The 57,671-nt window shown below is 36.6% G+C and carries 49 protein-coding genes (2 of these 49 cut by a window edge); 18 read left to right on the forward strand and 31 right to left on the reverse strand.

All coding sequences use genetic code 11. The features are described from left to right. The 4 genes from sufD to NK356_RS00540 all read right to left on the reverse strand — a co-directional run. Positions 1 to 671: the 5' portion of a Fe-S cluster assembly protein SufD gene (gene sufD, locus NK356_RS00525; RefSeq protein ID WP_034692056.1), read on the reverse strand. It extends 637 nt beyond the left edge of the window; only the first 671 of its 1,308 coding nucleotides appear in the window; the start codon lies at positions 669 to 671; the stop codon falls past the left edge of the window. Between the two features lie 164 nt (positions 672 to 835). Continuing rightward, entirely contained in the window at positions 836 to 1,579 is a 744-nt protein-coding gene (gene sufC / locus NK356_RS00530) for a Fe-S cluster assembly ATPase SufC (RefSeq protein ID WP_034691829.1), read from the reverse strand. A gap of 242 nt (positions 1,580 to 1,821) precedes the next feature. Further along, on the reverse strand, positions 1,822 to 3,270 hold the full coding sequence (gene sufB / locus NK356_RS00535; RefSeq protein WP_034691827.1) for a Fe-S cluster assembly protein SufB: 1,449 nt from the start codon (positions 3,268 to 3,270) through the stop codon (positions 1,822 to 1,824). Between the two features lie 83 nt (positions 3,271 to 3,353). Then, complete coding sequence (locus tag NK356_RS00540; protein WP_027372006.1) at positions 3,354 to 3,683, reverse strand: iron-sulfur cluster assembly accessory protein; 330 nt, start codon at positions 3,681 to 3,683, stop codon at positions 3,354 to 3,356. Between the two features lie 212 nt (positions 3,684 to 3,895). Between NK356_RS00540 and NK356_RS00545 the strand changes: the two genes are divergently transcribed. Together NK356_RS00545 and NK356_RS00550 are read left to right on the forward strand one after the other, a co-directional pair. Then, complete coding sequence (locus NK356_RS00545; RefSeq protein WP_253315930.1) at positions 3,896 to 4,834, forward strand: GLPGLI family protein; 939 nt, start codon at positions 3,896 to 3,898, stop codon at positions 4,832 to 4,834. Positions 4,835 to 4,846: 12 nt separating this feature from the next. Next, positions 4,847 to 5,704, forward strand: coding sequence for a GLPGLI family protein (locus NK356_RS00550; RefSeq protein WP_253315931.1), 858 nt, complete (start codon positions 4,847 to 4,849; stop codon positions 5,702 to 5,704). A 68-nt stretch (positions 5,705 to 5,772) separates the two neighbouring features. On the opposite strand, the gene NK356_RS00555 is transcribed toward NK356_RS00550, so the two are convergent. The 13 genes from NK356_RS00555 to NK356_RS00615 all read right to left on the reverse strand — a co-directional run bounded on the left by NK356_RS00555 (position 5,773) and on the right by NK356_RS00615 (position 21,817). Further along, complete coding sequence (locus tag NK356_RS00555) at positions 5,773 to 6,636, reverse strand: neutral zinc metallopeptidase (RefSeq protein WP_034691821.1); 864 nt, start codon at positions 6,634 to 6,636, stop codon at positions 5,773 to 5,775. Between the two features lie 65 nt (positions 6,637 to 6,701). After that, positions 6,702 to 8,780 (reverse strand): alkaline phosphatase family protein, encoded by a 2,079-nt coding sequence (locus NK356_RS00560; RefSeq protein ID WP_253315961.1) that lies wholly within the window; start codon positions 8,778 to 8,780, stop codon positions 6,702 to 6,704. A 168-nt stretch (positions 8,781 to 8,948) separates the two neighbouring features. Beyond that, positions 8,949 to 9,467, reverse strand: coding sequence for a 6,7-dimethyl-8-ribityllumazine synthase (gene ribH, locus NK356_RS00565; protein WP_034691815.1), 519 nt, complete (start codon positions 9,465 to 9,467; stop codon positions 8,949 to 8,951). Positions 9,468 to 9,470: 3 nt separating this feature from the next. Continuing rightward, the gene (locus NK356_RS00570) at positions 9,471 to 10,178 is read right to left on the reverse strand and encodes a hypothetical protein (RefSeq protein ID WP_034691813.1); all 708 of its coding nucleotides are present in this window, start codon (positions 10,176 to 10,178) and stop codon (positions 9,471 to 9,473) included. 229 nt (positions 10,179 to 10,407) lie between these two features. Next, positions 10,408 to 10,944, reverse strand: coding sequence for an adenine phosphoribosyltransferase (locus NK356_RS00575; protein ID WP_034691810.1), 537 nt, complete (start codon positions 10,942 to 10,944; stop codon positions 10,408 to 10,410). A 3-nt stretch (positions 10,945 to 10,947) separates the two neighbouring features. After that, positions 10,948 to 12,147, reverse strand: coding sequence for an NTF2-like transpeptidase (locus NK356_RS00580; protein WP_034691807.1), 1,200 nt, complete (start codon positions 12,145 to 12,147; stop codon positions 10,948 to 10,950). Between the two features lie 102 nt (positions 12,148 to 12,249). After that, a complete protein-coding gene (locus tag NK356_RS00585) occupies positions 12,250 to 13,266 on the reverse strand; it encodes a hypothetical protein (protein WP_034691802.1) in 1,017 nt (338 codons plus the stop codon). A 147-nt stretch (positions 13,267 to 13,413) separates the two neighbouring features. After that, positions 13,414 to 14,745: a hypothetical protein gene (locus NK356_RS00590; RefSeq protein ID WP_034691800.1), complete on the reverse strand. Its 1,332-nt coding sequence runs from the start codon at positions 14,743 to 14,745 to the stop codon at positions 13,414 to 13,416. A gap of 8 nt (positions 14,746 to 14,753) precedes the next feature. Next, complete coding sequence (locus NK356_RS00595) at positions 14,754 to 15,443, reverse strand: cytochrome c (RefSeq protein WP_034691797.1); 690 nt, start codon at positions 15,441 to 15,443, stop codon at positions 14,754 to 14,756. A 1-nt stretch (position 15,444) separates the two neighbouring features. After that, complete coding sequence (locus NK356_RS00600; RefSeq protein WP_034691794.1) at positions 15,445 to 15,966, reverse strand: DUF3341 domain-containing protein; 522 nt, start codon at positions 15,964 to 15,966, stop codon at positions 15,445 to 15,447. Further along, entirely contained in the window at positions 15,953 to 17,350 is a 1,398-nt protein-coding gene (gene nrfD / locus NK356_RS00605; RefSeq protein WP_034691792.1) for an NrfD/PsrC family molybdoenzyme membrane anchor subunit, read from the reverse strand. Before nrfD ends, NK356_RS00600 begins: the two co-directional genes overlap by 14 nt. 25 nt (positions 17,351 to 17,375) lie before the next feature. Further along, on the reverse strand, positions 17,376 to 20,435 hold the full coding sequence (locus NK356_RS00610; RefSeq protein WP_034691789.1) for a TAT-variant-translocated molybdopterin oxidoreductase: 3,060 nt from the start codon (positions 20,433 to 20,435) through the stop codon (positions 17,376 to 17,378). A gap of 23 nt (positions 20,436 to 20,458) precedes the next feature. After that, positions 20,459 to 21,817: a c-type cytochrome gene (locus tag NK356_RS00615; RefSeq protein WP_034691787.1), complete on the reverse strand. Its 1,359-nt coding sequence runs from the start codon at positions 21,815 to 21,817 to the stop codon at positions 20,459 to 20,461. A gap of 184 nt (positions 21,818 to 22,001) precedes the next feature. On the opposite strand from NK356_RS00615, the gene NK356_RS00620 reads away from it, so the two are divergent. Continuing rightward, a complete protein-coding gene (locus NK356_RS00620) occupies positions 22,002 to 22,559 on the forward strand; it encodes an SPOR domain-containing protein (protein WP_034691785.1) in 558 nt (185 codons plus the stop codon). Positions 22,560 to 22,613: 54 nt separating this feature from the next. Here NK356_RS00620 and NK356_RS00625 read toward each other — a convergent pair whose 3' ends face one another. The 6 genes from NK356_RS00625 to NK356_RS00650 form a co-directional block, all read right to left on the reverse strand. Further along, a complete protein-coding gene (locus NK356_RS00625) occupies positions 22,614 to 23,891 on the reverse strand; it encodes a DUF6080 domain-containing protein (protein WP_253315932.1) in 1,278 nt (425 codons plus the stop codon). Positions 23,892 to 23,965: 74 nt separating this feature from the next. Then, positions 23,966 to 24,781 (reverse strand): T9SS type A sorting domain-containing protein, encoded by an 816-nt coding sequence (locus NK356_RS00630; RefSeq protein ID WP_034691782.1) that lies wholly within the window; start codon positions 24,779 to 24,781, stop codon positions 23,966 to 23,968. Between the two features lie 86 nt (positions 24,782 to 24,867). Beyond that, complete coding sequence (locus NK356_RS00635; protein WP_253315933.1) at positions 24,868 to 26,409, reverse strand: YdiU family protein; 1,542 nt, start codon at positions 26,407 to 26,409, stop codon at positions 24,868 to 24,870. Positions 26,410 to 26,484: 75 nt separating this feature from the next. Beyond that, positions 26,485 to 28,863, reverse strand: a complete 2,379-nt coding sequence (locus tag NK356_RS00640; protein ID WP_034691777.1) for a transglycosylase domain-containing protein — start codon at positions 28,861 to 28,863, stop codon at positions 26,485 to 26,487. Positions 28,864 to 28,869: 6 nt separating this feature from the next. Further along, positions 28,870 to 29,334, reverse strand: a complete 465-nt coding sequence (locus NK356_RS00645) for a gliding motility lipoprotein GldH (RefSeq protein WP_253315934.1) — start codon at positions 29,332 to 29,334, stop codon at positions 28,870 to 28,872. After that, a complete protein-coding gene (locus tag NK356_RS00650) occupies positions 29,327 to 30,736 on the reverse strand; it encodes a regulatory iron-sulfur-containing complex subunit RicT (protein ID WP_253315935.1) in 1,410 nt (469 codons plus the stop codon). Before NK356_RS00650 ends, NK356_RS00645 begins: the two co-directional genes overlap by 8 nt. A 456-nt stretch (positions 30,737 to 31,192) precedes the next feature. Between NK356_RS00650 and NK356_RS00655 the strand changes: the two genes are divergently transcribed. The 5 genes from NK356_RS00655 (at position 31,193) to NK356_RS00675 (ending at position 37,215) form a co-directional block, all read left to right on the forward strand. Further along, the gene (locus NK356_RS00655; RefSeq protein WP_034691769.1) at positions 31,193 to 32,431 is read left to right on the forward strand and encodes an OmpP1/FadL family transporter; all 1,239 of its coding nucleotides are present in this window, start codon (positions 31,193 to 31,195) and stop codon (positions 32,429 to 32,431) included. 12 nt (positions 32,432 to 32,443) lie between these two features. Next, positions 32,444 to 34,003: a G-D-S-L family lipolytic protein gene (locus tag NK356_RS00660; protein WP_253315936.1), complete on the forward strand. Its 1,560-nt coding sequence runs from the start codon at positions 32,444 to 32,446 to the stop codon at positions 34,001 to 34,003. A gap of 85 nt (positions 34,004 to 34,088) precedes the next feature. Continuing rightward, entirely contained in the window at positions 34,089 to 35,027 is a 939-nt protein-coding gene (locus NK356_RS00665) for a ribose-phosphate pyrophosphokinase (protein WP_034691764.1), read from the forward strand. 56 nt (positions 35,028 to 35,083) lie between these two features. Beyond that, positions 35,084 to 35,731 carry a 50S ribosomal protein L25/general stress protein Ctc gene (locus NK356_RS00670; protein WP_034691761.1) on the forward strand — a complete coding sequence of 216 codons (648 nt, stop codon included), beginning with the start codon at positions 35,084 to 35,086 and terminating at the stop codon, positions 35,729 to 35,731. 263 nt (positions 35,732 to 35,994) lie between these two features. Then, positions 35,995 to 37,215 (forward strand): aminotransferase class V-fold PLP-dependent enzyme, encoded by a 1,221-nt coding sequence (locus tag NK356_RS00675; protein ID WP_034691759.1) that lies wholly within the window; start codon positions 35,995 to 35,997, stop codon positions 37,213 to 37,215. A 56-nt stretch (positions 37,216 to 37,271) separates the two neighbouring features. Here the strand turns inward: NK356_RS00675 and NK356_RS00680 are convergent, their stop codons facing one another. After that, a complete protein-coding gene (locus NK356_RS00680; protein ID WP_034691757.1) occupies positions 37,272 to 37,397 on the reverse strand; it encodes a hypothetical protein in 126 nt (41 codons plus the stop codon). Positions 37,398 to 37,546: 149 nt separating this feature from the next. Between NK356_RS00680 and NK356_RS00685 the strand changes: the two genes are divergently transcribed. Beyond that, complete coding sequence (locus NK356_RS00685; RefSeq protein ID WP_253315937.1) at positions 37,547 to 38,368, forward strand: T9SS type A sorting domain-containing protein; 822 nt, start codon at positions 37,547 to 37,549, stop codon at positions 38,366 to 38,368. 79 nt (positions 38,369 to 38,447) lie between these two features. Here NK356_RS00685 and hemE read toward each other — a convergent pair whose 3' ends face one another. The 4 genes from hemE to hemA are packed head-to-tail and all read right to left on the reverse strand — an operon-like array spanning position 38,448 to position 42,421. Then, entirely contained in the window at positions 38,448 to 39,479 is a 1,032-nt protein-coding gene (gene hemE, locus NK356_RS00690; protein WP_034691752.1) for a uroporphyrinogen decarboxylase, read from the reverse strand. 47 nt (positions 39,480 to 39,526) lie between these two features. Next, on the reverse strand, positions 39,527 to 40,210 hold the full coding sequence (locus NK356_RS00695; RefSeq protein ID WP_034691750.1) for a uroporphyrinogen-III synthase: 684 nt from the start codon (positions 40,208 to 40,210) through the stop codon (positions 39,527 to 39,529). A 41-nt stretch (positions 40,211 to 40,251) separates the two neighbouring features. Beyond that, positions 40,252 to 41,160, reverse strand: coding sequence for a hydroxymethylbilane synthase (gene hemC / locus NK356_RS00700; RefSeq protein ID WP_253315938.1), 909 nt, complete (start codon positions 41,158 to 41,160; stop codon positions 40,252 to 40,254). After that, the gene (gene hemA, locus NK356_RS00705) at positions 41,147 to 42,421 is read right to left on the reverse strand and encodes a glutamyl-tRNA reductase (protein ID WP_034691745.1); all 1,275 of its coding nucleotides are present in this window, start codon (positions 42,419 to 42,421) and stop codon (positions 41,147 to 41,149) included. Before hemA ends, hemC begins: the two co-directional genes overlap by 14 nt. A 405-nt stretch (positions 42,422 to 42,826) precedes the next feature. Between hemA and NK356_RS00710 the strand changes: the two genes are divergently transcribed. The 6 genes from NK356_RS00710 (at position 42,827) to NK356_RS00735 (ending at position 49,174) form a co-directional block, all read left to right on the forward strand. Then, positions 42,827 to 43,852 (forward strand): rod shape-determining protein, encoded by a 1,026-nt coding sequence (locus NK356_RS00710; protein WP_002982450.1) that lies wholly within the window; start codon positions 42,827 to 42,829, stop codon positions 43,850 to 43,852. A gap of 28 nt (positions 43,853 to 43,880) precedes the next feature. Then, positions 43,881 to 44,735 (forward strand): rod shape-determining protein MreC, encoded by an 855-nt coding sequence (gene mreC / locus NK356_RS00715; protein WP_034691743.1) that lies wholly within the window; start codon positions 43,881 to 43,883, stop codon positions 44,733 to 44,735. Further along, positions 44,728 to 45,234: a hypothetical protein gene (locus NK356_RS00720; RefSeq protein WP_002982456.1), complete on the forward strand. Its 507-nt coding sequence runs from the start codon at positions 44,728 to 44,730 to the stop codon at positions 45,232 to 45,234. The genes mreC and NK356_RS00720 overlap by 8 nt, the downstream gene beginning before the upstream one ends. Further along, on the forward strand, positions 45,231 to 47,276 hold the full coding sequence (locus NK356_RS00725) for a penicillin-binding protein 2 (RefSeq protein ID WP_253315939.1): 2,046 nt from the start codon (positions 45,231 to 45,233) through the stop codon (positions 47,274 to 47,276). The genes NK356_RS00720 and NK356_RS00725 overlap by 4 nt, the downstream gene beginning before the upstream one ends. Beyond that, a complete protein-coding gene (gene rodA, locus NK356_RS00730) occupies positions 47,273 to 48,502 on the forward strand; it encodes a rod shape-determining protein RodA (protein WP_034691736.1) in 1,230 nt (409 codons plus the stop codon). Before NK356_RS00725 ends, rodA begins: the two co-directional genes overlap by 4 nt. Before the next feature lie 90 nt (positions 48,503 to 48,592). Then, entirely contained in the window at positions 48,593 to 49,174 is a 582-nt protein-coding gene (locus tag NK356_RS00735; RefSeq protein ID WP_253315940.1) for a pentapeptide repeat-containing protein, read from the forward strand. A gap of 197 nt (positions 49,175 to 49,371) precedes the next feature. Here NK356_RS00735 and NK356_RS00740 read toward each other — a convergent pair whose 3' ends face one another. After that, positions 49,372 to 50,082, reverse strand: a complete 711-nt coding sequence (locus NK356_RS00740) for a C40 family peptidase (protein WP_034691730.1) — start codon at positions 50,080 to 50,082, stop codon at positions 49,372 to 49,374. 339 nt (positions 50,083 to 50,421) lie between these two features. Further along, complete coding sequence (locus tag NK356_RS00745; RefSeq protein WP_034691727.1) at positions 50,422 to 52,617, reverse strand: glutamine synthetase III; 2,196 nt, start codon at positions 52,615 to 52,617, stop codon at positions 50,422 to 50,424. A 305-nt stretch (positions 52,618 to 52,922) separates the two neighbouring features. On the opposite strand from NK356_RS00745, the gene NK356_RS00750 reads away from it, so the two are divergent. From NK356_RS00750 to NK356_RS00760, 3 genes are all read left to right on the forward strand, one after another. Continuing rightward, on the forward strand, positions 52,923 to 54,614 hold the full coding sequence (locus NK356_RS00750) for a hypothetical protein (protein WP_253315941.1): 1,692 nt from the start codon (positions 52,923 to 52,925) through the stop codon (positions 54,612 to 54,614). 194 nt (positions 54,615 to 54,808) lie between these two features. Beyond that, positions 54,809 to 55,285, forward strand: a complete 477-nt coding sequence (locus tag NK356_RS00755) for a DinB family protein (RefSeq protein ID WP_253315942.1) — start codon at positions 54,809 to 54,811, stop codon at positions 55,283 to 55,285. A gap of 142 nt (positions 55,286 to 55,427) precedes the next feature. Next, positions 55,428 to 57,266 carry a M1 family metallopeptidase gene (locus tag NK356_RS00760; protein WP_253315943.1) on the forward strand — a complete coding sequence of 613 codons (1,839 nt, stop codon included), beginning with the start codon at positions 55,428 to 55,430 and terminating at the stop codon, positions 57,264 to 57,266. Between the two features lie 208 nt (positions 57,267 to 57,474). On the opposite strand, the gene NK356_RS00765 is transcribed toward NK356_RS00760, so the two are convergent. After that, positions 57,475 to 57,671, reverse strand: the 3' end of a protein-coding gene (locus tag NK356_RS00765) for a hypothetical protein (RefSeq protein ID WP_034691717.1). The gene runs 271 nt beyond the window's last position; 197 of the gene's 468 nt are visible here — the last part of the coding sequence; its start codon lies off the right edge, out of view — the gene reads right to left on this strand; it ends in the stop codon at positions 57,475 to 57,477.

Below are 57,671 nucleotides of genomic sequence, written 5' to 3' on the forward strand. Positions count from 1 at the left end.
GCCTTTGCATTGGGGTATGTAAAGATCTCCGTTACAGAGTTTGTCAATACATAAGTGCTGTCAAAATTGTGATGGCTTTCAATGACCTCTACTTTAGCTCCTTCTTCTACGATCAAAAGGTTTCTTGTATTGTAAAACGTGTTTTCCTCCTGGTTCTGAGAAATATAAAAAACGTGAATTGGCTTTTCAATCACTACATTTTTAGGAACTTTAAGGAAGAATCCATATTTGCAGTAAGCAAGGTTCAGGTTCGTAAAAGCCTGTTCTTTGGAAGCAATCGTATTGAAATACTTTTCAAAAACTTCTTTATGCTTCTCATCATTCAATGCATAATTGAAAGAAAGGAATTCTACATTCTCAATAGAAACTTTAGATAGCTCTTTGTGAAGCTTACCGTTTACAAAAACAATCCAATCAAAATTTTCTTCTCCAAGGTGCAGTTCATCAAACTGCTCTTTAGTGATATTGTGGCTCTCTTTCGGGAAGAAGTTGTAGCTTTTTTCCGTGATTTCCTTTAGATTGGTATATTTATATTCTTCGTCTTTTTTTGTTGGAAAACCAAGGTTTGCAAATCTTTGAAGAGCTGCTTTTCTGCTGTCATCCAGAAATCTGTGACGAAGACTCTCCAAAAATTCATTATGGTTCTCTATAATTTGTTCTTTTAATGCCATTACTGGTATATCTGTGGTTTGCACCATTTTTTCTTTTTTTATTAACTAAAATATTGTTATTCCGAGGAATAGGGAACCCAATTTTTAATACTAGAGATTCTTTTTCGCCACATTTTATGAATGATTACAAAAAAGGTTAATCTCTGAAATAATATATATTCTTCTTAGTTAAGAAGCCAGTCGTAACCTTTTTCTTCAAGTTCTAATGCTAAAGACTTGTCTCCTGTTTTGATGATTTTTCCATCTGCTAAAACGTGAACGAAATCAGGCTGAATATAGTTTAGCAATCTCTGATAGTGCGTAATCAAAAGAACTGCATTTCCTTCATTTTTAAAGTGGTTTACTCCATCTGCCACGATTCTTAAAGCATCGATATCCAATCCTGAATCAGTTTCATCAAGGATCGCTAATTTAGGATTAAGCATCATCATCTGGAAAATTTCATTTCTTTTCTTTTCACCTCCGGAGAATCCCTCGTTCAATGATCTTGAAAGGAAATCTTTTTTGATTCCCAACTTTTCAGACTTCTCGCGGATTAATGCAAGCATTTCTTTTGCCGGCATTTCTTCCAGTCCGTTTGCTTTTCTTGTCTCGTTCAAAGCAGCTTTGATAAAGTTCGTTACAGAAACTCCCGGAATTTCCACTGGATACTGGAAAGAAAGGAAAATCCCTTTGTGAGCTCTATCTTCAGGAGCTTCTTCACTGATGTCTTGTCCTTCGAAAAGAATCTCTCCACCAGTTACCTCGTAATCTTCTTTTCCTGCGATTACAGAAGAAAGGGTAGATTTACCAGCTCCGTTTGGTCCCATGATCGCGTGAACTTCTCCCGGCTTTATTTCAAGATTAATACCTTTTAATATTTCTGCGCCATCTTCAATTTTGGCGTGAAGGTCTTTAATTTGTAACATTCTTGCTAACTTTTGCTTTTTATAATTGTATGAGCTTCTTTCCTTTATATACACATCGTCTTTATATAGGATATTTCCTCAATAGACGGACAGAAGCTTTTTATATTTTATGTTTATAATAATCTTCAATGAAGACTATAACTTATATTTCCGTTTATAACGGTTGATCATCGGATAAAAACTCTGAAAACCTTGCCTTTAAATCAGTTTGTTTTTATCTGAAGGGTTCTTTTTTGATCATATTATCCTACTGAACCTTCTAATGAAATCTCAAGTAATTTCTGAGCTTCAATAGCAAATTCCATTGGAAGCTTGTTCAAAACTTCTTTGCTGAAACCATTCACAATCAGAGCAATGGCTCTTTCTGTATCAATACCTCTCTGGTTACAGTAGAAAATCTGATCTTCCCCGATTTTTGAAGTCGTTGCCTCGTGCTCTAACTGTGCTGTAGGATCTTTGATTTCAATATAAGGGAAAGTATGAGCTCCACATTCATTACCCATCAATAAAGAGTCACATTGTGAGAAGTTTCTTGCTCCTTTTGCAGAAGGCATTACTTTCACCTGTCCTCTGTATGAGTTTTGTGATTTCCCGGCAGAAATACCTTTAGAAATAATCGTTGATTTGGTATTCTTTCCGATGTGGATCATCTTTGTACCTGTATCTGCATACTGGTGGTTGTTAGTAACTGCAATAGAGTAGAATTCTCCGATAGAATTGTCTCCTTTAAGGATACAAGACGGATATTTCCATGTTACTGCAGAACCTGTTTCTACCTGTGTCCAAGAGATTTTTGCATTTCTTTCGCAAAGTCCTCTTTTCGTTACAAAGTTGAATACACCTCCTTTTCCTTCTTCGTTACCAGGATACCAGTTCTGTACCGTTGAATATTTGATCTCGGCATTGTCTAAAGCGATCAATTCTACAACGGCAGCGTGAAGTTGGTTTTCATCTCTTGAAGGAGCTGTACATCCTTCAAGATAAGAAACATAACTTCCTTCATCAGCTACAAGAAGCGTTCTTTCAAACTGTCCTGTTCCTGCCTGGTTGATACGGAAATAAGTAGAAAGTTCCATAGGGCATTTTACCCCTTTAGGAATATAACAGAAACTTCCGTCAGAAAATACTGCGGAATTCAATGCTGCATAAAAGTTATCTCCTCTCGGAACTACTTTTCCAAGATATTTTCTTACTAAATCTGGGTGGTTTTTAATAGCCTCAGAGATTGAACAGAAAATAATTCCTTTCTCTGCCAATGTATCCTGGAAAGTTGTTTTCACAGAAACTGAGTCCATTACGATATCTACGGCAACTCCGGAAAGTCTTTTTTGCTCTTCGATATTAATCCCTAGCTTTGCGAATGTCTTCAACAACTCAGGATCTACTTCGTCAAGACTTGCCAGTTCTGGCTTTACTTTAGGAGCAGCGTAGTAACGGATTGCCTGAAAATCTGGTTTTTCATATTTGATATTGGCCCATTCAGGCTCTACCATTTTCTGCCAGATTTTGAAAGATTCCAATCGCCATTCTGTCATCCATTCCGGTTCTTCTTTTTTAGCAGAAATGGCACGGATGATGTCCTCATTTAAACCAATCGGGAAATCTTCATAATCAATCTTCGTTTCCCAACCGAATTCATATTTTTTATTTTCTAGATCGACTCTTAAATCGTCTTCTGTATATTTACTCATTACTTTTTTTTAGATTTCAGATTTTAGATTTCAGAATCCAGAGTAACTCTGAGGTCTGAAATCTAGGATCTAATGTCTTTTCTCTAAAGACTAAATGATTCCCCACACCCACATGTTCTGGATGCATTCGGGTTGTTAAAAACAAACCCTTTTCCGTTCAATCCTCCTGAATACTCAAGAGTTGTTCCTGCTAAATAAAGGATGGATTTTTTATCTATAATAATTTTAATGTTATTATCTTCAAAAATCTGATCTGTGTCTGTTTTTTGGTTATCAAACTTTAAAACATACTCTAAACCAGAGCATCCACCGCTTTTCACCCCTACTCTTATATAATCTTCAGCAGGGTTAAAACCATCTTCCGTCATTAACTGGATGGCTTTCTCCTTTGCATAGTCTGATACTTTTATCATTGTATTTATTTAGAATGATTTAATGATGCAAAAATACGAACTAATTTCCGCAATCTCAAATCGAAGATATCTATTTTAATGATTCTGTTATTAATAGCAATTTCTGAGAGGATAAATTATGTTAAAAAATAATAAATTTAGCCTTTCAATGTGAAGATTTCATTACGGATTTAACCTTGAATCTTATTTTCGATCTATAAAGAAAATTGGTAATGAAACAAAAAACAGTAGTTTTTTTTGTGCTGCTTTTCACCACTGTATCTTATGGACAGACCACCAGATTTGTTTATGAAACCTTGGTAAATCCGGATTCAATCAATCTGGTAAGTATGAAAAGTGAGAGAACTTTTCTGGATGTTAAAGGAGATCGTTCCTTATTCATCAGTGAAAATAAATTGAAAAGAGACTCTCTTTTTGCCGAAATAAGATCAGACATAAAGGAAAACAAAAAAGAGGAAAAAGATTTTTCAAAAATAGAAGGAAAAAAACATTTTGAACCTACATTTTTTGAATATTTCATTACCAAGACAATTCCGGATCAGAAAGTATATTATTATGAGAAGGCTTCCGGAAAACAAATTTATTATCAGGAAGACAGACCTGTAAAATGGGAAATCACCAATATGATGGAGAAACAGAATGGATATTCTGCCCAAAAAGCAGTTGCCGAGTTTGGAGGAAGAGTCTGGACAGCCTGGTTTACTAAAGAAATTCCTCTGTCTGACGGTCCTTACAAATTTTCAGGATTACCAGGACTGATTGTAAAACTGGAAGATGATAAAGGAGACTATAAATTTGATCTTGTGAAAAAGCTTACAATTAAAAATGCTTTTGAAGAACAGATAAATTCTGATGCTAAGCAAAGTACAAGAATTAATTTCCATGGTGATAAAGCTGCTCTTGAACTGGAATTCGGTAAAAATAAAAAAGCTATGGCCGGGAATAATGGTGGTGGAAATATGAACTTCGGAGGAGGAAAGCATGGCGGCGGAATGAACGGTGGTGGAATGAGAGGAGGCGGCCACGGAGGTGGTGGAATGCACAGAGGCGGAATGGGTGGAGACAATCAGGGAATGCCGATGTCACAAGGCTCATCTGTAGAAACACCTTCTTTTACCAATACAGCACAGAATCCAATTGAATTAAAATAAATAAAAATATAAATGAAAAAATTAGGTATTATCGCATTGGCACTCTTCATACAGAATGTTTCTGCACAGACTAACAGGTTTGTGTATCAGGTGACTATGAAGCCTGATGCAGAAAATAAAACAGATATCAAGACTGAAAATGCTTATCTGGATATTTCTCCGGAGAAATCCGTGTTTTATTCTGAAAACAGAATCAAAAGAGATTCTATTATGCAAAAAGCATTTCAAGGTGGGGGCGGAAGAGGAAGTATAAACAGAGATCAGATGGAAGGATTGAGAACCAATATCAACTATTCTATTGAAAAAGATAAAACAAATCAAAAGACCTATTTCAAAGACAGAATTGGTCGTGATATCTATTCCTATGAAGAAGACAGACCTTTGAACTGGAAAATTGGATCAGAAACCAGAAATATTGGTGAATACAAAGTTCAGAAAGCTGAAACCGATTTTGGAGGAAGAAAATGGACAGCATGGTTTACCACAGATCTTCCTTATCAGGACGGACCTTATAAGTTCGGAGGACTTCCTGGACTGATTGTAAAAGTGGAAGATGATAAAGGAGATTATTCTTTTGATTTAATGAAAAACTATAAAATTGCTGAGTTTCCGACGTTAAATCAGTTTGGAAATACTTTAAAAGTAAAAAGAACAGATTATTTAAAGCAGCAGCAAAAGTTCAAGACTGATCCAATGTCATTCATGAGTCAGAGTGCAGGTGGTATCAGCGCTCCGATGAGAGTAGGCGGAGGTGGAAGAGGCCCCGGAGGTGGTGGTGGAAACCAGAATCCTGCCGATATGAGAAAAAGAATGGAAGAGAGGGTAAAAGAAGAAGCCAAGAAAAATTCCAATCCAATCGAATTGCAATAAATAAAAAATGCGGTCTTAAGCTAAGACCGCATTTTATTTTATATCACATCACCATAATTGTGATAAAACTATTTTAATAGTTGGTTGAAAGTATCACCTTGTCTGATATCACCAGTGTTGTAGCCTTTCATAAACCATTCTTTACGCTGAGCAGAAGACCCGTGGGTAAAGCTTTCCTGATTTACATATCCCTGTGCTCTTTTCTGAATATTATCATCTCCAACGGCTTCTGCAGCATCTATGGCAGATTCTATGTCTCCAGGTTCCAGAATATGTTTGCTGTCATTGGTTCTTTTTGCCCAGACTCCAGCATAGAAATCGGCCTGTAATTCTGTAGCAACAGATACTCTGTTCATCTGTTCTTCAGAATATCTTCCGCTTCTTCTTAAGGCATCTACTTTCTGAGTAGTTCCCAAAAGAGTCTGCACATGATGTCCTACTTCGTGGGCAAGAACATAAGCTACCGTAAACTCAGTTACCTTAGCTCCGAATTTTTGCTGAAGCTCACCAAAAAAGCTCATATCCATATAAACTTTCTGATCGGCAGGGCAGTAGAATGGGCCCATGGCAGACTGCGCTGTACCACATGCTGAAGAAGTTGTATTTTCAAAAAGAACCACTTCAGGAGCACTGTAAGTCATTCCGTTTTCCTTAAAAATCTGATCCCAGGTAAGAATATTCCATTTGGCCATCATATCGACCATTTCTCCTACGTGTTTTTCACTGGCTGTAAGTTCTCTTTGCTCTCCGGAATTTCCTGAAGGCTGCATGCTGCCAGAATTCAAAATACCGGATGGATCGCCTCCCAAAAAGAATACGATGGCTGCTATAATTAATGTTCCGAGTCCGCCTCCTACAATCATACCGCCACTTCCGCCTCCTGAACCACGGCGGTCATCAACGTTTCCGCCTCTGTCGTCTGTCCATTTCATATCAATAAATTTATGGGTTAATTTAAATATTTTATGCCAAATTATAAGCGAAAATATCTAGATATTTATCTGTTGAGTTGTTTTGTTTTGAGCCAGTAAGACGTAGACTGATAAGCTGATACAGCATCATCTACCAGTTTCTGATCCGGATTTTTTAATAATTTTTCGTCGTAATACAGCTTGAATTCTGGTTTCAGATCACTTTTTTCCAGTTCCAAAGAATATTGTTTTACCTTTTTTACTGGCGAAATAATGGTCAAACGCTCACCTTTGATAAATCCAAGATCCTGATAGGTTGCCACATACGCTTTAGGTTGGAATTCCTGTCTGAAGACATCCTGACCCAAAAATTTAGACTGATAGTTGAAATTTAATAATCCCATAAGCGTAGGCATAACATCTATCTGAGACATCAATGCATTGAATTTCTGAGGCTGAATAAATCCTTCAGAGAAGATCATAGCAGGAATTCTGTATTTATCCATTGGAAGCTCTGTTTTTCCGGCACTGGAGGCACAGTGGTCTGCAATGATAACAAAAACTGTGTTCTTATACCAGTCTTGTTTCTTAGCCATATCGAAGAATAATTTAAGCGAGTAGTCTGTATATTTTACACCACCTTCACGGGATTTTGCTGTTCCCGGAATATCAATTCTTCCGTCAGGATAAGTAAACGGTCTGTGATTGGAAACTGTCATCCAGTGATTGAAAAACGGCTTTCCTGACTTGGCTTCAGCGTTCATTACTTGAATAGCTTTTCTGGCCATATCTTCATCAGCAACACCCCAAACATTGGCAAAAGTAATTTCTTCAGGTTTAAAGTTGTTTCTGTCTACAATTCCGTAGCCATTTCCTCCGAAGAAGTCCTGCATATTATCGAAATAGCTGTATCCGCCGTATAAGAATTTAACATCATATCCTTTAGACTTGAAAACACTTCCGGTTGTAAATTTATTCTTATTATCATCTCTTTTGATGATACTTTCTCCTGCAGTAGGAGGAATACACAATGTCAAAGCTTCCAATCCGCGTACCGTTCTGTTTCCGGTTGCATAAAGATTGGTAAACATTAGTGATTTATCAGCAAGGCTATCCAGAAAAGGGGTAATTTTTTGGGTATTACCATAGTGTTCCATGAAATCAGCAGAAAGACTCTCGATAGAGATCAATACTACGTTTTTCTTCATTTCCGGTTGTTCTGCAACAACAGCTCTTGATAAAGTGTGTTGTGGATATTGGCTTAAGAAATTCTTTTCGGCCTGCTGTTGGTTAATCTGTGAGTAAAACTGGAAATAATCCAGTTCATTATGGGTAAATGCCCAGTAGAACTTAGGAAGTCCGTTAGCTTCAATTTCGTCTGCGAAAACATTGTCAGATTTGATTTGCATCAAAGATGGTATTGCCAGGGCACTCAACGCACAAAGTACCATAAAACTGCCCAGAAGAACCATTTTTTGTTTAAAATCCGGAAGTTCAAGCAGCTCATCTTTTGTTTTTTTATAAATAAACCATGTGATGGTAAGCGTAACAATCATGATGGCAGAAAACAATGGAATTACAGGGTAACTTTCCATGATGTTCCCAATCACCTCATTGGTATAAATAAGATAATCTACAGCAATAAAATTATAACGAACTCCAAATTCATTGTAAAAGAAGTATTCGCTTACTCCGTTGAAAATAATCAGAAGAACATATAATAGTAATGTGATGAAATATAATGTATTACGGATCTTAATTCTTTGTGTAGGAAGAAACAGCATCAATCCGAAGAAAAGAGTCTTTATTCCTACGAAAACAAGGGCAATTTCCATGATAGAACCTCCATACTGCTTGAAAATATTGTTCGGAACAAGCCAGATATAAAGGAAGAATAGAACTAATGCTCCCAAAATAAGATAACCGTAAGGCTTTTTGTATTTTGAATTGGAAAGAAAGAGGAAGTAAAGGGCAAGAATAGAGCTGGCCAATATGAAAACAAAAACGTCATTCACCAGACCTATCAGCAAAACTTTTACGACTTCGAAAAATCCAAAACTAGCGGTAGTAATAGGATGAAAAAAGAATACAGTCCTTATTATCAATGAAATAATAAGATAGAAAATTCCTAAATACAGGAAGGGTTTTATTTTTTTTAAAAACATGTATTGTCTGTCTTTATTAATTTTCACAAAGATAGTTTTTGTAGGGAACTTTTGACAGAAAAAAAGAAAAACATCCTTTTTATTAATAAGATTTAAGAATTATTTATATACTAATAAAAAAGGACTATTAAAAAATAGTCCCATTATATTGTCGAAGTCAATTATTGGTTAAGAGTGTCCGAAACCGATATTTCCTTTTTTGTCAGATAATTTCTTTTTGAAATCAATCATTCTAAGAGCTGTAACGGCTGCTTCTACTCCTTTATTTCCAAGATCTCCACCGCTTCTCGCAATAGATTGTTCTTTGTTATCATCCGTTAATACACAGAAAATTGTTGGAGTATCTGTCATGATGTTACAGTCTTTAATTCCTTGCGCTACTGCAGAACATACATAATCAAAATGAGGAGTTTCCCCACGGATCACACATCCGATAGAAATTACTGCGTCATATTTTCTCTCTTTGCAAAGCTGCATGCTTGCATAGCTTAATTCGAAAGCTCCTGGTACAGGGAAAAGTTTGATATTTTCAGGTTTTACCCCTTCTTTTTCAAGGATTTCCAAAGCTGCATCACGAAGATTGTAAGTTACAAAATCATTCCACTCAGAAAAAACAATGCCGATAGAAAAATCTTCGGCATTAGTTATATGAAGTGGCTTGTAATCGGATAGATTAACTGTTGCCATTTTTTAATAATATTTAGTCATTTCAATATAAGAATCAGACATTCCGTTGTCGTAGTCCTGATATTTTTCATCAATTGCAGAGAAGTATTTTTTAGCTTCTGCATTTTTCTTTAATCCTAATGCAACGATACCTGCTTTTCTTGTGAAATAATATGTTGTGTAAGGATCATCAGATGCTGATGCAGCCTGATCTAGCAGACCTAAAGCCTCATCATTTTTGTTAAGACCTGATTTTGCATCTGCCATAGCACCATATTTCATTGCCATTAAAGTCTTGTTTTTGGAAGAAAATTTATCTAAAAGATCATAAGCTTCCTGGAACTTTCCTTCTTTGAATTTTAATAAACCGGCATTGTAAGAAGAAAGCTTACCGATTTCAGTAGAAGCATATTCATTTGCTGTCCCTATAAAACCAGGATTAGCAGCAGATTTTCCACCCAAAGCATCTTTATCTTTACCTTCAGCAAGGTTTTTCTGAGCAGCAAGGAAACTTTTTACAGCTTCAGTGTTCTTTGGAGCAATTACAAATTGCTTATAAGCAAAGAATCCTAAAACTCCTAAAATCAAAGCTCCAAATACAAAACCAAGTGGCTTTGAATATTTTTCAACAAATCTTTCAGTGTTTAAAGCTTCTCTATCAAGGTCTTTAAAGAACTCAACTGTTTCTTTACCTTCTTGCTCGTTCTGAGCACTCTTTCCCAATTTTGCCATAAGTTTTTAAAAATTGAAATGCAAATTTAATTGTTTCTGAGAGATTTACAAAATACTTTGTGAGTATTATTGATGAAATCTTGTGAATTGTTAATCTTGGATGATGAATTTATTAAAAAAAGATGCTTCGACAGGCTCAGCATGACACTTCTAATCTTACAGTAAATTATTAGCCATTGTCATGCTGAGCGGAGTCGAAGCATCTATCTTTATCTTGTTAGGATCAATCTTAATAGCTTAAGATGTGGTAGATCTCTGCACCAAATTTTTTCAGTTTTTCATCACCATTCAAGCCTTGTAAGCCGATAAGAAAACTAAACTGTGAAACAATTGCTCCTTGTTTTTCTACCAACTTGGCAGCGGCTTCAGTAGTTCCTCCTGTTGCTAAAAGGTCATCGTGGATTAAAACTCTTTGTCCAGGTTTTATCTGTCCTTCACGGGTTTCAATAACGGCACTTCCATATTCCAGATCATACTTTTCTGAAATGATTGGCGGTGGAAGTTTTCCTGCTTTCCTGATTAAGATGAATGGAACTTCCAATGCCACAGCAATTGCGATTCCAAAAAGATAACCACGGCTTTCAATTCCGCAGACTGCGTCTATCTTTCCTTTACTGAAGGCTACAAGATCTGCAATAACGTCTTCGTAAAGTTTTGGGTCTAAAAAGATGGGTGAAATATCCTTAAACTGTATTCCCGGAATCGGAAAATCTGGGATATTTTCAATTGTTTCTTCTAATCTTTTGATCAGTTCTGCTGAAGCCATTTATTAATTGATTTTATAGCTGGAAATTTTCCAGTCTCCATTTACATTTTTAAGCCCGAAAGTTACTTTTAAAGAAGTTGTCTTCCCGCTTTTATCCGTTACATCATAAGTGGCATTTACGCTGGCACTGTTAGCTGATGTCCCATTAGTCGTAATATTTTTTACGCTTACATTTTTCACAGATCCAAAACCTGAAGTAGGATTTGAGAAAGATTCATAGCTTCCCCAGCTTGGATTGCTGGCTGTTTCGTATGCTGCTTTTAAATTCTGAGAACTCACGCTGTTCAAAAACTTAGTGACTGTATTTTTTGGGTCTGCAGTGGGTTGCTTTGGAGCAGCAGGTGTTGCAGGAGTAGCTGTCGCAGGATCCGTAGTTGCTCCAGGAGTAGCTGTTGGATTGTTTGGATCTACCACTGCGCTTGGTTGTTCTGTCACTGCTGTTGAATCAGTTTTTGGGATGGCAGGAACTTTTAAAGCTGCTGCATTTACATCAAGACCGATTTTAGACATTTTGAAAGTCTTGGCTGTTGTTTTTACTGAAACCGTGATGTCGATTTTATTATCTACTACTTTTGCAGCAGGGATAGATGAGAACTTTAAATTGAATCCTTTAAAGTTATTATCCTGCATCAGGTTTTTAGCAGTCGCCAATCTTACACCGTTACTGAAGACTTCAAGAGTTGCTTCAAGGCCAGCTCCTGTGAAAGATACAGGGTTTCCGGCTGCATCTACAAGTCTTGGAACAATCTGAATTGCTGTAGGCGCTCCGGTTCCGTCATCTCCTGTAGGTCTTGTCACAAGGCTTAATGATCCTGCTTTTACATCATTAGGATCACTTTCTTTAGCTTTATCATCCCCGAAGATATTCATTTCTCCAAGTGATGGTGGGGCAGTACTTGCCCATTCTATTCCGTTTTTCTGTGCAATTTCGTCAGCCAATGACATGATTTCAGGAACTTTCTTCCCGTTAATCAGTTTTCCAAGGGCTTTTAGCTCATTGATATCACCGTCTGCCTCTACTCCAAATGTCTTAAGGATATAAAGAGCTTCATTAAACTTAATCTGCTTAATGGTAGGTAAACTGGAAGTCATATCATTGATACTTGACTGCAGTGTTTTAGTATTCGTAGCATCTACATGATCTTTCTTACATGCTGTAAAAAGCAACAGACTGAAAACAAGTAGAAAAGAAAACTTTTTCATTTTTATTTGGTTTGTTGCAAATTTAATAAAACCTTTATTAATACTGGATTTTATTTTCACTTTATGTTTCTGCCTATTTCAGATAGCCATAATCCTATATTTTTAATTTTTATTAGGTTGCTCTTTCAGGTCTCCTTTAAAAAAGTTACTGAAAATAGTTTGCATATTCGGGAATGATGGGTTCTGCCAGTAGGGTGTTTTGTAATTGCTTTTGTCTTTGTTAAACTTTACTTTTTCTACGTCCTTTTCATTACTAAAAGAGAATTCAGTAGGGTAGAAGTTGGTATATAATATCAATTGATTATAATCTGGTTCACTTTTGTGTTTTACTTTAAGAAAATGAATTTCATTAAATTCTAAAAAATCCTGCAATATTTTTTTTGTCTCTTTTTCGTAAGAGATATTTAAGATACTTTTCAAATCAAAAAAGCGATATCCAAGAAATGAAAATTCTTTTTTTTGTAATGCTTCTCCCGTAATTTCGATTTGATCTTTTTGCTCTCCCTTTAATTCTTTAATAACAGAGTTTTTCTTTTTATAATCTGAAATATTTCCAACATCTTTAATGTCCGGAATTTCCAAAGAGTTTGTAAAATCAAGTGTGATAGTCCGTTTTTTTTCAGGTTGAACATTTTCTAATTTGAACATTCTATACTGCTCAACATTTTTACTCTTAAGCTTTTTAGTTTCATTATCGAAGATATAGGTTACAATTCCATCGGTATAACTATTCAATTTGTTGTTTACGGTTAGGTATGAGTTAAAATTACCTTTTATAATAATATATTTTGCAGGCTTATTGTTTTTAATAACAATAGTTTCAATAGCATTTACCTTATCATTAATCCTTATCATTTCATTATCAAAATCTGAGTATTTTAATGATGCAACTGTGAAATTATTATAGACTATTTGAAATTTTTCTTTGGATGGATCTAAAGACTTTTTATCTATTTTTCCATCAATATCAGAGTATGCTAAAATATTTCCATCGTTCCCGAGAACTGAAACCTTGGGAAGAGGTTTATTATTATTTTCAGAAATGAAGGTAATAGATTGTGCATTGAAAAATTGGAACACTAATAAAAAAAGGATGGGGAACAGAGAATTTTTTTTCATAATAAAATGTTTTATAGTTATAAATTAAATGCCCATAGATAAGATACATGGGGTTGGGACGATTGTGTTAAAAATATAGGTAAACCCATAAAAAAAGACTGATTGTTTAACAATCAGTCTTTTATAATTTTATTTTGTTACAAGTCCTTAGAAAGGATACTCATAAATTTCAGATTCGTGTAAGAATGGGTTTCCTGTAGGAATCAACTTCAGTTTAGATAAAGCTGAAAGTACAGTAAACATAAATAATCCAGCTACGAATAGGATTGCTCCAAGGATTAACAAGAATACTTCAGGAGTGTTCCAGTATGGTCCTACTGTTCCCGGCATTACCATGTTGAAGTAATCTAAGATGTGTCCTAAGATCACCACTACTGCCATTGTAGTAACTACTTTATAGTTTCTCTTGATGCTGCTACTTACTAATACCAATAGCGGTAATAAGAAGTTGATGATCAACATCGGTAAGAAAGTAGGAGAGTAGTGTTGGAATCTACCGAAGAAGTAGTTAACCTCTTCCGGAACGTTTGCATACCAGTAAAGCATGAACTGAGCGAACCATGTATATGTCCAAAGCATACTTGTAGCGAAAAGGAAAACTCCTAAATCGTGTAAGTGGTTGTCATTGAACTGTGGTAAGAAACCATTTTTCTTAAGATAAACACTTAATAGAATGATTACAGCGATACCACTTGAAAGGCAGCTAACCATTGAATACCAGATATACATTGTAGAATACCAGTGAGGGTCAATAGACATCAACCAGTCCCAAGCCCAAGCTGCAGAAGCAAATCCGAAGAATGCGATATATCCTACTGCCCATCTGTAAAGCATTTGGTACTCTACTTTAGACTTAGTTTCATCTACTTTCTTAGACTGAGCTTTTAATTTCCAAGCGAAGAAAGAAGCACCAATCACATAGATTAAAGTTCTTACTGCGTAGAAAGGAATATTTAAGAATTTTTTCTTTTCGAATAAGATCACATCAAAATGCGGAGAATCCGGGTTTGTCAATTCAGGGTCCATCCAGTGGAATAAGTGACCATTATGAGTGATGTTTAAGATCATCAGGATTACTAAGATTGCACCACCGTAAGGGATATAAGAAGCAATAGCTTCCATTACTCTTGTAATGATGATTGGCCATCCTGCGTGTGCAGCGTGCTGAATAGAATAGAAGAATAATACGCAGCAGCTCACTCCAAAGAAAAATACAGCTACAAAATGTATTGCTGCTAAAGGCTGGTTGTGTACCTGTAATGTAGCGTGCTCAAGGTGAGCAGCGTGATCCTGAGGTCCAACCATTTCACTTGAGTGTGTAGGAGCAGTATGACCTGAAGCATGAACAGCTTCCATCATTTGTTCTATTTTCTCAGTAGAAATTCCTTTGTTCAAAAAGAAACCAATACCGAAAAGAACTAAACCTACAACAAGAAGTATTATAGAAGTTGATTTTAATTTTGGTGAAAAACTATACATTTCTTTTCTTATTTTTTAGTTTCGGTAGTCGTTTCAGTTGTTGCTGGTGCCGCCGCTGTAGCTGCTGCCGGTGCTGCTGCTCCTTTTTTGAAAGCACTCATCACATACATTGCTACTCTCCATCTGTCTCCTGCGTTCAATTGTCCCGCATAAGATCCCATGGCATTTCTACCGTTTGTTAATACATAATGAACAGATCCTACAGTAATTTCTCTGTCAGCATAGTTTGGTACTCCAGAGAATGCTCCACTTTGAACGATAGGTCCTTGTCCATCACCTCCTGTACCGTGACATGCAGCACAAGTGTGATCAAACAATATTTTACCTCTTTCAAGATCCTTAGCTGCATTAGCTGGGTTCAAAGGAGATGCTGTAAGTTTTTTGGAAGCTTCATACCCTGCGTTGTACTCGTCAACATTCTTAGGTAATAAGCTTTCTTCAAAAACTCCGTCTTTATTCTGAGGAACTGATCCTTCTACTGGAGAAAGACCTGTTGCACCATTATTTTTAACAAAAGCAGGAATTTCATTTTCATGATCTGAATAAGCGTCCTGAGCTTTCATCAATGGATCATAAGCTACCGGAAAATACATGTCCGGGAAATATACCAACGGAGTGTTCTCCTTTGGTCCGCAAGAGTTAAGTAAAACTGTTGTTAAACCTAAAACCGCTGTAATTTTTAATACATTCTTTTTCATTTTAAGCGTCTTTAACAGTTATTTCTTCAACTCCAGTTTCAATAAGCAACTGTTTTACAGATTCTACATCTTCAGTTACAAATTCCATCATGAATTTATCATCAGTAGTTCTTGGATCCGGGTTCTGAGCTGGAGCTCCTGGATACATTTTGTTTCTAACTAAGAAAGTTAAAGACATCATGTGAGCAGCACAGAATACCATTAATTCGAACATTGGAACTACGAATGCCGGCATGTTGTGTCCCCAGTCAAAAGCTGGTTTACCACCGATATTCTGCGGCCAGTCGTGGTTCATTACATACCAGGTTAAAGTAGCACCGATAGTAACCCCATAAAGAGCATATAAGAATGCGGCATCAGAAATTCTAGTTTTCTTTAAACCTAAAGCTTTGTCTAGTCCGTGAACCGGAAACGGAGTATAAACTTCGTTAATTGCGATTCCTTTATCGTTGAATGCTTTAACGCCGTTCATTAAATCGTCGTCGTCAGCATAAAGTCCGTATACAATTTTAGTGGTGCTCATCTCCTTCTTTTGCTTTATAAGTTTCACCTGAGATTTTCAAAATCGATTTTAATTCAGCCTGTGCAATTACAGGGAACGTTCTTGCATATAATAAGAATAATACAGAGAAGAATCCGATAGTTCCTAAGTATACACCCACATCAATGATCGTTGGCTTAAACATTGTCCATGATCCTGGTAAGTAGTCTCTTGAAAGGTTGATAACGATGATATCAAAACGCTCGAACCACATACCGATGTTGATGATTAATGCAACAATGAATGTCCAGATAATGTTCGTTCTTAGTCTCTTGAACCAGAAAGAAGCAGGAATAACAAGGTTACAGATGATCAATGACCAGAATGCCCACCAGTAAGGTCCTACAGCAGCACCTGGAGAAAGATATGTGAAATCTTCAAATCTAGATCCTGAGTACCATCCGATGAAATATTCAGTTGCGTAAGCTACAGTTACCATACCACCAGTTAAGATGATTACGATGTTCATAATTTCGATATGATACATTGTAATATACTCTTCTAAGTGACACACTTTTCTTGCAACCAACAATAGGGTCTGTACCATTGCAAATCCTGAGAAGATTGCACCAGCAACGAAGTAAGGAGGATAGATTGTTGAGTGCCATCCTTTAATTACTGAAGTCGCGAAGTCAAATGATACGGTAGTGTGTACTGAGAATACAAGTGGAGTTGCCAAACCTGCAAGAACCAAAGAAAGTTCTTCGAATCTTTGCCAGTGTTTTGCTTTACCACCCCAACCGAATGCAAGGAATGTATAAATTTTCTTAGTCCAAGGAGTTTTAGCTCTATCTCTGATCATTGCAAAGTCAGGGATTAGTCCCATGAACCAGAATACAGTTGATACTGAGAAATACGTAGAGATCGCAAATACGTCCCAAAGTAGAGGAGAGTTGAAGTTCCCCCAAAGAGAACCGAATTGGTTTGGTAAAGGGAATACCCAGTATCCAACCCAAACTCTACCCATGTGGATTACAGGGAAGATTGCTGCCTGTACAACCGCAAAGATCGTCATCGCCTCTGCAGATCTGTTTACAGACATTCTCCATCTCTGTCTAAATAATAATAATACTGCTGAGATTAGGGTCCCGGCGTGACCGATACCTACCCACCATACGAAGTTGGTAATATCCCAACCCCAGTTAATAGTTCTGTTAAGCCCCCATGCTCCAATACCTGTCCCGATAGTGTAAGCGATACAGCCGAATCCATAGAGGAATAGAACTAGTGCAGCATATAATGAGATCCACCATAATTTACCTGCTCTTTCTTCGATAGGTCGTGCGATATCTTCTGTAATATCGTGATAAGTTTTGTGACCAATAATTAGAGGTTCCCTTATCGGAGCTTCGTAATGTCCTGACATTTTTTACCTATTTATTATTTAAACTTTATTTTTCTACTCTGTTTCTTACTTTAGTGTGATAGAACACGTTTGGTTTTGTTCCGATCTCCTCTAGTAAATAATATCTTCTGTTAGATGCATATTGCTCTCTAATTGAAGAATCTTTATCATTCATGTCTCCAAATGTCATTGCTCCAGTAGAACAAGCTTTAGAACAAGCAGTCTGGAATTCTCCATCCTTCACTCTTCTTCCTTCTTTCTTAGCCTCAAGAATAGTATTCTGAGTCATTTGGATACACATTGAACATTTCTCCATTACCCCTCTAGTTCTTACAACTACATCCGGGTTAAGTACCATTCTTCCTAAATCGTTGTTCATGTTGAAATCGAACTTGTCATTTAGGTTATAAGTAAACCAGTTGAAACGTCTTACTTTGTACGGACAGTTGTTTGCACAATATCTGGTACCGATACATCTGTTGTAAGCCATATGGTTTTGACCTTGCTTACCGTGTGAAGTAGCCGCTACCGGACATACAGTTTCACATGGAGCGTGGTTACAGTGCTGACACATTACTGGTTGGAAAATTACATCCGGGTTGTCTGCAGGGTGGTTTAATGCACCTCCGTCTCCGAAAGCAGTACCGTACAATTCTGGTACAGCCATTCCTTCTTTCAATCCTTCGTAAACTTCTACTTTTTGTCTTGAAGAGTAGTAACGGTCAATTCTTAACCAGTACATATCTCTAGACATTCTTACTTCTTCTTTACCTACTACAGGAACGTTGTTTTCTGCCTGACAAGCAATGATACATGCTCCACAACCAGTACAAGAGTTCAAGTCAATAGATAAGTTAAAGTGAGGACCATCAGTATCATCAAAAGCATCCCAAAGGTCGATTTTTCTCGCTGGAAGTGCTCCGCTGATCGTGTGGTATTCCAAAGGCTTGTTCCATCCTTTGTGCTCATCATCAAAAGCAACGTTAATGAATTCAGCTAAAGGAACTTCCTTCGCGATTTCATAACGACCCATTAATGTATTTTGAAGCTGGATACCTGCGAATTCGTGATCTTCTCCTGTTTTTTCAATTTTAACACCTGAAAGAACAAGGTTAGAACCGTCAAATAAAGGATAAGCATTTACACCAGTATCAGCAGTTGCTCCTGAGTTTTTCTTACCATAACCAAGTGCAAGACCTACAGATCCTTCAGCTTGTCCTGGTTGTACGAATACAGGAACGTTTTCTATTTTAACTCCGTTTACAGTAAGGTTTACAATAGAACCATCTAGCTGCATTCTCGCGTTAAGATCGTTGTCAATTGCAAATTTCTCTGCATCTTTAGGAGAAATTGTAAGGTAGTTATCCCAAGACATTCTTGTGATTGGGTCTGGTAACTCTTGTAACCAAGGGTTGTTTGCCTGAGTACCATCTCCCATTGAAGTCTTAGTGTATAATACTAATTCTAATTCAGAAGCTTTAAAGTTTCCTAGTTCAGCAACAGCCTGAGCAGCATTTCCACCTGCATAAGCAAGAGAAGTTGCATTCGTAGAAGCGTTGATACCGTTATACAATGCTTTGTTGAAAGAAGTACCACCTAAAAGAGAAGCAGAGCTTGCTTTTAAATAATCGTAGTAGTTGTTTGCTGCATTGTTTTTACCATTCTTCCAAACCAATAGAGACTCTTCAATCTGTCTTGATTTGTAGATTTTCTGGATTGTAGGCTGCATTAATGAATATACTCCAGTCTGTGGTTCGATATCTCCCCAAGACTCTAACCAGTTAGCTACCGGAATTACAGCTTTCGCTGCTTTGTACATTTCATTTTTCTTATCTGCTACAGCAACTACGTAAGGAACTTTTGATAAAGATTTTTTGAAATCTTCTCCTTTTGGATGAGAGTAGATAGGGTCTACGTTGTTTGTAATTAATACACCAACTTGTCCACCGTTTACCCATCCTAAGAATTCCTGGTATTTAGCACCGTTGAATTCTTTAAGGAAGTTTGCCTTACCTGTGAAAGCTACTGAACCTAATTTTTGGTTGATTAAGTGTGCTAAAACCTGTGCTCCTTTAGAACCGTCAGCGAAAACAACAGCTTTGCTTCCTTTTGCTTTCAATTCGTTAGCAATTTCAGTTGCAGTCTTATCAGTAGTACCGCCACCTACGATTGCATTGTAAACTTCCACTAACGTTTTGTTTACAGCACTTGGTTTTAATCTGTATCTTGAGTCAGCGTTAGCTCCAGTTAAAGACATGTTAGACTCCACCTGAATGTGTCTCAACATGCTTGCTCCTGGTTTTCTAGCTGCTGCATAAGAAGTCTCTAAGCTTGAAGCATTATAATCTCCTAAGAAATCAGCCTGGAAAGAAACTACCAATTCAGAACCGTTAAGGTCATAAACAGGTAATGCTCTTTGTCCGAATACTTCCTGTGCTGCATCTAATCCTGCAGAGTAAGGGAAAGCATCATAAGTTACTAATTCAGCTGTAGGATATTTAGCTTTGAATTCAGCGAATAACTTTTTGAAAGTTGGTGAAGCAAAAGAGTGTGATAAAACCACAATCTTTTTGCCTGACGCTTTAGCTTCTTCCAAACCTTTGATAACGAAACTGTCTACTTTATCGAAAGTTTCATCTTTGCCGTCTAGTTTAGGCTGCTTTACTTTATCGTTATCATAAAGAGAAAGTACACTTGCCTGAGCTCTTGCGTTAGTTTTACCTAAATCACCACCAGCCGGGTTTGGTTCAATTTTGATAGGTCTACCTTCACGGGTTTTTACTAAAACACTAGCAAAGTCGAAACCGTCAAAATAGGTTGAAGCGTAATAATTAGGGATTCCTGGAATAATGTCATGCGGCTTTACCACATAAGGAATCGTTTTGATTACTGGAGCTTCGCAGGCAGCTAAAGTAACTGCTGCTGTAGAGAATCCTAGTAATTTAAGGAAATCTCTTCTTGAAGTACTTGATCCGTTTTTCTCAGCATCTCCAAGGAAATCTTCTACCGGAATTTCTTCCTGAAACTCTTTCTGAGCCAGCTTATTATTCAAAGCTGGATCTTTAAGTTCATGAATACTTCTGAATTGTATTTTGTTTGAAGCCATTTATACTTCTAATTTTTTAGTTATTAATAATGACATTTACCACACTCAAGACCTCCAATTGCATCTACAGTGATCTTACCTCCATCTTGTGGATATTGTTTTTTCAACTTGTCATGTAGATTTTTGAAGTACTCTTTATTATAACCGTTGTTCATATCAACTTCAGTCGTTCTGTGGCACTCGATACACCATCCCATAGTAAAGTCGTTTGCCATCTGAACAACATTCATTGTATCAATTTTACCGTGACAAGCTTTACATACTACATCAATTTTGTTGTTAGGATTCTTTTTGTTGAAAGAATTGATGATCGCTTGTTCTCCAGCAATTACGTGCTGAGAGTGGTTGAAGTAAACGAAGTCTGGCATGTTGTGGATTCTTGTCCATTCAACCGGCTGTGTTTTTCCTGTGTACTGTTGTTTTGCAGGATCCCAACCTGTTGCAGCATAGATCTTCTGGATTTCTCCGTCATAGAATGCCTTGTCTTTTCCTGGCTCCATGTAGTGATCTGCGTTGTATTCAGAAATTGTTCTGTGACAGTTCATACAAACGTTCATAGAAGGAATCTCAGATACTTTTCCGTATTTAGCACTAGAGTGACATAACTGACAGTCAATTTTTTGTTCTCCAGCGTGGATTTTGTGAGAGAAGTAGATAGGTTGCTCAGGTTTGTACCCTTTGTAAACCCCAATCCACATTAACCAGTTCCATACTCCGTAAGCGGCTAAAATAGCAAGGATTGCTAATAAACCTTTACCAATGAAGTGGAACTTCTCATACATTTCACTGAAAGAACGAACTCTTGTTTCATTAAGTCCCGCTAAATCTTCAGACTGACCCAGTTTTACCAATTGTCTTAGTTTTACCAAGATCCAAACCAGTAAACCTGCGATCGCTAAAAGTGAAATGATTACAACGTTTGTAGTAGTTTTGTCTGCAGGAGCTGTCGCAGTAGCGTCAGTTGCAGGAGTTGCTTCCGGTTTTTTCTCCTCCGGAGCAGGAGGGTTAGTTGTGAAAGCTAAAATGTCGTCAATATCCTTATCTGTAAGATTTGGAAAGACCTGCATTTCAGTCTTGTTAAACTTTTCAAAAATCTCATTGGCGTATTTATCCCCAGAAGCTCTTAGAGCTTTGTTGTCTTTGATCCACTTGTGAAGCCAATCTTTGTCTACACCACCTTCTGTCTTTACACGTTCTACAACCCCTTTTAATGGTGGTCCTACAACTTGTTTGTCCAGCGCGTGACATGCAGTACAATTCGCTTTGAAAAGTTTCTCTCCGTTTTTAGGATCGCCGTCTTGCCCGTAAAATGAAGCACTGGTTGATAGCAATAAGCCTATTGCGATCAACGTTTTTTTATAATGCTTTCTCCAACTAATCATTTAAATTATCTTATGTTAGTAAATTATTGAACATTCAATCAATTCCGCAAAAATAATATTTTTAACAGGAATTTAACGGTATATCGAAAAGGGAAAATATCATTTACGTTTAATTTGTATTGATTCTAAATAACCAGTTTGGTATAGTTTTTTAATTTGTATAAATTTGCGGAAACAAGTTTAAATGAGAAATCTAATCAAAATATTTTCGATATTATCATTATTTGGATTTTATAATATTGAAGCACAGCAAGTTGTTAAAAAGGATACCCTGTCGGGAACAGAACTGGTCATGACAATGGATTCCAAAATAAATGCTGCTTTGGAAGGAATTGAAGGAAAGTGTGCGAAAGTTGCTCCAACAAATTCTCCTAAAGATTTCAGTAATAATGATAGTGGAATTTCTACAGGAATCAATACAAAACCCCCTAAGATCTTTGTGCCGAGCAGAGAACTTACCAATGCAGAAATCTGTAAGAAAAATCCTAGAATTTTAGGGTTCAAAATCCAGATTACAACGGTAAAAAGTAATGAGGAGGCTAATGAGGTGAAATCTTATTTCAGAAAAAGATTCCCGAATCTGAAAGTGGAGACAGATGCTTCTTTAAGACCTAATTATAAAATTTTAGCTGGAAGTTATTTCACAAAACAAAGTGCTGCCAGTGATCTTTCCAAAATCAGAGAATACTTTAAATCTGCAGTAGCAGTACAGTATAGAATTTTCTGTGCAGAAGCAAAATAAGAAGTATTTATTTCAACATAAAAACAAAAAGCTGAGAAATTTTCTCAGCTTTTTTTATTGATAATAATTTTCCATAAACCAGAAAAATTCTGTCATTCTGAAGATGTTATTGATGATCAGATAGATAAACAATATAACCATTGTGAATGTTAAAAACGACATCATTTTTGGTGAAGATCTGTAGGCAAAAAAGAGCCATCCTAAAAGAAGAGGATATACAAAGACAAAATGTCCTCCATAGATATAGGAGGTGTGAAGGCCAAACCTCATCACACAATGGATAATGATGTCAACTAAAAATGAAATGACAATTATCTGAACCCACTTGTTTTTAAAGTTTTTAAAATAACTCCAACTTATCAGGATTAATAATATTGCAATAAAAAAGTAGGGAAGAGGCGATGAGTAAAGATCCATGTAAAGCCCTTTGAAATTAAATCCTTTCATATTATGCTTGTCAGACATAATAAATCCGGGGAAAAGAATATTGCCTCCGAAAAAGAAGGAGAGAATCATATCCCATGTTGGCATTGATTCTACATTCGAGAATTTTTCATACTGTTGATTTGTTTTTGAAAAGATATTCTGATATTTAAAATCAATTCTGTTTAGATAAAGCAGTACAAAACAGATAATAGCTATTGCCACTCTTAGAACTGCATTTCCGAATTTTTTCAAGTTTGTAAAAATGCCCTTCTCAAAAATAAGAGGAATGAAAACCTTTACAATATTTGTAATGGTAAGTCCTCCGATAGTAATCCCAGCCAGTGATAAAGCAGTAGCAGGTATTTTTTCTTCTTTCCTTAGTTTTATTGCCGCATAGTAATTGTATAACGAGAGTAAAAATAAGGTGTAGGTAAAGTTCTCCGGAGTAAAAGACAAGATAATATTAGTGGAAAAAGCTCCAAAGAACAGAATGATTAAAAGGCTTAGCCATAAAGGAAGGTGAATGATGTTTTTTAAATATTTAAATACCTGAATAATATTTAATGTAATGATAATATTACTGAGCCATGCCAACGTAAGTCTGAAGTTGGCATCCATTTTTCCTCCTGAAATAAATAACGAGAATTCTCTTATCCAGTTAAAAAAATAGTAGGATAGAGGATGTCTTTCAAAACTACCTCCTGTCATAAGGATTGATTTGTTGTCGAAACTGAAGTAAGCATCCCACGGAATCCTGCTGTCAAAAATAATCCTGTAATGAAGGGCAATATAAGATCCTAAAATTCCATAACAGACTATGAAAAACAGAAATACTGCCAACTCGGTATAAGTGGAAGGGAAAACCAGTTTAAGAAAATTGATAATTTTTGTTTTGATAAAAGACACGGGTCAAATTTTTTGCAAAAGTAAAATAAAAAAACCACCAAAATTGGTGGTTATAAAAGTTTGTATAAACGTTGTTATTGTTTGATTACTTTCTCGGTTTTGGAGGTTCCGTCAGAGAAATCTACTTTTAATAGATAAACTCCTTTTGGAAGTGAAGAAATATCCAATCTTTCTGAAGTATTGTTGAGCAGAGATTTTCCGCTTGCATCAATTACTGTAGCAGATTTGATTTTTTTATCTGTTTTAATATTGATTTCTCCTTTTGTAGGGTTTGGATAAATGTTTGTAAAGTCTTTTACTTTAGCATTGGCTTCCTGAGTAGCTAATGTAGCACTTGCTAAAACCTGTACATCATCTATCGAAAGGCTATCTGCATCATTGGCTACATAATGGAATCTGAATTTAACATTGGCCTGCCCTGCATATGAGGCTAAGCTCACGGTAATCGCTAGTGTTTCATAATCAGTATATACTCCATAGTTTTCTTCAACCCATACCTGATTCCAGGTAGTTCCTCCATCTGTGGATACCTCTACTTTTAAATCTCCGTTAGGATTTGGATCAACCATGTATTCGTATCCAATTTTAGCATTGAACTTTAGGACTGGACTCGTTGTCCCTACTAAACTGAAAGAAGGACTTGTTAAATGAGCATCCTGCGCTTCTGCAATCCATCCTATAGCGGCAGATTTTCCACCATTGATATTAAATGTTGCTTGTCCGGATGCATTAAATATGATAGTGGTAAATCCCCAAGGTCTTGAAGCCACATTTGTTCCGGTTGTCCATCCTGTTGGAGGAAATATCGTACCCTGAAAAGTCTCTGTGAGAATCTGTGCATTTCCAAATACAAAAGAAATAAGGAAAATGAATAGTAATTTTGTTTTCATTTGGTTTACGTTTAAAGTTGTTAGTAAATGTAATAAAAAAATGAAAATAATTACCTGTTTTTTGATTTTTTATGAATATTTGTTAATCACGAACTGCATGAAAGTGTGGAACATCCGGCTGTGTCATCGTATCCAGACGGTCTTTTGGCGGAGAACTCAGGATATATTTCCTGATATGGATTTTCGAGGGCTTTAATGAGTTTTTCCAGCATCTCTTTTTTGCCATTGCTGATCTCTTCAATACATTCATAGAGAAGATAATTTCGGAGTATAAATGTTGGATTTGCTTTTTCCATCATGGCTAAAGAGTCTTCTTTCGAAATAGAGTTTAAAGCTTTTCTTGCTTCATAACTTTTGATAAAACTATTTAGCTTTTCCAGCTTTACTTCATCCAGAATAATATAAGAGACATCTTTAAAATGTTCTGATATGTTTGTGCTTTGGGTTATTTTTTTCAGTTGATTGAAAAACAAGGTGTAATCCAACTGAAGTTCCTGCATTAATCCCTGCCAGTTGGTGAAAAATTCTTCATCATCTTTTTGAAGCTGATCAAAACCGAACTTTTTACAGAGCATCTGGTCATGAGCTTTCCAAAAATAAGTTCCGAAATTATTTAAAGTATCTTCTAAAAACTTTTCATCCTTGATTAATGGATGAAGAGCATTAGCAAGCTGCCAAAGATTCCATTGGGCAATTTGTCCCTGTTTTCCGAACGCATATCTTCTTCCCGGAAGGTCTGTTGTATTGGGTGTGAAATTCAAATCATATTCGTCCATCATGGAATAGGGGCCGTAGTCAATAGTTAACCCCAAAATGGACATATTATCTGTGTTCATCACTCCATGTACAAAGCCTACTCTGAACCATTCAACCATTAAGTTAGCCGTTCGGGTGCAGATGTTTTCAAAAAAGTCTCTGTATTTCTTATTGTCAGTTGATGTAATTTCCGGGTAATAGTTTTCAATGGTAAAGTCGGCAAGCTCCTGAAGATTGTTATATTCTCTTTGGGCAGACATAAGTTCAAAATGTCCGAAACGTAAAAAACTTTCAGCAGTTCTGATGACCACTGCACCTTTTTCAAGCTGTGGATTTCCGCTGTACATGATATCACGCATCACATCTTCGCCTGTAAAAGCCAGACTAAGCGCTCTTGTTGTAGGAATGCCTAAGTGATACATAGCTTCACTCATAAGATATTCACGTACAGAAGACCTCAATACGGCTCTTCCATCAGCATGTCTAGAATATGGAGTTGCTCCGGCTCCTTTCCATTGGATTTCGGTCTTTTTTCCTGCCTCATTGGTAATTTCACCTGCAAGGATGGCTCTTCCATCTCCAAGCTGTCCTGCCCAGTTTCCGAACTGATGTCCTGCATAAGCTGTGGCATAGGTTCGAACGTTGTCCGGAAGGTTATTTCCTACCAGAAAGTTCAGATCTTTATCTTCGTATTTTCCTAAGCCAATTTCCTCTGATAAAGCTTCGTTAAAAGCAATCAGTTCAGGTTTATCAAAACCTGCGGGTTTAATGGTAGCAAATAAAACCTTTGGAGTGTTTCTCTGCATAGTGTTGTTTGAAAAATCACCGGGAAAATTTTCAATAAATGGCTGTCTGATACGTTCGATATTCATCCTTCAAAGGTATTAATTATAAAAGAAAAGACCTTTCAAATTATTGAAAGGTCTTGTGTATTTCTAAAAGAGAATTTATTTATTGAAATCTACTTCATCATTAGAATGAAGGTTTTCATTGATGTTGTCCTCTTTCTTTTCTGTTGGTTTTTTAGGAGTTGGATCTGCTGGTCTTGGATTTTTGATCTCATCGATCGTCTGAAGACTTCCGTCATCTCCATATCCTCCGCTTAATCCTTTAAGGTTAGAACATCCGTCTTTCCAGTCTGAAGGCTTGACAAACTTGTCATCAGGAGTTACTCCTAAGCTCTTATCAGCCCATACTTTCTTCATGAAAATTGCCCAGATCGGTAGTGCCATTCTCGCACCCTGACCTTCACCTGTTCCAAAGAAGTGGGTTGCTCTGTCTTCCCATCCAACCCATGCTCCGGTTGCCAGTTTTGGTGTGATTCCCATAAACCATCCATCGGAGTTATTCTGAGTTGTTCCTGTTTTAGCAGCAATTTCCACAGCTTTTGAAATTCCTCTTCTTCCTAATTCTCCGGAAGCAGTTCCGTATTGTGCAACACCTTTCATAAGTTCAATCATGGTGTAGGCATACATTGGGTTCATTACTTCTTTTGGCTCTACGTTTACTTCTTTGATTACTCTACCATTGGCATCTTCAATTCTCCAGATCATCTCTGGTTTGTTATAGTTACCATAGTTGGCGAAAGTACTGTATGCACCTAGCATTTCGTAAATAGTGATGTCTGATGAACCTAAAGCGATAGTATTGTTTCTTGGAATATCTTCTGTTACTCCCAGATCTCTTGCTGTCTGGATTACAGCATCTACTCCTGTCATTTCAATAAGTCTTGCAGCAACAGGGTTTTGAGAGTGTGCCAATGCATCTTTTAAAGTAAGCATTCCGCCTCTTCCCGGTACATGCCATCCGTTATGATCGTAAGTTCCGTTAGAAACAGCCGAACAAGGTGTCATTCCCAGTTTCATAATAGCAGTAGCATATACGAAAGGCTTGAATGTAGATCCTACCTGTCTCTTACCTTGTTTGATATGGTCATATTGGAAGTGCTGCCAGTCTATACCACCTACCCAAGCTTTGATTTCTCCGGTTCCTGGAACCATAGACATTAAACCTGCCTGTGCAATTTGTTTGTGGTATCTGATAGAATCCCATGGAGACATTTCCACCTCTTCTTCTCCGGCCCATGTGAATCGTGAAGTTTTGATAGGTTTTTTGAACTCCATCATAATAGAATCCTCAGGCATTCCGTCAGCTTTCAGCAATTTATAACGGCCGGTTCTTTTCATCGCCTGAACCATTACATCTTTGATTTGTTTATCATTAAGATAGTAGAAAGGTCTGTTCTTTCTTCCTCTCTGTTCTGCATCAAATCTCTTCTGAAGATCTGTTAAGTGCTCTTTGATTGATTCTTCAGCATATTTCTGCATTTTAGAATCAAGAGTAACATATATTTTTAAACCGTCCTTGTAAAGGTTAAGTTTTTTACCGGTTTCTTTTTCATGAGCTTCAAGATATTTGTCAATCTCTTTTCTCAGATAGAACTTGTAATAAGCAGAATATCCATCAGTAATACTCTTGATAGGGTGGAAGTCTACTTCAATCGGAGTACTGGCTGCTTTTTCGTACGTTGCAGCATCAATATATCCGGTTTTCTGCATTTGATCTAATACGACATTCCTTCTTTCTTTAGCCTTTTCAGGATATCTGTAAGGATTGTTTTTTCTTGGGTTTTCAAGCATTGCTACAAATGTTGCAGCTTCTGGTAATGTAAGTTCAGATGTTTTCTTGTTAAAGTAAACTCTGGAAGCCATTTCAATACCATTAGCGTTGAAAAGGAAGTCAAATTTGTTGAAATAAAGAGTGATAATCTCTTCTTTGGTGTATCTTTTCTCAAGACTTACTGCTACTACCCATTCTTTCAGTTTCTGGAATGCTCTCTGAACTTTATTCTGAGAAGCATTTCCTGTGAAAAGAAGTTTGGCAAGCTGTTGGGTAATGGTAGAACCTCCACCACGTCCACCACCATATGCAACGGCTCTGGCAACAGAGTATAAATCGATTCCTGAGTGTTCTTTAAAACGCTCATCTTCTTTAGCCTGTAGAGCATAAATAAGATAAGGAGGAAGGTCTTTATAAACGATTGGCTGAGTCTTTTCTTTTTCGAATTTACCCAAAGTTACTCCGTCTGAAGAAATGATTTCAGAAGCAACAAAGATATCCGGGTTTTCAAGTTCTTTTACATCAGGCATTTCCCCAAGGAATCCTTGAGAAACCGAAAAGAAAAGCCCTGAAATTCCCAGAACTACCGCAATGAGTCCGATCCAAATAAACGAAACCCATTTTCTCCAGGAGGTATCTTTCTTTTTCTTGGGAGGCAGAGGAAATGTTTTCCCCTTATTTCCTGCATTTTTTTTGTTTTCTTCCATTTATGGTTACGGTTTAGCCGTTTCTATTTTTACCCCAATATCCTCAATTCCCTGAAGGTTGTCATTTCTCATCGCCTGAGTAAGACTGATTTCATATTTCCCTTGTCCCGGAAACTGGTAATTTACTTTATACTGAAACAAAGTTTCCTTCGTATCACCAAACCCTGTACCAAGCCATTCTCCGTTTGGTTTAGCCAGAACATAATTCAAGGTGTCTGTTTCCTTTTTTTTGTTCTGGAGATTGGTGAAATTCACTATAAACCTTATATTGCTGTAAGGATAAGCGTTGTTATTTCTTACGACAAATATAATATTTTTAGGATTCTGCGGATCTGAAACTTCAAGATTAAATTTTTGTTCACTTTTCTTATTCCATTTGTTATCAACGGAATTCATGATGACATCTCCTCCTGAGGAAGAGTTGCAGCTAAAGAAAAGGATAAGTGAAAGTAATCCTAAAATTTTATGCATTGTTATCTTTTTTTGGAGGATATTTCTTTTTGAATTTTTTCTTGTTCGGATTGTTGCTCTGTGGCTTTTTATCAGCGTCAGAATTATTCACTGCTTTTTCCACAGGGGCTTTTTGCTGTGGGTGCTGCTTTTGAGGTTTTGGCTGATTTGCAGATTGAGCATTCGGGTTTTCGGTTTTTTCAGATCTTTCCGGCCTCTCTTGCCTTTCCGGTCTGTTTCTTTTTTGTCCTTGGCCCTGACCCTGATTTTGCTGGTTGTTATTTTGCTTATTCTGGTTGCTCTGGTTGTTTCTGTTTCGGTTGTTTCCTCTGTTTTTCTTTTCGAAACGATCCACATTGTTTTCCTGAATCAAATCGATCGTGTGAGTAGAGGCTTCCGGTTGTTTCAGGTCTTCAAGAGGAAGTGTTTTTTCTCCTCTTTTATTCTTTGAAATCAATTTTTTAACAAGGTCAATGTCAAAATCATACCATGCAATTGAACTGTCTACATAAGCAAACCACATTTTCTTTTTGAAAACGTCGATTTTAATACAGAATGCTTTTCCTTTCTCAGTTTCCAAAGTAGTTGAAGAAGAAGGGAAGTTGCTTAATGCATCCAGATAACTGTCAAGCTCATAGTTAAGACAACATTTAAGCTTACCGCATTGCCCTGCCAGTTTCTGAGGATTGATACTCAGCTGTTGATATCTTGCAACATTGGTGTTTACAGATCTGAAGTCTGTAAGCCATGTAGAGCAGCAAAGTTCACGTCCGCAAGATCCGATTCCACCTACTTTGGCAGCTTCCTGTCTGAAACCGATTTGTTTCATGTCGATTTTAGTACGGAAAGCTCCAGCGTAATCTTTGATTAGTTGTCTGAAATCCACTCGGTTCTCAGCAGTGTAATAAAAGGTGATTTTTGAGGAGTCACCCTGATATTCCACGTCTGTAACTTTCATTTCAAGGCCTAATCTCTGGGCAATTTTTCTTGCTTCAAGCTTTACGCCATCTTCTTTTTTTCTTGCTTCCTGCCATACCTCAAGATCTTTTTGGTTGGCTTGTCTGTATATTTTGAGTGCCGATTCTTCAGAAAACTTTTTCTTTTTCATCTGAATCTTTACTAATTCTCCCGTAAGGCTTACTACGCCTACATCGTGTCCCGGACTTGATTCTACTGTAATTACGCTACCTATATGTAAAGGGATATTATTTACATTCTTATAAAACGATTTTCTGTCATTTTTAAATCTAACTTCAACAAAATCACACCTGTTTGGTGCCGGATTGTTGATGTTAGAAAGCCAGTCAAAAACACTTAATTTATAACTATTCCCGCAGGTATTTACATTTTCACAGCCATTTGCGGTTTTTTTAGGGCCGCAAGAATGTGCAGAATCGCCGGATGTTTTACATCCACAACTCATATTTTCTATTATTTATAATCTGCAAATTTATGTATTTTTATCTTTATGCGATTCTAAAATACTTAAATAACCTGAATTGGAGATAAAACATTTTCCTGTTTTGAGTCAGAATGATCGTTAAGAGCTGCTATTAAGGATGTAAAGGGCATAGATTTTTTTAATTTAATCTTTTTATTCCAACTCTGTTTAATTTAACATTTATTATCATTTTACTTTCCTGTTTGTGTTCTTTGAGGTTGTTATGACTTAATGTTAAACATTTGTTTAAAATTAAACAATAGATGGTTTTTGGTTTTTTAATCTCTTTAAATATTTCATAATGATTATTTTGTGGTTTATTTCCTTTGAGTTATTATTTTAAACATAGTTTTCTTTTAGGATATTGTTTAAAATATTAGCAAATATTAACAGATGTATTCAAAATAATTTTATATTTGGCTTATATAATAATAGTCTATGAAAAAAATATTAGTATCAACTGCTTTATTGGCGGGAGTTCTATCTTACGCAGGTGGCTTTAGAGTTTCCCTGCAAGGGGTAAAACAATTGGCAATGGCGCATACTAGTGCTCATGCCGAAGACGCGAGTGTGACATTCTTTAACCCGGCGGGTATGTCATTTATCCCTTCCAAACTGAGTGTAGTGGCAGGAGGGTTTGCAGCAAGTAACAAGGTTACTTTTCAAAACTTCAATACTTTACAAAGTACAGAAACAGATAACCCTGTAGGAACTCCTTTCTATGCCGCAATTACTTATAGACCGATAGAAAAGCTTACCGTAGGTCTAAGTGTAACAACGCCTTTTGGAAGTACAATTAAGTGGCCGAATGACTGGGAAGGCAAAGAAATGGTTCAGAAATTAGAACTTAAAAGTTTCTACTTCCAGCCAATGGTTTCTGTAAAACTAGCTCCATGGGTATCTTTTGGTGCCAGCTATATCTATGCAAAAGGAGTTGTAGACTGGGATAAAGCAGTTACGCAATTTGGAGGACAAGTAAATATCAATGATAAAAAAGCAAGCGGACACGGATATGGTTTCGGTTTCTACTTCAGACCTGATCCGAAATTAGATGTGAGTATTGCCTACCGTTCAGCAATAGATATGAAAGCTAAGAATGGTACAGCTACATTCCAGTTCCCTTCTCAATCTATTTATAATCAACTTAAGCTGAATGCTGCCGGACAAGATGGTTTCTCAGCAACATTACCATTGGTTGAAGAATATACCATTGGTTTAACTTATAAGGTGACACCAAAATGGCAGGTTTCTGCTGACTTTAACTATCACGGATGGGAAAGGTACAGTAAGCTTACCCTGGATTTCGAAAATGCTCCTATTGGAAACAACCCATCAGATCCAACAGTTCTTACAAGTCCTAAAAACTTCAGGAATTCCAAAACATTCAGATTGGGAACTCAGTACGCATTCACCAATATGATTTACGGACGTTTGGGAGCTTATTATGATGAAGCACCTTATACAACAGATAATTTTATTCCGGAAACACCTTCATATGATACGTATGTTGTTACAGGAGGGATAGGCTTTAAGCTGAAACAATTCGGAATTGATATTGCTGGAGGATATGCAATGCCTCAATACAGAAATGTAAATAATGCTAATCTAGGTTTCTACGGACAGTCGAAAGCAACAGCATTTTACTTAGGTCTAGGTTTATCTTATAATCCATTTTAATTTTAGAAGACTATGAAAAAAATTATAATATCGACAATTGCAGTTTCTGCACTTCTTTTTACAGTAAGCTGTAATACAGATTTCGATACGGACGTGAAAGATATCCCGGTAACAAAAGGAGAGGCGGACTTTTCAAAATATATCTCATTAGGAAACTCTCTTACTTCAGGATATCGTGATGGTGCGCTTTACAGCAGTGGCCAGAATGAATCTTATCCAAGTATGATCGCTGCACAGATGAAATTGGCAGGTGGAGGAGACTTTAAACAACCTTTAATGCCTAATGACGTAGGTGGGTTCAACAATCTTCCGGGTTTCCCAGGAAAATTAACTCTTCAGGTTGTTAATGGATCTTTAGCTCCTGTGCCAAGTGGGGCAGCAGCTGCGTTGGATGTATTATCTGGCGGAGGTACTTATAATAACATGGGGGTTCCTGGTGCCAAGTCATTCCACCTGGTAGCGCCTGGATATGGTAGCCAGGCCGGGCTTGCAATGGGTACAGCTAATCCTTATTTTGTAAGGTTTGCTTCTTCTGCTACTACAAGTGTATTGGCTGATGCTATGGCTCAGAAAGCAACATTTTTCTCTCTTTGGATTGGTAATAATGATGTGTTATCTTATGCTACGAACGGAGGAACAAACTCACAGACCGTAGCTGGTGTTACCACTTATACAGCAGCAACAGTTCAGACAGGAAATACCAATCCTACAACGTATAAATCTAATGATATCTCTGATCCTGCATTAGTAGCTGGATCTATTAAGGCAGTTTTAGATGGTCTTAAAAGTGTAGGGACAACAAAAGGGGTTATTGCTAATATTCCTTCTGTTACTTCAGTTCCTTTCTTTACTACGGTACCTTATAACCCTTTGACGCCTGCTCTTTTAGGTTCAAACCTGACAACTCTTAATACGAGTTTATATGGTCCTTTGAAGCAAGCTCTTACTGCTTTTGGAGCTGGGGATAGAATTAATTTACTTTCTGCTACAGGTCCAAACCCTGTTTTAATTAAAGATGTTGCTTTGACAGATTTATCTGCTCAGCTTACCGCTGCTTTAACTCCTTCTTTGGGAGCGCCGACAGCTGCTGCTTTTGGTCAGATCTTTGGCCAGGCAAGACAGGCGACTGCAGATGATTATATTTTGCTTACAACAAGCTCTGTAATTGGAAGTACTGCGGCTGGAGTTCCGCCTCCGGTAAATATTTATGGAATTTCTTATCCATTACAAAACCAGCATGTATTAACAAAAACAGAAGCCGGCTATGTGAAAACAGCAACAACTGCATATAATACCTCTATCAAATCGCTTGCTGATTCTTATGGGTTAGCATTTGTAGATGCTGGTACTAAAATGTTGGAACTGAATGGACAATCCGGGATTTCTTATGACGGAGTAAAATATACTGCGAAATTTGTAACAGGAGGAGCTTTCTCTCTGGATGGAGTTCACCTTACAGGACGTGGATACGGTATTGTTGCTAATGAATTTATCAAGTCTATCAATGCTAAATATAAGTCTACACTTCCACAGGTAGATCCGAACAAATATTCAGGAGTTAAATTCCCTTAATAATTGATAAAATAAAAACTTAGAAACCACAAGAGTAAATCTTGTGGTTTTTTTTTAAATTTGCAAAATCTTTTAAAAAGTAAAAATGGCCGATCAGTTAAGTTATCTATTTTGTACAAGAACCAGCAGGGACTTGGCAGAGAAAATTGCCCAGAATTATGGGAAAGAATTAGGAAAAATCAACTTTCAGGAGTTCAGCGACGGGGAATTTGAGCCTGTTTTGGACGAATCTGTAAGAGGAGGAAGAGTTTTCCTGATTGGATCTACATTCCCTCCTGCAGACAATCTTTTAGAGCTTCTTCTAATGATTGATGCAGCAAAAAGAGCTTCTGCAAAGAGCATTACCGTAGTAATTCCTTACTTCGGACTTGCCAGACAGGACAGAAAAGACAAACCAAGAGCGCCGATCGGTGCTAAACTAGTTGCTAACCTTCTTACAGCAGCGGGAGCAACAAGAGTGATGACTATGGATCTTCACGCAGATCAGATTCAAGGATTCTTCGAAATTCCGGTAGATCATCTGTATGCTTCCAGTATTTTTGTAGATTATATCAGATCTTTAGAGCTTGATAATCTTACTATTGCTTCTCCGGATATGGGAGGTGCAAAAAGAGCGAAAAACTATGCCGGTCACTTAGGGGCTGAAGTAGTAATTGCCTACAAGGAAAGAAAAAAAGCAAACGTTGTAGAAGAAATGTTCCTTATCGGGGATGTAACAGGTAAAAACGTAATCCTTATTGATGATATGATTGATACTGCAGGTACACTTTGTAAAGCAGCTGATATCTTAATTGAAAAAGGAGCAAAAACAGTAAGGGCTATGGCAACTCACGGAGTGCTTTCAGGTAAGGCTTACGAGAATATTGAGAACTCAAAACTCTTGGAAGTTATTGTAACTGACTCAATTCCTGTTAAAAATAATTTGTCATCTAAAATAAAAGTGCTATCTTGCGCCCCATTATTTGCAGATGTTATGACAATGGTTCACGAGCACAAATCAATTAGCAGCAAGTTTGTTATTTAATTGATTTAAAGCATATTGCAAATTAAAATTAGAACAATTTTTTAAATTTTTTATAAATGAAATCTATTACAATTCAAGGTACAAAAAGAGAAAGCGTGGGCAAAAAGTCTACAAAAGCTTTACGTGATGCTGAATTAGTTCCTTGTGTTGTTTATGGAGGTGAAGCACCTTTGAACTTCTCTGCTGAAGAGAGCGCTTTCAAAGGATTAGTATACACTCCTGAAGCACACACGGTATCTATTGAAGTTGACGGAAAAACAATTCCAGCAGTTCTTCAAGATATTCAGTTTCACCCAATTACTGACAAAATTCTTCACATCGACTTCTATCAGTTATCTGACGATAAGCCAGTTATCATGGAGGTTCCTGTAAGAATTACTGGACGTTCTAAAGGTGTTGTTGCTGGTGGTGTTTTACGTCAGTCTTTCAGAAAACTAAAAGTAAAAGCTATCCCTGCTAACCTACCTGACGAAATCGTTGTAGATGTTACTCCATTAAGAATTGGTAACAAACTTTACATCGGTAGCATCAAAACAGAAGGTTACTCTTTCGTACACCCAGACAACGCAGTAGTAGTTGCTGTTAAGATGTCTAGAAATGCAATGAAAGGTGGTGCAGCAATGCAAGATGATGAGGATGAAGAAGAAGTTGCAACTGAAGAAGGTGCAGCTCCTGAAGCAGCAGCTGAAACTGCAGCAGAATAAGAATTGCTTATTTAAACAATATAAGAACCCGTCATTTTGGCGGGTTTTTTATTTGATAATGAGTCTCAGTAAAATCGACAAAACAGCTTAATGCATTACTTTTAATTTTGTCTTTTTGCTTTATTGTCTTTCTCCACCTTAAACTATCGAATATTTCTATCAACTGACAATGATCAGTACCCGACCACATGCTTCCTTTCGGAAAAAAAGCCGTAAATTTGAAGAGTTCTAAATAAGACCGTTTTAATTTAAAAAATAAATAAATGTTTGACATTCAGGAAATAAGAAGCCAGTTTTCTATATTGGACAGAGAAGTGAACGGTAAGCCTTTGGTTTATCTGGATAATGCAGCTACATCCCAAAAACCAAATTCAGTTTTGGAGGTCTGTCACGCATATTATACAGAACTTAATGCCAATGTTCATAGAGGAATTCATACATTGAGCCAGCTGGCAACAGAAGAAATGGAGCTTTCAAGAAGAAAGATTCAGAAATTCATCAATGCTGAACATGATTTTGAAGTCATTTTTACAAAAGGTACAACAGAAGGGTTGAACCTCATTGCTTATATATTAACACAAAAGCTACAGAAAGATGATGAAATCATTATTTCATATCTGGAGCACCATTCTAATATTGTTCCCTGGCAGATGCTTTGTGAAAGAACCGGAGCAAAACTTCGTGTGATTCCGATTGATGAGAACGGAATCCTTCAGATGGATCATTTTGATCAGCTTTTAAGTGAAAAAACGAAGGTCGTTTCTGTAAATCAGGTTTCTAATGCGCTAGGTATTGTGAATCCTATTGAAGAGATTATTGCGAAAACAAGAAAAAATACGGATGCTTATGTTGTTATTGACGGTGCTCAGTCTGCTCCGCATTTCAATATTGATGTTCAGAAAATGGATTGTGATTTCTTTGTATTTTCCGGTCATAAGATGTACGCTCCTATGGGAACAGGTATTTTATACGGAAAACGTGAAATACTAGAAGCTTTGCCACCATTCCATGGAGGAGGAGAGATGATTGCAACATGTTCTTTCGAAGGAACTACCTATGCAGGTCTTCCATTCAAATATGAAGCAGGAACGCCCAATGTAGGAGGAAATATTGCTTTAGGTGCAGCTGTTGATTTCATGCATAAAATAGGGCATACCCATATTCAGAATCATGAAAATGCTCTATTGGAATATGCGCAAAGACAGCTTTTAGAAATAGATGGTATTAAGATCTATGGTGAAAAAGCAAATAGAACGGGGGTTGTATCCTTTAATCTGGAAGGAGTGGGAATTGCCTCCGATGTAGGGATGATCCTTGATAAAATGGGAATTGCTGTAAGAACAGGACACCACTGTACACAGCCTATTATGAACTTCTTTAATATTGCAGGAACAGTGAGAGCAAGTTTCGCTGTTTATAATACTTTCGAAGAAATTGATGCCTTGGTAGAAGGTGTTAAAAAAGCACAGAGAATGTTGAGCTAATCAATATAGAATCTCTATCATATAAAATAAAAGCAGCTGTTGAGCTGCTTTTTTTATTAGTCGATGGGAATGCAGTAGCATTTTCCATCAATAATCACCTGATAATACCCGATAGCACACTCAAGGCAGATTTCTCCTCCTGCCATAATGCTTTTCATTTTTTGTTTGTTCAGCTTTTTCATATGAAATGATTTTGGTTAGATATAAAGGTATAAATTATAGATAAAAATTCTCATTCTTTTTAGAATTAATGTAATGTATTGATTTTATGTATAATTGTGTTTTGTGGAAAATAATTCATTAATTTTATATAAACATCAAATATTTTATTATGAAAAAACTATTTATTATTTTTTTATCAATTTGCGGGATATGTAATGCGCAAGTTTTTTCTGAAAACTTCAATGGTAATACTCTGCCGACTGGGTGGACGGTAGAAAACCCTGATAACTCTTATAACTGGAATGTGGGTGCGCAGAATGGTTTCGCAGGCTTTCCCGATGGGGCGGCTTTTTTTGATGATGATGATGCCGGTCCAACCGGAGTTGTTACAAATGCCAGGCTGATTTCTCCTGTGATTAATCTTACCGGAGTGGTGAACCCAAAGCTGTCATTCAATTATGCCAATATGATTTATGATCTTGATTCTACTTTAAAAGTTGAAGTCTTCAATGGAACTTCCTGGATTCAGGTTTTTACCTTTTCAGGGGAAGCAGGGGTATGGGATCTTGATTTTAATACCTTTTCATATGTAGTAACGAGTTATGCTGCCGCAGCAAATATAGATTTGACACCTTATGCCAATGCTGCTTTTAAACTAAGATTTGTTTATGATGATGCCGGAGACTATTCTTACGGTGTGGTAGTAGATAATGTGATGATTACAAGTGGTGTTTTGGCAACTTCAGAGGTTTCATACGCTGATCATATAAATGTATATCCGAATCCGGTGAAAGGGAATCTTTATATTAAGCAAAGCGCTCAAAATAAATTTGAAAAGATTTCTGTGATTGATCAGTCAGGGAAGCTTGTGAAAACATTTAACAAAGCATCTGATTCCTATGACTTATCAGATCTGCCAAAAGGAATCTATATTATAATGATTATTAATCATGATGGAGAAGTTGTTAAGAAGAAAGTGATGAAGGAATAATCACTGAAAAAAATAATTCTAACAAAAAACCCTTATAGAATGCCTATAAGGGTTTTGTATATTTTCAAAAGAATTAATCTTATACATTCGGTTTCCAGTCAACCACTGCTCTGATGAATGCTTCAGCATTTTCAACAGGAACATTCGGTAGAATTCCGTGTCCTAAATTAGCAATGTATCTGTCTTTTCCAAAACGGTTGATCATTTCATTCACCATTTTCTTGATGGTTTCAGGTGTTGAATGAAGTCTTGCAGGATCAAAATTTCCCTGTAGCGTCATCGTATGGTTTGTCAAAGTTCTTGCGAATTCAGGTTTAATAGTCCAGTCTACACCAAGAGCAGAAGCTTTAGACATAGTCATATCTTCTAACGCAAACCAGCATCCTTTTCCAAATACTACAACATGAGTAAGCGGGCTTAATGCTTCAACAATCTGGTTGATGTACTGCCATGAGAATTCCTGATAATCTGTAGGAGAAAGCATTCCTCCCCAAGAATCGAAAACCTGTACTGCAGAAACTCCTTTTTCTACTTTTCTCTTCAGATAAGCGATTGTAGTATCTGTAATTTTTTGTAATAATAAATGTGCTGCTTCAGGCTGTTGGAAACAGAAAGATTTTGCAATATCAAAAGCTTTACTTCCTTTTCCTTCTACACAGTAGCAAAGAATAGTCCATGGAGAACCGGCAAAACCGATCAATGGAATATCATTGTCCAGCTTCTGAAGCGTAAGTTCAATAGCATCAAAAACATAACCTAAAGTGTCATTCACATCCGGAGTTTCAATATTCTGAACCTGTTCCATTGTTCTGATAGGAGTATCTAACCATGGGCCTACAGATTCTTTCATTTTGAAATCAATTCCCATTGCCTGTGGAACTACCAGGATATCAGAAAACAGAATCGCGGCATCCAAAGGAAATCTGCGGATAGGCTGCAGAGTGATCTCAGCTGCAAGCTCCGGGGTCTGGCATCTTGTAAAGAAATCATACTGATCTCTTAAAGCAATGAATTCCGGCAGATATCTTCCAGCCTGCCTCATCATCCAGACAGGAGGTCTTTCAACGGTTTCTCCGCGAAGTGCTTTTAAATATAGGTCGTTTTTTATCATAATCTATTGTAACTAATATTACCGGCAATATTTCGGTAACAGATATTCTAAATTCTACTTCCGATTTCTTTTCTGATCAATGCAAAGATAGATGTCAATGTATTTTCTTCAGAAGTAAAAATTTTTTCCTGCGTATAATTTCTCAGCTCACCGGAAGTGGTTTCGCCAATTGAAAAAAGCTTCATGCCTTCCAGAGAATTTCGCCTTGCAAAACTACGAACTCCGCTCGGACTAAAAAATACTGCGGCATGATATTTTTCAGTTATTACCGGATTGATTTCCTCAGTATTATAAATGGTAACTTTTTTGTACTTAATGTTTTGTAACGGAAGGTCTTTGTCCAGAACATTGATGGCAAGATTACCACAGAAGTGCAGGAACTGTTCGTGCTGGCATTTTCCGATAATGAATCTGGAAAGGGTTTCAGCATTTTTCAGGACCTTAAATGTCCCAAAGCCATTTTTCCTCAGCTCTCTTTTGGTCTTTTCTCCTACACAGTAGATCTTGTTATAATTTTTGGCTGTAAAATTCTCATTGGGTTTGAATCTGTTTTTAAAAAAAGAAGCAACTCCATTCACACTGGTGAAAATCAGAGAATAGTTTTTCAGCTCAAAAGGACTGATCATGATGGGTTTGGTCTTAATTACCTCCACACAGTCAACCGAAATATCCTCTCCTAATTCTTTGGATATAATTGTCTGGTCTATATTTTTGGTAAATAAGATTTTCATGTTTTGAGGTTTGAAGCTGGAAGCTGGATGATGGAGGTTTTTTAAATCTGGCTTTTGATTTCTGCCATTAATTCTTTTCCTCCGTTTTCAAGAACAACTTTTGCAAACTTTTCTCCAAAATTCTCGGTTGGAGTATATACAAAGTTTTCATCTACAGCAATGCAGTTTTTCCCATCCAAAGAGCAAAGTGCTGCTTTAAAACGGATCTGATCGCCGATGATTTCTGCAAATGCTCCGATAGGTGCAGTACAGCCTCCTTCTAAAGTACTCAGGAAGTTTCTTTCAATCTCTACACAGATCTGAGTCTGTTGATGATTGATCTGACTTACAATTTCGTTAATTTCCGGTTTGTCAGTATGTCCGGCTACAGAGATTACACCTTGTGAAGGCGCACAGATCATTAATGGAAGCATTTCGTAATCAATTTCCATTTTCATTCTTTTGATGCCTGCCAAAGATAAAATCGTAGCATCGAAATCTCCGTCTTCAAGTTTTTGAAGTCTGGTTTGAATATTTCCACGGATATCCGAGAAATCAGTCGTCGGATAATTTCTCAGCCAGAAAGCTCTTCTTCTCAAACTGCTGGTAGCAAGTTTAAGCTCATGGAATTCTTTATTCCTTGCAGATTCTTTTCTGATCAGGATGTCCTGTGGATAATCTCTTTCCAGGTAAGCGATCATCTCAATATTTTGAGGCAATTGAGTAGGAACATCTTTTAAAGAATGTACGGCAATATCAATCTCATCATTCAATAAGGCGATATCAAGGTCTCTTGTGAAAACCCCGGTAATTCCTAAAGAATAAAGTGGCTGATTAAGGTTCTTATCGCCAGAAGAAACGATAGGAACAATTTCCGTTAAATAATTGTTGTTCTGAAGGTGCCTCGCAACCTCTCTAGCCTGCCAAAGTGCAAGTGCGGAATTTCTCGTTCCGATTCTAATGCTTTTCATTGAATTCGTTGTTTGGTTGTTCAACTAATATTTCGTGCATTAATTTACTAATTTCTTCGGCTTTTAAAGGGTTATCGATGATATATTTTGCAAAACGGTTGGTTATTTTCTGGATCATTTTATCAGAAAGTTCCATGTCCGTGATGTTTATGTATTTATTTTTTTTGTAAAAATTATGCATTTCATTGCGTTCCATGTTCTTTAGAACTGCTTTGAAATGATGAATATTAGGTGCCAGTTTTCTCTTTTTCTCCCATTCAATAAAATCTTTCATCAGTTCCTTAATGATTTTTTCAGCTTTCGGGATTTCTCTTTCTCGCTGTTGAATCGTTTCCTGAATCTGTTTTGAAAGTTCATCTACGTCAATCAGCGTTACGTTTTTATTTTCGGTAACATTCTTTTCAACGTTATGAGGAATAGAAAGATCAATGATCAGTGTTTCTTTTCCATTAGGGAAATGAGACTGGTTGACAATAGGATGCTTTGCCCCTGTTGCCACAATAAGAATATCTGTATTTTTTAATTCCTGGTCAAAATCAGAATAATCAACGTGAGGAATATTATATTTCTGGGAAATCTTTTCAGCTTTCTCCTGAGTTCTGTTGGCGATTTTAATTTTTGGCTGATAAACATGCTTTACCAGATTTTCAACGGTATTCTGTCCTATCTCACCTACACCCAAAAGAAGAATGTTTTTTTCAGTAATTCTTTTCTGGCTGTTTAAAATATAATGAACTGCAGCATAGGAAACAGAAGCTGCTCCATTGGAAATGCCGGTTTCATTTTTTATTCTTTTCGAAATCTGAATAGCCGCATTGATGGCTCTCTCCAGATAAGGATTTGAATTTTGTCTTTCTTTTTTGAAACGGCTGTATGCTTTTTTAATTTGTCCGATAATTTCAAAGTCTCCGATAATCTGACTTTCAAGGCCAGCTGCCACTCTGAAAAGATGAATCAAAGCTTCCTCTTTGGTAAGAATATTGGCAAACTGAAGAAAATCTGTAAGTTGTACTCCAATGGTTTTGCAATACTCTTCAGCAACTAAAAGATAATTGGGAGATGTGGTATAAATTTCGGTCCTGTTACAAGTGGAAACAACAAATGCATCACCCAGGTCTTCCTGATGGACCCTGGAAACAAAGTTTTTGATGTTCTCATCAAAGAATGCAAACTTTCCTCTCGTTTCTACGTCGGCTTTCTCGTAGCTTATTGAAAGCACGGCAAAATTTGACGTTCGATGAATGTTGGAATACTGTAACATAAGCAGTCGCAAATTTACGATTTTTTTAATTAACCTCTCTCAGATAGTGTATATGATAATTATCGTAAAAAACTATAAAAGGCAAGAAAAAGGCGTTTCTGGCGGAAAGACAAAACAGTAAAATAATAAAATTCCGTGTTGGAAAAGAATTGTTGGTGTTTTAAAGTTTTTATTTTGGTCTTCAATGCTGTGTTTTCGTAGTCTTTTTACCCTTTTGTAATTTCCCTTTTTTGCCCATTTAACATCCCATTAATTTTAGTTGAAATCAAACTCTGTAAATATCTAAATTGAAAGTTAATAAAGAATTATAAATTTTAATAAAATTTTAACCAAATTAAGTTGGTGGGAAATTTCTTTAGTACTGTTAAATTTATATCTTTGTAAACTTAAAATCAGAAGAAAAATATGAGTTTATTTGATATGTTTACGCAAGAAATTGCGATAGACCTTGGAACTGCTAATACCCTAATCATCCATAATAATAAAATTGTTATAGATCAACCTTCAATTGTTGCAATTGAACGTTCATCGGGTAAGCCGATTGCCGTCGGAGAGCAAGCCAAGCATATGCAGGGTAAAACTCACGAGGATATCAAAACCATCCGTCCTTTGAAAGACGGGGTTATTGCTGATTTCCACGCTTCTGAACATATGATCAAGGAATTCATCAAGAAAATTCCTGGAATCAAAGGTAAATTCATTCAACCAGCATTACGAATTGTAATCTGTATCCCTTCTGGTATTACTGAAGTTGAAAAAAGAGCGGTAAGAGACTCTGCTCAGAAAGTAAATGCAAAAGAAGTAAGGTTGATCTACGAACCAATGGCAGCGGCAATTGGGGTTGGGATTGATGTTCAAAAGCCTGAAGGAAATATGATCATCGACATAGGTGGTGGTACTACGGAAATTGCTGTTGTAGCTTTAGGAGGTATCGTTTGTGATAAATCTGTGAAGATTGCAGGAGACGTATTTACCAATGATATTGCTTATTACTTAAGAACTCACCATAACCTTTATATCGGAGAAAGAACTGCTGAAAGAATCAAAATTGAAGTAGGTTCTGCAGTAGAAGATCTTGATGTAGATATCGAAGACATCCCGGTACAGGGTAGAGACCTTATTACAGGTAAGCCTAAAGAAATTATGGTTGGATACAAAGAGATCGCCCGTGCATTAGATAAATCAATCATCAGAATTGAAGATGCCGTAATGGAAACATTATCTCTTACACCACCGGAATTGGCTGCTGATATTTACAAAACAGGTATTTATCTAGCCGGAGGAGGAGCGTTATTAAGAGGTCTTGCGGACAGAATTCACAAGAAAACAGGTCTTCCTGTATTTGTAGCTGAAGATCCGTTGAGAGCTGTAGTTCGCGGAACAGGTATTGCCCTTAAGAATATGGATAAGTTCAATTTCTTAATTAAATAATTTTAACTTTTTACGACTTTATATCTGAATGGGATTTTTGCTGAGATTATTTTCGAAGAATACTCTTTTCGTCTTCTTTATATTCCTGCAAATTATTGCTCTGGTTTTGATATTCTCAAGAAATGCCATGCAGAAATCCTGGATTGCAGGCCAAACGGCTGCGTTCAATTCTTGGGTTTCCGGATATATTGATGAAGGAGTTTCTTATCTGAAGCTAAAACAGATCAATGAAGATCTTGTGGTTCAGAATAAAGCCCTTATGACTGAACTCTATGGAAAAGACGGAGAAAAAAATCCTGTTTTCAAAAGAGTTCATGATACCATTGGTGGAGGGCAAATCTATACTTTTGTTGATGGAGAAATTGTTTTCAACAGTATCAACAGAAGAAATAACTATTTTACAATCAACCGTGGCCGTAGAGATGGAGTCTTTCCTCAAATGGGAGTAATGGCGCCAAGAGGTATTGCGGGAATTGTAATCAATTCTACAGATAGTTATGCATTAGTTCAATCCGTGTTAAGTGTTAACAAGATCAGAATTAATGCAGCACTTAAAAACTCAGGGTATTTTGGTACTTTAACATGGAATGGAGATAACTCAAGGGTGATGCACCTGGCGGATATTCCAAAATATGTTGCTCTGAAAGTAGGAGATACCGTTGTTACTGATGGTAAATCTGCTATTTTCCCTAAAGGTGTTACTATCGGTACTATCGCAGGATATTCTGTAGACAATAAAACCGGCTTCTGGGATATTTCCGTAGAGCTGAGTGAAAAAATGGGAGCGTTGAATAAAGTGTATGTAGTGAAGAATCTTAAGAAAGCAGAAGTGCAGAAGATTCAGGACACTATGCAGGCTGTAATAAAAAAAGAAAATGATTAGCAGGACTTTATTTACCGATATATTGATCATGATCTTTCTGGTTGCATTACAAATATTTGTATTGAACAGGATTACCCTTTTCGGGAAATATACTCCGGTATTATATCCTGTGTTTGTCATGTTCTATCCATTTTTCAGAAATAAATTTCAGTTCCTGGCATTGAGCTTTTTAATCGGGCTGTCTATTGACGGTTTCCTCTATTCATGGGGGATCAATGCATTTGCAACAACGTTAATCGCTTATTTCAGAACGTTGATCTTCAGGACTTCCACAGATACGTCTACGGACTTTTTCTCATTCCAGTCCCTTCAATGGGCGCAGTTTTTGCTGTTTTTATTTTCAAGTATTTTCCTGCATCAGCTTTTAGTACAGTATATCGAGTTCTTTAAGTTTAGCAGGTTTTTTGAAATATTATTTAATGTGTTGGTGACAAGTGTAATTTCATTTATCTTTATAGTCATCTACGCATTAATATTTAAAATCAAACAAAAAGTTTGAACACACGTTATTTAAAAATTTTTTCCATCCTCGTTATCATCGCCCTTATTTTTGTGGCGAGGCTTGCTTATTTGCAGTTGTTTACAGACCGTTATGCGTTGAACGCTGCCAATACATCCATTAAAACTGAATATGTTATCCCTCAGCGTGGGGTGATTTTTGATAGAAATGGTAAAATCATGGTGGGTAACCAGCCTGCTTATGAAATTTCTTTTACTCAGGCTTTGATGAAACCTGACTTTGATACACTGGCTTTTTGTAGTTTAATGAAAATTACAAAACAGGATTTTATCAATAGAATCAATGTAATCAAAAAGGAGAAGTATTATTCTAAGCTTACCCCGATGACTTTCATTAAAGACCTCAGCAGAGAAGACATTGCAAGGGTTCAGGAAATTATTTTTAAGTATCCCGCATTTAATATTGTATCAAGACCTCAGCGCCAGTACGAAGTTTCCACATCCGGAAACCTTTTGGGGTACACCAGTGAGGTGAACGAAAGAGATATCAAAAAAGATTCTATCTACTATTTACCTGGAGACTTTATTGGAAAAACAGGTGTTGAAAAATCCTACGAAAAAGAACTCCGCGGAGTAAAAGGAGTGAAATATATCCAAAAAGATATCAGACTTCGTAATATTGGTTCTTATAAAAACGGATCTCTGGATAAAGATGTAATTACGGGTAAAGATATTACCTTAACCATTGATTACGACCTTCAGAGAACGGCAGAAGAAATGCTGGTCAACAAACACGGTGCAATTGTAGCTTTAGATCCTAATAATGGCGAAGTTTTAGTGGCTGCAACCGGACCGGATATTGATCCAAACCTTTTCACCGGACCTTATAAATCAAAAAACTTATACGCTCTTTCAAAAGATACGCTTTACGAAAATAAACCTACTTTTGATCGTGCTCTACAGGCAGGATATCCTCCTGGATCCACGTTCAAACTATTGACTGCTCTAGCGGCAATGCAGATGGGTGTGATGGATGAGAAAACTATTTTCCCGTGTGGAGGAGGATTCTTCTATAAAGGAAAAAGAATTAAAGGTCATGGTGGAGCAGATCCGCTTATTCCTTCTATTCAGGTTTCCAGTAACTGTTTTTTCACCTATGCCTTTATTGCCATCATCAAAAAATATCCGGGAAACCCTTCAAAAGGGGTTGATGAATGGAAAAAAATCATGAGCAGCTTCGGAGTTGGAGAATTTTTAAATAATGACTTTGCCGTTGGTGCAAGGGGTAGAATACCTTCAGGAGATTTTTACGAAAAAAGATTTAAAGCGATCATGAAGGCAAGCGGTTCTCAGAGAACTGATTTTAAAAACTGGGATGAAATGTCCACCGGTGCTATTTATAATGGAATGGGGCAGGGAGATGTTTTGGTAACTCCTATTCAGCTGGCCAATTATGTAGCTGCTATTGCTAATAAAGGATGGTATTATACGCCTCATATTGTAAAAGGAATTGATGGGAAACCCAATCCTGATCCGAGATTTAAAGTTAAACATCAGACTTTAGTAGATCCAAAACATTTCGAACCGGTACTTAAAGGTATGGAGGCTGTAGTGTTGAGAGGAACGGCAAGAGGACTGAAATCGAATGATTTTACACAATTAGCAAAGACAGGTACAGCACAGGTTCCTCAAGGAAAGGATAACTCTATCTTTGTATTGATTGCTCCTGCTGATAAGCCAAAAATTGTTGTAGTAGCCGTAATGGAGCATGCCGGATTTGGAGCTACATGGGCAGGACCAGCCTGTACAGTGATTGCTGAAAAATATATTACAGGTGATTTGAAAAGAGAAAATCTTTACAAAAAAATGATTACCTCGAGTTTCATGCCTGAATATAAAAGACAATGGATTGCAGATTTGAAACGAAAAGGATTATATGTTGATCCCAAACCTGATTCCATCAAACAAAAGAGAATAAAGGACAGTCTGGAGTTGGTAAAACAGCAAAAGGCTAAGCTACAAAAGAAAATAGAAGAGGAAACTAAAAAGAATAACACTGCTAAAAAACCTGTAAAGCAATGAAATGGACAGAAGGAATAGATAAACTGGGCCTTGGGCTGTATTTCCTGCTTTGCATTTTTGCCATTGCAAATATTTACAGTGTTGACCAGAAACTAGGAGAGAAGCAATTGGTTTTTTTCTGTATTTCTGTATTTGTAGGGCTTGTTATATTCGTAGGAAGAAGCAAATTCTTTGAGAATATGGCTGGTATTATTTATATAGGTGGTGTTCTGTTATTAGTAGGCCTTTTCCCGTTTGGTAAAGAGATTCTGGGACAAAAGAACTGGTATAAGTTTGGAAGTTTTACCATGCAGCCCGTTGAGTTTGCAAAAATAGGTACAGCTTTGATGCTGGCCAATTTTGTTTCTAGCCCGGATTTTAATATTAAAAATAAAAAATCTATCTGGACTGCCCTTGCTATTATAGGGATTCCTGCAGCAGTCGTTCTGGCTATTCCGGATGTAGGTTCTATGCTAGTGTTCATTGCATTTTTCATTGCATTATATAGAGAAGGATTGAGTGGTCTTCTATTCGGTATAGGATTTATTTTCGCCGGAGTTTTTCTGATCTCGCTGGCTATTCCTCCCATTTATGTTGCCGTAGCAGTTTTAGTGATTGCCGGTGTTTTAATTGCTATGAATTACCATAGAATGTCATGGGATGTCATTTCTATTTCAGGAATTTCAGGTTCAATTCTTATATTGTGCGGACTGGCTTTTGGGTCTCCTTATATTTTAGAAAAACTGCCAAAACACCAGAGAGAAAGAATTGAGGTTCTTTACAAAGGTGAAAAGGCGTTCAGAGATACTTCCGGATACAACTTATTATATTCCAAAACAGCCATCGGATCAGGTGGAATCTGGGGGAAAGGATACCGTGAAGGATCAGTTACCCAGGGGAAATTTGTTCCGGAACAGGAAACAGATTATATCTTTTGTACCGTAGGAGAAGAATGGGGCTTTGTAGGAAGTGCAGTTCTTATCCTGTGTTATATGGTTTATATCGGAAGAATCTACTATCTGGCAGAACAGCAAAAGTCTACTTTTAACCGGGTATTTGGCTATTGCTTCGCCTCAATCCTGCTGATGCACTTTTCAATCAATTTAGGAATGGTTATGGGGCTTTTCCCTACTGTTGGGATTCCGCTTCCGTATTTCAGTTACGGAGGAAGTTCTTTATTGGCTTTCTCGATGATGACTTTTATCTTCTTTAAGCTTAATTATTCGGATAAGAATAGTTTGGTGTAAAAGAGTGAGGGTGGAAGCTGGATGATGGAAGTTTATCATTGTTCTGCTGACCATTCGTTTTCAAAATCAAAACTTCATCAACACAATTTTATGAAACAATCCTATTTCTCAGACGAAGATTTCGAGAGCAAAGATTTCACGCAACTTCCTTTAGAAAAAAGTGAGTACGAAAACTGCACATTCCGAAACTGTAATTTTGAGTATGGAAACCTATCTGGTTTCAGCTTTACAGATTGTGAGTTTATCGAGTGCAACCTCAGCATGGCAAAATTGGTAAAAACAGCATTCCATAACGTGATCTTCAAAGAATGTAAAATGTTCGGGCTTCAGTTCAATGAATGTAATGCATTCGGATTATCTTTTAGGTTTGAGGGAAGCGCTTTACATAATTCAGTTTTTTATCAGACATCCATTAAGAAAACAGTTTTCAAAAATTCCAAATTAATTGAGGTCGATTTTAGTGAATGTGATTTGTCCAATTCAGTCTTTAGTAACTGTGATCTTTCAGGCGCTGTTTTTGACGCTACAAACCTCGAAAAGGCAGATTTCCGGACATCGGTTAACTATTCGATAGATCCGGCTTTAAATAAGCTTAAAAAGGCTAAATTTTCCCTTTCTGAAATCTATGGACTGTTGTATAAATTAGATATTGAAATTGATAAAAACAGTTGATCTTTGAAAGCTGTTCGTTGAGCATATTAATTTAGGAATATAAAATATAATATTCATTCAATAGGAGCGGGTTTTAACCCGCTTTTCTCTTTAACAGCTATTTCCATTGGCTTTAGCCAAAACCTACCAAAGATGAGTACATAAAAAAGCCATCAGATTTCTGATGGCTTCATTATTTTAATCAATTATTTATAAAATTAAAAATTTGCGGGTGTAGTAAGAGTAGTAGCTGCTAAGTTATTGTAAGCTTCTCCTTCTTCGTTGATCACTCTTTTTGCGAATCTGAATTTAGGTCCCCAATAAGAATCATTCAGTGAAGAAATCATTACTCCTTTTGATGTTGCTGCGTGGATAAATTTAATCTCACCCTCTTCAGTAACACTTTCTACAATACCTACGTGAGAAATTCTTCTTCCGTGAGAAAAGAAGATTAAGTCTCCTTTCTGTAGCTCTCCTTTTTCAATTCTTTCCCCTTCCTGAGCCTGAGAAGCTGCTACTCTAGGTAAGCTAAGACCTGCTGCTGCTCCGAATACAGAAAGAACGAAAGCTGAACAATCGATACCGTTTCTGGTTGTTCCTCCATATCTGTAAGGAGTTCCAAGGTATGTTTCAGCTTCTTCAAGGATACCGTCAATGGTTTTATTATGTTTGATTGCTTTTGCAATCTCAGAATTCTTAACTGCTTTTTTAGCACTAGCGATAGATGCAGCCTTTTCAGCAAGGAATGAGTCGATAAGTTTTTGCTTATCCTGCTCCATTTTTTTGTTATCTATAGAAGCTAGTTTGGCATCTGTTTTGTATTCTTTTGTGTAAGTTGCTGGTTTTGAAACCACATAATTTGTAGCACACGATTGCAAAGAAACTGTAGTAACTAAAGCAACTAAATAAAACAAAACTCTTTTCTTCATATATATTTGATTATCCGTGTTAAAAAGGAATATTTATTTTCAAAAGCATTACAAAAGTAGAGATTCCGAGCAAAAGACCCCTGATATGATAATTGTCAGGATCTTATTTTAACACATTTTAACATATAATTTACATATGTTAAAGAAAAATAAACCGCAACAGCCTGTTTTTGGTAAGTGTGCGGTTTTTTTTATTAAGATTCTTTAACAAACTCAATCGATTTTCTTCTAGATATCAGGTTTCGTGATATAAAACTCTAATTTTCAGGGCTGTTAATAAAACAAAAAAATTCCCCGGAAAACCGAGGAATTTAAACTAATATGGAACTTTACAGGACGTTATTTTGTAAACAACATTTCTCTGTATTTTGTCATCGGCCAAAGCTCATCGTCCACCATCATTTCCAATGCGTCAGAAGCTTCTCTGATCGGATCAAATAATGGTTTTACTTTGTTACAATAGCTTTCTGCCTGTTTTTGGCTGTCTGAAATACCTTTGGCTGTTTCTCTGGCTTTTAGAAGCTCTTCAACACCAAGTTTAATTTTTGAAACATTTTCAGAAATGCTTGTAATTAAACTCATTTGTTCTTTTGCTAAAGATTTGAATTCTTTATCACCAAAGATTTCTTTAAGACCTTTTACATTTTCAATTAATCTGTTCTGATAATTTAATGCAGAAGGAATGATGTGGTTTCTTGCGATGTCACCTAATACTCTTGATTCGATATCAATTACTGTAGAATATTTCTCTAATTTGATTTCGTTTCTTGCCTCAACTTCTCTGTGGTTGAAAATTCCCATTTCTTCATATAGATCTAAGAATTTCTTATCCATTTCCTGTTTTAAAGCTTCAGGAGTTGTTTTAAGGTTGTTCAATCCTCTTTTCTTAGCTTCTTTCGCCCAGTCATCAGAATATCCGTCTCCTTCAAACATAATGTTTTTACACTGCTTGATGTATTCTCTCAATACATTGAAGATCGCTTCGTCTTTCTTAAGACCTGTTTCAATTAAAGCATCCACTTCTTTCTTGAAATCATTAAGCTGTTTTGCAGCAATAGTGTTCATTACTGTCATAGACTCTGCACAGTTTGCAGAAGAACCTACCGCTCTGATTTCAAATTTATTTCCTGTAAATGCAAATGGAGAAGTTCTGTTTCTGTCAGTATTATCTAACAAGATTTCAGGAATCTTTCCAACTACATTTAATTTTAATTCTGTTTTCTCTTCCGGAGATAGTTTTCCGTTGGTTACTTTTTCAAGTTCTTCCAATACACTGAACAACTGACTTCCGATAAATACGGAGATGATTGCAGGAGGAGCTTCGTTAGCACCAAGTCTGTGGTCATTGCTTGCAGAAGCGATACTTGCTCTTAAAAGGTCTGCATATTCGTGAACCGCTTTAATTGTGTTAACAAAGAATGTTAAGAACTGTAAGTTTTTCTTTGGATTTCTTCCCGGGCTTAAAAGGTTTTCACCAGTATCTGTAGCTAAAGACCAGTTGTTGTGTTTTCCGCTTCCGTTTACTCCAGCGAATGGTTTTTCGTGGAAAAGAATGTGGAAGTGGTGTTTGTGGGCTACTCTTGCCATGATGTCCATCAACAAAGAGTTGTGGTCTACAGCAACGTTTACTTCTTCAAACATTGGTGCAAGCTCGAACTGGTTAGGGGCAACCTCGTTGTGTCTTGTTGTTGCAGGGATACCCAATTTCATACATTCGATTTCCAGCTCTTTCATGAAGTTCATTACTCTTGTAGGAATAGAACCGAAATAGTGGTCATCAAGCTGCTGTCCTTTTGCAGGAGAATGTCCTAATAATGTCTTACCTGTTAATACAAGATCCGGACGAGATTGGTATAATGCTGAATCAACAAGGAAATATTCCTGCTCCCAACCCAAAGTAGGCGTTACCTTCGTTACGTTTTTGTCAAAATACTGCATTACGTTAGTCGCAGCCTCATCTACAGCGTTCAAAGCTCTCAAAAGAGGTGCTTTGTAATCTAATGTTTCTCCTGTATAAGAGATAAAGATAGAAGGAATACATAATGTAGTTCCCATAATGAATGCCGGAGATGTAGGATCCCAAGCTGTATAACCTCTTGCTTCAAAAGTATTTCTGATACCTCCGTTAGGGAAAGACGATGCGTCTGGCTCCTGCTGGATAAGCATGTTTCCACTGAATCTTTCGATTGCTCTACCTCCTTCAATTGGAGTGAAGAAAGAATCGTGCTTTTCTGCAGTAGTACCTGTTAAAGGCTGGAACCAGTGCGTGTAGTGGGTTACACCTTTGCTCATTGCCCAGTCTTTCATTGCTACAGCTACCTGATCTGCAATATGTCTCTGGATTTTAGTTCCTTTTTTAATAGCGTCGATAATAGAACCGAATGCTTCTTTCGTTAAATATTCTCTCATGGTTTCTTCTGAGAAAACATTTTTGCAGAATAGCTCTGATAATTTCGCAGGGATCTCAACAGAGTTGTCTTTTCTGAAATCCTTAAATGGAAGGGTTTCTAATGCTTTGAATCTTAAGGTTGACATAATTGGGTTGATTTTTTACAGGGCAAATTTACGAAAAAAATGAATCGAAAACATTTTGACCCTAAAAAAATTAGGGGTGTTTTGAAAATTTATATAATTTAAACAGATGTTTGGTGTTTTTTTAACGGGGTGTTTTTTGATTTATTGCTTAAAACATGAGATTCTGAGCCCGTTTTCTAAGGTAGAAATATAAATGTGTTATATGGAGTACAATTTACAATAATTCTACGAGATTAAGCTACTTATTAAAAGACAGTTAAAATAAAGTGGGCAAAGATTTTGTATATTTGTGTGAAATTTATTTTATGACAAATTCTAGAGCAAGAGAAACCACAGAGGCTATTGAAAGACTATACATCTCTATGAGACACTTATTTTATAGAGGATTTTTCAAGCCGGGCGGAGTTTCAGGAGAGAGTATCAGAAGTTTGTTAAAGACCATCAATCCGGAAATTTACGGAACCATGAATATTCCAAGTAAATTGGAACTTGACGGTTTGATGTATGTACTAGACAGGCTTCCGGAAGGAATTGAAGAATGCGCTTTTATTCATCTTACATCTGATGAAGGGTTTGATAAAGGAAGTTTCGAACCTATTGTTCCCAAGAAAAGAAGAAGAAACTGTTATAGAATAGACGAACACCAGATGAATATTGAGGTTCTTTTGGGCCGTTCCGAAATTTATGACATTCTTACCCACCTTACTTTCCTTTTTATAGAAGCTGACAAAATCCGTAATCTGGCATTCATTCAGGACGAGAACTGGAAGCCGACACGTGCCTTCAAAATTATTGAAGAAGTAGTAAAGGGTGAAAAGAAATACAGCAGAAAAGAAAAAGAAGTAGCACTTATTCATCTTTCTTCTTTAATAGGAAGATCTTTTGATGAGACTTTAAGAGCTTATAATACTTTTGGTGATGATCACAATCCGGATCGTCTGTTTAAAATCATTTACAACTTAGCAAAAGTAAGTCTTGATGATGCGAAAGGAAGCAGAGAAAGAGAAATTCATTTCAGTTCTATATTAAAAGAAAGAGTAGGTCACCACTATTTTGGAGAAAAATGGGCGAACAAAGTGAAAGAGGTTTTATTTGAAAACAATCTCCACATGCGTCCGCTTCATATTATTTCAGCCAATATGCACTCGGTGAAAAATATGCTGTATGCCAATAATGCCCTTAAAAAGAAGCAACACCACGAGGTGGATTATAAACTATACGAAGAGATTTCAAACAAGAAAGAACTTCGTGATAAAGTTTCAAAATATGCTTTGGAGGAAGGAATGATCCATATTGCAGACAAGAGTGGAAGTAATATTGATGTTCAAATCATAGACCTCAGCAAAACAGACCTGAAGAATACACCATTTGCAGACTGCAAGTTCGGAGGAGATGATGTAGTAATGGTTTTTGACTATGCTTTCGGAGAACAGGCTTTTGAAGTAATGGATGAATTACTTAGACCTTTTGAACATAAAGGAGAAGTATATATGATGCATGTAAAATCTGTTTCCATTATGGGGAAAGCAGGTATTCTTACGGGAGAAAAAGGAGATATCATGATTCCTACTTCTCATATCTTTGAAGGAACTGCAGATAACTATCCTTTTGAAAATGCTTTAAAACTTGAAGATTTTAAAGATGATGAATTAAAAGCTTTTGAAGGGCCAATGATTACTGTTTTGGGAACTTCTCTTCAGAATAAAGATATTCTATTGTACTTTATGAATACTTCATGGAAAGCAATTGGTCTTGAAATGGAAGGAGCACACTACCAGAAAGCCATTCAGGTAGCATCCAAGATCAGACACCATATTTCACCGGATCTGTTTGTAATGTATGCTTATTATGCATCTGATAATCCATTGGAAACAGGAAGTACATTATCTTCAGGAGGATTAGGTCTTACAGGAGTAAAACCAACGTACCTGATCACTTTAAGAATCCTTGAAAAGATTTTAAGAAGTGGTAAGAAAGAAGCTTCTGCTAAAAAATAATTGTAATTCAATATTATAATATCAACCTCAGATACTTTTTGTATTTGAGGTTTTTTTGTAATTAGTTAAACACGAATATCACAATTTTTTTTGCACAAATTGCACTATGTTATTGTGTTTAAAATAGTGGTTTTCATTGGTGAAATTTGTGTTTAAATAAAAACCTATCTTTAGGAAACATAAATAAAATATCCATGAGCTCAGTTTCACAACTTGTCAAAAGATTCAGAGAGGTTCTGCTGGATGGTCTCTGGATCGCTAATACGAATTTTAAAGATCAGCTTTCAGAGGTGAGCTGGGAACAGGCGGTAACAAAAGTAGATGCTTTAAATACCATTGCTATGCTCACTTTTCATATTGATTATTATATTGCAGGAATTGTCAATGTCTTTGAAGGAGGAGATCTTGAGATTAAAGATAAATTCAGTTTTGATCTTCCTCCCATAGAATCTCAACAACAATGGGAAGATTTGTTGAATAAGCTCTGGACGGATTCTGAAAAATTTGCCACATTATTAGAACAAATGCCGGATTCCAAACTTGATGAGGTTTTCGTAGATGAAAAATATGGAACTTACCGAAGAAATATCGACGGAATGATTGAGCATAGCTACTATCATCTGGGGCAGATTACTTTAATTAAAAAACTGTTGAAAAGCAGATCAAACTAACCATTTATATTTTCCAAAAAAGAATTTAACAATACAGATTAAAATCCATCTAAAACCATAACAAACAGAATAAAACCTCAGAATAACTCCTATTTGAGGGTCTTATTTAAATTAACTACCTTTAGAAAAAATAAAATTTTAAATGAGAAAATCGGCTGCAATCATTTTTGCGTTTATCATTTCACAATTTCAGGCTCAGCAAGGAGCTTATTATCAGCAGACTGCGAAGTACAAGATGGATATTGATGTCAATGCTGAAAAATTTACCTATCAGGGAAAACAAACTTTAGAATACACCAACAATTCTCCGGACGAGCTGAATGTGGTTTATTTCCACTTATACTGGAATGCTTTCAAACCTAATTCTATGATGGATCAGAGAGTGGCTTCCCAAGGAAAAAATGGTGATGGGAGACTGCAGAAAGATGGTATTTCAAGACTCGCTTCCATTCCTAAAGATCAGGAAGGCGCTCAGAATATTCACTGGATTAAGCAAAATGGGAAAGATCTGAAATTTGAAGTTCAGGAAACCATTATGAAAGTATATCTGGCAGAACCTATCAAGCCAAATTCTACCACTACATTTACAATGGATTGGGATTCTGTAATACCTCAGCAGATCAGAAGAAGCGGAAGAAACAACAGAGAAGGAGTGGATATGACCATGACGCAATGGTATCCGAAAATTGCTGAGTACGATTATGACGGCTGGGCAACTTTCGATTATTTGGGAAGAGAATTCCATGCGCCATTCTCCGATTTTGATGTTACTATTAAAATCAACAAAGATTATGTTGTAGGAGCAGGAGGAATTCTGGAGAATCCAACAGAGGTAAAAGGTTATGATGCCAATGCAAAAATAAAAACAGAAAAAGATAAAAAGGCAATCTGGAAATGGACCGCAAAAAACATTCTTGATTTTGCATGGAGTGCAGACAGAGATTATTCTGTAGAAAGCTTCAATGTTCCTGAAGGGCCAAAAGTATATCTGGTTTATCAGAAAAATGATAAAACAAAGGCATGGGGAGAATCACAGCCTTATATCACGAAGTATTTCCAGATCATGAATGCTCACTTTGGAAAATATGTATATCCAACCTACGCATTTATCCAGGGAGGAGATGGAGGAATGGAATACGGAATGTGTACCATGATTTTAGGAGAAGCTAAAAACGTTAAAGATTTAATGGGCCTAATGGCTCACGAAGGATCTCACTCATGGTATCAGCAGATGCTGGCTACGAATGAATCTGTACGCCCATGGATGGATGAAGGTTTTACAAGCTATGCAGAAGGCTATACTATGTATCAATTATTTCCTGAAGATCTGCCAAATCCTTTTGTGGAAAGACTCGATGCTTACAGAAAATTTGTTAAAAAAGGAATCGAAGAACCAGCTGTTTGGTTAGGAGATCACCATGATAACGGAACGTCTTACACGTATGCATCTTATGTAAAAGGAGAGTTGTATTTGGTGCAGCTTGGATACATTATGGGTGAACAAAATTTTGCAGAAACCTTAAAGCAATATTATGACCAGTGGAGTATGAAGCATCCTTCGGACAGAGATTTCCTTCACATTGCGCAGAAAGTATCAGGAATGGATCTGAAATGGTTCCATAACTATTGGATCAACACAACCAAGACAATCGATTACGGAATTAAGGATGTAAAATACGATGCCAAGTCAACCACCATTACCTTAGTCAATAATGGTCAGGTTCCGATGCCTGTTGATTTTGGAGTGATGACAACGGATAAGAAAGTAATCACTTATCAGATTCCAATGAATATGACTCATACATGGAAAGAAAAAGATATCTACGGAGAGTTGAAAACAATGCCTTACTGGCCATGGACTCAGAAAGAATATACGCTTACCATTCCTTACACAAAATCTCAGTTATCTGTCTTGGGGATTGATTTCAGTCAGAGAATTGCAGATGTGAATATGGAAAATAATTTTGTTGAAATAAAATAATAGTACAAACGGCGCGGAAATAGAATTTCCGCGCCGTTTATTTTAAACCCTAATTAATTGTGAGGGAAAATATATTGTTACATATTTTTCTGTCGTAGGTCATACTATTTCCTTTTTTGGTATATTCTATAAACAATGTAAATTATCAACAGGAATGATAGAAACACCATACATTGTATTGTGAATAGGGTAAAGCTAAATTCTTCTATCATTTTAAGCTATCTTTAGGTATTGGAAATAATTTCCAGTTCATATAATTCGGATATTTTCTTTTTAGAATTTCATAATAAATGTAATATGGTTTGGAGGGTTGTAGCTTTGTTTCAATAATAGCTTTTGAAACAAACCTTCCTCTCTTATCGTATTTACAGGATAAACTCTTTCCTGATTTATAACTAAGAATAT

This window comes from Chryseobacterium sp. S0630 (genome assembly GCF_024158915.1).
GTDB lineage: Bacteria > Bacteroidota > Bacteroidia > Flavobacteriales > Weeksellaceae > Chryseobacterium.

What these genes read in the sequence shown, in the direction of transcription:
- sufC (WP_034691829.1), bottom strand. Translation starts at nt 1,579, where the DNA reads ATGTTACAAATTAAAGACCTTCACGCCAAAATTGAAGATGGCGCAGAA.
- sufB (WP_034691827.1), bottom strand. Translation starts at nt 3,270, where the DNA reads ATGAGTAAATATACAGAAGACGATTTAAGAGTCGATCTAGAAAATAAA.
- NK356_RS00540 (WP_027372006.1), bottom strand. Translation starts at nt 3,683, where the DNA reads ATGATAAAAGTATCAGACTATGCAAAGGAGAAAGCCATCCAGTTAATG.
- NK356_RS00545 (WP_253315930.1), top strand. Translation starts at nt 3,896, where the DNA reads ATGAAACAAAAAACAGTAGTTTTTTTTGTGCTGCTTTTCACCACTGTA.
- NK356_RS00550 (WP_253315931.1), top strand. Translation starts at nt 4,847, where the DNA reads ATGAAAAAATTAGGTATTATCGCATTGGCACTCTTCATACAGAATGTT.
- NK356_RS00555 (WP_034691821.1), bottom strand. Translation starts at nt 6,636, where the DNA reads ATGAAATGGACAGACGACAGAGGCGGAAACGTTGATGACCGCCGTGGT.
- NK356_RS00560 (WP_253315961.1), bottom strand. Translation starts at nt 8,780, where the DNA reads ATGTTTTTAAAAAAAATAAAACCCTTCCTGTATTTAGGAATTTTCTAT.
- ribH (WP_034691815.1), bottom strand. Translation starts at nt 9,467, where the DNA reads ATGGCAACAGTTAATCTATCCGATTACAAGCCACTTCATATAACTAAT.
- NK356_RS00570 (WP_034691813.1), bottom strand. Translation starts at nt 10,178, where the DNA reads ATGGCAAAATTGGGAAAGAGTGCTCAGAACGAGCAAGAAGGTAAAGAA.
- NK356_RS00575 (WP_034691810.1), bottom strand. Translation starts at nt 10,944, where the DNA reads ATGGCTTCAGCAGAACTGATCAAAAGATTAGAAGAAACAATTGAAAAT.
- NK356_RS00580 (WP_034691807.1), bottom strand. Translation starts at nt 12,147, where the DNA reads ATGAAAAAGTTTTCTTTTCTACTTGTTTTCAGTCTGTTGCTTTTTACA.
- NK356_RS00585 (WP_034691802.1), bottom strand. Translation starts at nt 13,266, where the DNA reads ATGAAAAAAAATTCTCTGTTCCCCATCCTTTTTTTATTAGTGTTCCAA.
- NK356_RS00590 (WP_034691800.1), bottom strand. Translation starts at nt 14,745, where the DNA reads ATGTATAGTTTTTCACCAAAATTAAAATCAACTTCTATAATACTTCTT.
- NK356_RS00595 (WP_034691797.1), bottom strand. Translation starts at nt 15,443, where the DNA reads ATGAAAAAGAATGTATTAAAAATTACAGCGGTTTTAGGTTTAACAACA.
- NK356_RS00600 (WP_034691794.1), bottom strand. Translation starts at nt 15,966, where the DNA reads ATGAGCACCACTAAAATTGTATACGGACTTTATGCTGACGACGACGAT.
- nrfD (WP_034691792.1), bottom strand. Translation starts at nt 17,350, where the DNA reads ATGTCAGGACATTACGAAGCTCCGATAAGGGAACCTCTAATTATTGGT.
- NK356_RS00610 (WP_034691789.1), bottom strand. Translation starts at nt 20,435, where the DNA reads ATGGCTTCAAACAAAATACAATTCAGAAGTATTCATGAACTTAAAGAT.
- NK356_RS00615 (WP_034691787.1), bottom strand. Translation starts at nt 21,817, where the DNA reads ATGATTAGTTGGAGAAAGCATTATAAAAAAACGTTGATCGCAATAGGC.
- NK356_RS00620 (WP_034691785.1), top strand. Translation starts at nt 22,002, where the DNA reads ATGAGAAATCTAATCAAAATATTTTCGATATTATCATTATTTGGATTT.
- NK356_RS00630 (WP_034691782.1), bottom strand. Translation starts at nt 24,781, where the DNA reads ATGAAAACAAAATTACTATTCATTTTCCTTATTTCTTTTGTATTTGGA.
- NK356_RS00635 (WP_253315933.1), bottom strand. Translation starts at nt 26,409, where the DNA reads ATGAATATCGAACGTATCAGACAGCCATTTATTGAAAATTTTCCCGGT.
- NK356_RS00640 (WP_034691777.1), bottom strand. Translation starts at nt 28,863, where the DNA reads ATGGAAGAAAACAAAAAAAATGCAGGAAATAAGGGGAAAACATTTCCT.
- NK356_RS00645 (WP_253315934.1), bottom strand. Translation starts at nt 29,334, where the DNA reads ATGCATAAAATTTTAGGATTACTTTCACTTATCCTTTTCTTTAGCTGC.
- NK356_RS00650 (WP_253315935.1), bottom strand. Translation starts at nt 30,736, where the DNA reads ATGAGTTGTGGATGTAAAACATCCGGCGATTCTGCACATTCTTGCGGC.
- NK356_RS00655 (WP_034691769.1), top strand. Translation starts at nt 31,193, where the DNA reads ATGAAAAAAATATTAGTATCAACTGCTTTATTGGCGGGAGTTCTATCT.
- NK356_RS00660 (WP_253315936.1), top strand. Translation starts at nt 32,444, where the DNA reads ATGAAAAAAATTATAATATCGACAATTGCAGTTTCTGCACTTCTTTTT.
- NK356_RS00665 (WP_034691764.1), top strand. Translation starts at nt 34,089, where the DNA reads ATGGCCGATCAGTTAAGTTATCTATTTTGTACAAGAACCAGCAGGGAC.
- NK356_RS00670 (WP_034691761.1), top strand. Translation starts at nt 35,084, where the DNA reads ATGAAATCTATTACAATTCAAGGTACAAAAAGAGAAAGCGTGGGCAAA.
- NK356_RS00675 (WP_034691759.1), top strand. Translation starts at nt 35,995, where the DNA reads ATGTTTGACATTCAGGAAATAAGAAGCCAGTTTTCTATATTGGACAGA.
- NK356_RS00680 (WP_034691757.1), bottom strand. Translation starts at nt 37,397, where the DNA reads ATGAAAAAGCTGAACAAACAAAAAATGAAAAGCATTATGGCAGGAGGA.
- NK356_RS00685 (WP_253315937.1), top strand. Translation starts at nt 37,547, where the DNA reads ATGAAAAAACTATTTATTATTTTTTTATCAATTTGCGGGATATGTAAT.
- hemE (WP_034691752.1), bottom strand. Translation starts at nt 39,479, where the DNA reads ATGATAAAAAACGACCTATATTTAAAAGCACTTCGCGGAGAAACCGTT.
- NK356_RS00695 (WP_034691750.1), bottom strand. Translation starts at nt 40,210, where the DNA reads ATGAAAATCTTATTTACCAAAAATATAGACCAGACAATTATATCCAAA.
- hemC (WP_253315938.1), bottom strand. Translation starts at nt 41,160, where the DNA reads ATGAAAAGCATTAGAATCGGAACGAGAAATTCCGCACTTGCACTTTGG.
- hemA (WP_034691745.1), bottom strand. Translation starts at nt 42,421, where the DNA reads ATGTTACAGTATTCCAACATTCATCGAACGTCAAATTTTGCCGTGCTT.
- NK356_RS00710 (WP_002982450.1), top strand. Translation starts at nt 42,827, where the DNA reads ATGAGTTTATTTGATATGTTTACGCAAGAAATTGCGATAGACCTTGGA.
- mreC (WP_034691743.1), top strand. Translation starts at nt 43,881, where the DNA reads ATGGGATTTTTGCTGAGATTATTTTCGAAGAATACTCTTTTCGTCTTC.
- NK356_RS00720 (WP_002982456.1), top strand. Translation starts at nt 44,728, where the DNA reads ATGATTAGCAGGACTTTATTTACCGATATATTGATCATGATCTTTCTG.
- rodA (WP_034691736.1), top strand. Translation starts at nt 47,273, where the DNA reads ATGAAATGGACAGAAGGAATAGATAAACTGGGCCTTGGGCTGTATTTC.
- NK356_RS00735 (WP_253315940.1), top strand. Translation starts at nt 48,593, where the DNA reads ATGAAACAATCCTATTTCTCAGACGAAGATTTCGAGAGCAAAGATTTC.
- NK356_RS00740 (WP_034691730.1), bottom strand. Translation starts at nt 50,082, where the DNA reads ATGAAGAAAAGAGTTTTGTTTTATTTAGTTGCTTTAGTTACTACAGTT.
- NK356_RS00745 (WP_034691727.1), bottom strand. Translation starts at nt 52,617, where the DNA reads ATGTCAACCTTAAGATTCAAAGCATTAGAAACCCTTCCATTTAAGGAT.
- NK356_RS00750 (WP_253315941.1), top strand. Translation starts at nt 52,923, where the DNA reads ATGACAAATTCTAGAGCAAGAGAAACCACAGAGGCTATTGAAAGACTA.
- NK356_RS00755 (WP_253315942.1), top strand. Translation starts at nt 54,809, where the DNA reads ATGAGCTCAGTTTCACAACTTGTCAAAAGATTCAGAGAGGTTCTGCTG.
- NK356_RS00760 (WP_253315943.1), top strand. Translation starts at nt 55,428, where the DNA reads ATGAGAAAATCGGCTGCAATCATTTTTGCGTTTATCATTTCACAATTT.